Annotated in this window: 59 protein-coding genes and 1 tRNA gene (1 of these 60 cut by a window edge); 37 read left to right on the forward strand and 23 right to left on the reverse strand. The window is 68.6% G+C overall.

What is annotated here, in order from left to right; all coding sequences use genetic code 11:
- Positions 1–1653 carry the 5' portion of a Xaa-Pro dipeptidyl-peptidase gene (locus OG876_RS13670; protein ID WP_328525212.1) on the reverse strand. It extends 285 nt beyond the left edge of the window, so the window shows 1653 of its 1938 coding nt (coding positions 1–1653); the start codon lies at positions 1651–1653; its stop codon lies beyond the left edge, outside the window.
- A gap of 147 nt (positions 1654–1800) precedes the next feature.
- Here OG876_RS13670 and OG876_RS13675 point away from each other — a divergent pair, with 147 nt between their 5' ends.
- From OG876_RS13675 to OG876_RS13685, 3 genes are all read left to right on the forward strand, one after another.
- Positions 1801–2814 carry a LacI family DNA-binding transcriptional regulator gene (locus tag OG876_RS13675; protein WP_328525213.1) on the forward strand — a complete coding sequence of 338 codons (1014 nt, stop codon included), beginning with the start codon at positions 1801–1803 and terminating at the stop codon, positions 2812–2814.
- Between the two features lie 14 nt (positions 2815–2828).
- Positions 2829–3743 carry a 1,4-dihydroxy-2-naphthoyl-CoA synthase gene (locus OG876_RS13680; protein WP_328525214.1) on the forward strand — a complete coding sequence of 305 codons (915 nt, stop codon included), beginning with the start codon at positions 2829–2831 and terminating at the stop codon, positions 3741–3743.
- A 192-nt stretch (positions 3744–3935) separates the two neighbouring features.
- Entirely contained in the window at positions 3936–4325 is a 390-nt protein-coding gene (locus OG876_RS13685) for a hypothetical protein (RefSeq protein WP_328525215.1), read from the forward strand.
- Between the two features lie 3 nt (positions 4326–4328).
- On the opposite strand, the gene upp is transcribed toward OG876_RS13685, so the two are convergent.
- Positions 4329–4970, reverse strand: coding sequence for a uracil phosphoribosyltransferase (upp, locus tag OG876_RS13690; protein ID WP_328525216.1), 642 nt, complete (start codon positions 4968–4970; stop codon positions 4329–4331).
- 210 nt (positions 4971–5180) lie between these two features.
- Between upp and OG876_RS13695 the strand changes: the two genes are divergently transcribed.
- The 5 genes from OG876_RS13695 (at position 5181) to OG876_RS13715 (ending at position 8381) form a co-directional block, all read left to right on the forward strand.
- Positions 5181–5678, forward strand: coding sequence for a tRNA adenosine deaminase-associated protein (locus OG876_RS13695; RefSeq protein WP_328525217.1), 498 nt, complete (start codon positions 5181–5183; stop codon positions 5676–5678).
- 31 nt (positions 5679–5709) lie between these two features.
- Complete coding sequence (locus OG876_RS13700; protein WP_328525218.1) at positions 5710–6138, forward strand: nucleoside deaminase; 429 nt, start codon at positions 5710–5712, stop codon at positions 6136–6138.
- A gap of 13 nt (positions 6139–6151) precedes the next feature.
- Positions 6152–6242, forward strand: a tRNA-Ser gene (locus OG876_RS13705).
- Positions 6243–6340: 98 nt separating this feature from the next.
- Positions 6341–7852: a potassium/proton antiporter gene (locus OG876_RS13710; RefSeq protein ID WP_328525219.1), complete on the forward strand. Its 1512-nt coding sequence runs from the start codon at positions 6341–6343 to the stop codon at positions 7850–7852.
- Between the two features lie 46 nt (positions 7853–7898).
- Positions 7899–8381, forward strand: coding sequence for a hypothetical protein (locus OG876_RS13715; RefSeq protein ID WP_328525220.1), 483 nt, complete (start codon positions 7899–7901; stop codon positions 8379–8381).
- 341 nt (positions 8382–8722) lie between these two features.
- Here OG876_RS13715 and OG876_RS13720 read toward each other — a convergent pair whose 3' ends face one another.
- The gene (locus OG876_RS13720; protein ID WP_328525221.1) at positions 8723–9286 is read right to left on the reverse strand and encodes a LytR C-terminal domain-containing protein; all 564 of its coding nucleotides are present in this window, start codon (positions 9284–9286) and stop codon (positions 8723–8725) included.
- Positions 9287–9314: 28 nt separating this feature from the next.
- The gene (locus tag OG876_RS13725; RefSeq protein WP_328525222.1) at positions 9315–9608 is read right to left on the reverse strand and encodes a type II toxin-antitoxin system VapB family antitoxin; all 294 of its coding nucleotides are present in this window, start codon (positions 9606–9608) and stop codon (positions 9315–9317) included.
- Between the two features lie 158 nt (positions 9609–9766).
- On the opposite strand from OG876_RS13725, the gene OG876_RS13730 reads away from it, so the two are divergent.
- From OG876_RS13730 to OG876_RS13755, 6 genes are all read left to right on the forward strand, one after another.
- Positions 9767–10471 carry a L,D-transpeptidase family protein gene (locus OG876_RS13730; protein WP_328525223.1) on the forward strand — a complete coding sequence of 235 codons (705 nt, stop codon included), beginning with the start codon at positions 9767–9769 and terminating at the stop codon, positions 10469–10471.
- Positions 10472–10574: 103 nt separating this feature from the next.
- A complete protein-coding gene (locus tag OG876_RS13735; RefSeq protein WP_328525224.1) occupies positions 10575–12110 on the forward strand; it encodes a helicase HerA-like domain-containing protein in 1536 nt (511 codons plus the stop codon).
- A gap of 144 nt (positions 12111–12254) precedes the next feature.
- Positions 12255–13601: a GGDEF domain-containing protein gene (locus OG876_RS13740; RefSeq protein WP_328525225.1), complete on the forward strand. Its 1347-nt coding sequence runs from the start codon at positions 12255–12257 to the stop codon at positions 13599–13601.
- Between the two features lie 93 nt (positions 13602–13694).
- The gene (locus tag OG876_RS13745) at positions 13695–14246 is read left to right on the forward strand and encodes a SigE family RNA polymerase sigma factor (RefSeq protein ID WP_328525226.1); all 552 of its coding nucleotides are present in this window, start codon (positions 13695–13697) and stop codon (positions 14244–14246) included.
- A complete protein-coding gene (locus tag OG876_RS13750) occupies positions 14243–15139 on the forward strand; it encodes a hypothetical protein (RefSeq protein WP_328525227.1) in 897 nt (298 codons plus the stop codon). Before OG876_RS13745 ends, OG876_RS13750 begins: the two co-directional genes overlap by 4 nt.
- 72 nt (positions 15140–15211) lie before the next feature.
- Positions 15212–16069, forward strand: a complete 858-nt coding sequence (locus OG876_RS13755) for a hypothetical protein (protein ID WP_328525228.1) — start codon at positions 15212–15214, stop codon at positions 16067–16069.
- Between the two features lie 68 nt (positions 16070–16137).
- Here OG876_RS13755 and OG876_RS13760 read toward each other — a convergent pair whose 3' ends face one another.
- The gene (locus OG876_RS13760; protein WP_328525229.1) at positions 16138–17358 is read right to left on the reverse strand and encodes a hypothetical protein; all 1221 of its coding nucleotides are present in this window, start codon (positions 17356–17358) and stop codon (positions 16138–16140) included.
- A gap of 166 nt (positions 17359–17524) precedes the next feature.
- Between OG876_RS13760 and OG876_RS13765 the strand changes: the two genes are divergently transcribed.
- Positions 17525–18040: a SigE family RNA polymerase sigma factor gene (locus tag OG876_RS13765; protein ID WP_328525230.1), complete on the forward strand. Its 516-nt coding sequence runs from the start codon at positions 17525–17527 to the stop codon at positions 18038–18040.
- Positions 18040–19014: a hypothetical protein gene (locus OG876_RS13770; RefSeq protein ID WP_328525231.1), complete on the forward strand. Its 975-nt coding sequence runs from the start codon at positions 18040–18042 to the stop codon at positions 19012–19014. Before OG876_RS13765 ends, OG876_RS13770 begins: the two co-directional genes overlap by 1 nt.
- A 37-nt stretch (positions 19015–19051) precedes the next feature.
- On the opposite strand, the gene OG876_RS13775 is transcribed toward OG876_RS13770, so the two are convergent.
- Positions 19052–19558, reverse strand: coding sequence for a DinB family protein (locus OG876_RS13775; protein ID WP_328525232.1), 507 nt, complete (start codon positions 19556–19558; stop codon positions 19052–19054).
- Positions 19558–20349, reverse strand: a complete 792-nt coding sequence (locus tag OG876_RS13780) for a helix-turn-helix domain-containing protein (protein WP_328525233.1) — start codon at positions 20347–20349, stop codon at positions 19558–19560. Before OG876_RS13780 ends, OG876_RS13775 begins: the two co-directional genes overlap by 1 nt.
- Before the next feature lie 112 nt (positions 20350–20461).
- On the opposite strand from OG876_RS13780, the gene OG876_RS13785 reads away from it, so the two are divergent.
- Together OG876_RS13785 and OG876_RS13790 are read left to right on the forward strand one after the other, a co-directional pair.
- The gene (locus OG876_RS13785; protein WP_328525234.1) at positions 20462–20824 is read left to right on the forward strand and encodes a nuclear transport factor 2 family protein; all 363 of its coding nucleotides are present in this window, start codon (positions 20462–20464) and stop codon (positions 20822–20824) included.
- Between the two features lie 87 nt (positions 20825–20911).
- Complete coding sequence (locus OG876_RS13790; protein ID WP_328525235.1) at positions 20912–21661, forward strand: phytanoyl-CoA dioxygenase family protein; 750 nt, start codon at positions 20912–20914, stop codon at positions 21659–21661.
- A gap of 4 nt (positions 21662–21665) precedes the next feature.
- Here the strand turns inward: OG876_RS13790 and OG876_RS13795 are convergent, their stop codons facing one another.
- Positions 21666–22523: an aminoglycoside phosphotransferase family protein gene (locus OG876_RS13795; protein ID WP_328525236.1), complete on the reverse strand. Its 858-nt coding sequence runs from the start codon at positions 22521–22523 to the stop codon at positions 21666–21668.
- 87 nt (positions 22524–22610) lie between these two features.
- Here OG876_RS13795 and OG876_RS13800 point away from each other — a divergent pair, with 87 nt between their 5' ends.
- The gene (locus OG876_RS13800) at positions 22611–23405 is read left to right on the forward strand and encodes a methyltransferase domain-containing protein (RefSeq protein ID WP_328525237.1); all 795 of its coding nucleotides are present in this window, start codon (positions 22611–22613) and stop codon (positions 23403–23405) included.
- A 430-nt stretch (positions 23406–23835) separates the two neighbouring features.
- Complete coding sequence (locus OG876_RS13805; RefSeq protein WP_328525238.1) at positions 23836–24588, forward strand: hypothetical protein; 753 nt, start codon at positions 23836–23838, stop codon at positions 24586–24588.
- A 155-nt stretch (positions 24589–24743) separates the two neighbouring features.
- Here OG876_RS13805 and OG876_RS13810 read toward each other — a convergent pair whose 3' ends face one another.
- From OG876_RS13810 to OG876_RS13820, 3 genes are all read right to left on the reverse strand, one after another.
- Positions 24744–25058: a hypothetical protein gene (locus OG876_RS13810; RefSeq protein ID WP_328525239.1), complete on the reverse strand. Its 315-nt coding sequence runs from the start codon at positions 25056–25058 to the stop codon at positions 24744–24746.
- Positions 25055–25249 carry a hypothetical protein gene (locus OG876_RS13815; protein WP_328525240.1) on the reverse strand — a complete coding sequence of 65 codons (195 nt, stop codon included), beginning with the start codon at positions 25247–25249 and terminating at the stop codon, positions 25055–25057. Before OG876_RS13815 ends, OG876_RS13810 begins: the two co-directional genes overlap by 4 nt.
- A gap of 298 nt (positions 25250–25547) precedes the next feature.
- Positions 25548–26747, reverse strand: a complete 1200-nt coding sequence (locus tag OG876_RS13820) for an MFS transporter (RefSeq protein ID WP_328525241.1) — start codon at positions 26745–26747, stop codon at positions 25548–25550.
- Between the two features lie 67 nt (positions 26748–26814).
- Here OG876_RS13820 and OG876_RS13825 point away from each other — a divergent pair, with 67 nt between their 5' ends.
- From OG876_RS13825 to OG876_RS13835, 3 genes are read left to right on the forward strand one after another with little or no spacing between them, the layout of a single operon-like run.
- The gene (locus OG876_RS13825) at positions 26815–27231 is read left to right on the forward strand and encodes a helix-turn-helix domain-containing protein (RefSeq protein WP_328525242.1); all 417 of its coding nucleotides are present in this window, start codon (positions 26815–26817) and stop codon (positions 27229–27231) included.
- 56 nt (positions 27232–27287) lie between these two features.
- The gene (locus OG876_RS13830) at positions 27288–27800 is read left to right on the forward strand and encodes a SigE family RNA polymerase sigma factor (protein WP_328525243.1); all 513 of its coding nucleotides are present in this window, start codon (positions 27288–27290) and stop codon (positions 27798–27800) included.
- Between the two features lie 11 nt (positions 27801–27811).
- Positions 27812–28822 carry a hypothetical protein gene (locus tag OG876_RS13835; protein ID WP_328525244.1) on the forward strand — a complete coding sequence of 337 codons (1011 nt, stop codon included), beginning with the start codon at positions 27812–27814 and terminating at the stop codon, positions 28820–28822.
- 41 nt (positions 28823–28863) lie between these two features.
- Here the strand turns inward: OG876_RS13835 and OG876_RS13840 are convergent, their stop codons facing one another.
- The 4 genes from OG876_RS13840 to OG876_RS13855 form a co-directional block, all read right to left on the reverse strand.
- Positions 28864–29394 (reverse strand): dihydrofolate reductase family protein, encoded by a 531-nt coding sequence (locus OG876_RS13840; protein WP_328525245.1) that lies wholly within the window; start codon positions 29392–29394, stop codon positions 28864–28866.
- Between the two features lie 119 nt (positions 29395–29513).
- Positions 29514–32006: a Tex family protein gene (locus OG876_RS13845; protein ID WP_328525246.1), complete on the reverse strand. Its 2493-nt coding sequence runs from the start codon at positions 32004–32006 to the stop codon at positions 29514–29516.
- Positions 32007–32181: 175 nt separating this feature from the next.
- Complete coding sequence (locus tag OG876_RS13850; protein WP_328525247.1) at positions 32182–33663, reverse strand: DHA2 family efflux MFS transporter permease subunit; 1482 nt, start codon at positions 33661–33663, stop codon at positions 32182–32184.
- 61 nt (positions 33664–33724) lie between these two features.
- Positions 33725–34360, reverse strand: coding sequence for a DUF624 domain-containing protein (locus OG876_RS13855; protein ID WP_328525248.1), 636 nt, complete (start codon positions 34358–34360; stop codon positions 33725–33727).
- Between the two features lie 77 nt (positions 34361–34437).
- On the opposite strand from OG876_RS13855, the gene OG876_RS13860 reads away from it, so the two are divergent.
- The 9 genes from OG876_RS13860 to OG876_RS13900 all read left to right on the forward strand — a co-directional run bounded on the left by OG876_RS13860 (position 34438) and on the right by OG876_RS13900 (position 44361).
- On the forward strand, positions 34438–35517 hold the full coding sequence (locus OG876_RS13860; protein WP_328525249.1) for a substrate-binding domain-containing protein: 1080 nt from the start codon (positions 34438–34440) through the stop codon (positions 35515–35517).
- Positions 35518–35551: 34 nt separating this feature from the next.
- Positions 35552–35968 (forward strand): hypothetical protein, encoded by a 417-nt coding sequence (locus OG876_RS13865; protein WP_328525250.1) that lies wholly within the window; start codon positions 35552–35554, stop codon positions 35966–35968.
- Positions 35965–37119, forward strand: coding sequence for a hypothetical protein (locus OG876_RS13870; protein WP_328525251.1), 1155 nt, complete (start codon positions 35965–35967; stop codon positions 37117–37119). Before OG876_RS13865 ends, OG876_RS13870 begins: the two co-directional genes overlap by 4 nt.
- A 214-nt stretch (positions 37120–37333) precedes the next feature.
- Complete coding sequence (locus tag OG876_RS13875; protein WP_328525252.1) at positions 37334–38608, forward strand: extracellular solute-binding protein; 1275 nt, start codon at positions 37334–37336, stop codon at positions 38606–38608.
- Positions 38605–39543 carry a carbohydrate ABC transporter permease gene (locus OG876_RS13880; protein WP_328525253.1) on the forward strand — a complete coding sequence of 313 codons (939 nt, stop codon included), beginning with the start codon at positions 38605–38607 and terminating at the stop codon, positions 39541–39543. The genes OG876_RS13875 and OG876_RS13880 overlap by 4 nt, the downstream gene beginning before the upstream one ends.
- A gap of 16 nt (positions 39544–39559) precedes the next feature.
- On the forward strand, positions 39560–40438 hold the full coding sequence (locus OG876_RS13885; protein ID WP_328525254.1) for a carbohydrate ABC transporter permease: 879 nt from the start codon (positions 39560–39562) through the stop codon (positions 40436–40438).
- Between the two features lie 618 nt (positions 40439–41056).
- A complete protein-coding gene (locus OG876_RS13890; RefSeq protein WP_328526902.1) occupies positions 41057–41845 on the forward strand; it encodes a nitroreductase/quinone reductase family protein in 789 nt (262 codons plus the stop codon).
- A 40-nt stretch (positions 41846–41885) separates the two neighbouring features.
- Positions 41886–43496 carry a LuxR C-terminal-related transcriptional regulator gene (locus tag OG876_RS13895; RefSeq protein ID WP_328525255.1) on the forward strand — a complete coding sequence of 537 codons (1611 nt, stop codon included), beginning with the start codon at positions 41886–41888 and terminating at the stop codon, positions 43494–43496.
- A 55-nt stretch (positions 43497–43551) separates the two neighbouring features.
- Positions 43552–44361, forward strand: coding sequence for a class I SAM-dependent methyltransferase (locus OG876_RS13900; RefSeq protein ID WP_328525256.1), 810 nt, complete (start codon positions 43552–43554; stop codon positions 44359–44361).
- Here the strand turns inward: OG876_RS13900 and OG876_RS13905 are convergent.
- Genes OG876_RS13905 through OG876_RS13920 form a run of 4 tightly spaced genes read right to left on the reverse strand, consistent with a single transcriptional unit; the run spans position 44329 to position 48286 of the window.
- Entirely contained in the window at positions 44329–44469 is a 141-nt protein-coding gene (locus OG876_RS13905) for a nucleotidyltransferase domain-containing protein (protein ID WP_328525257.1), read from the reverse strand. The two genes, OG876_RS13900 and OG876_RS13905, sit on opposite strands and share 33 nt — an antisense overlap.
- Positions 44469–45218, reverse strand: coding sequence for a RibD family protein (locus OG876_RS13910; protein WP_328525258.1), 750 nt, complete (start codon positions 45216–45218; stop codon positions 44469–44471). Before OG876_RS13910 ends, OG876_RS13905 begins: the two co-directional genes overlap by 1 nt.
- 30 nt (positions 45219–45248) lie before the next feature.
- The gene (locus tag OG876_RS13915) at positions 45249–47582 is read right to left on the reverse strand and encodes an ABC transporter permease (protein WP_328525259.1); all 2334 of its coding nucleotides are present in this window, start codon (positions 47580–47582) and stop codon (positions 45249–45251) included.
- Complete coding sequence (locus OG876_RS13920; protein ID WP_328525260.1) at positions 47579–48286, reverse strand: ABC transporter ATP-binding protein; 708 nt, start codon at positions 48284–48286, stop codon at positions 47579–47581. Before OG876_RS13920 ends, OG876_RS13915 begins: the two co-directional genes overlap by 4 nt.
- A gap of 138 nt (positions 48287–48424) precedes the next feature.
- On the opposite strand from OG876_RS13920, the gene OG876_RS13925 reads away from it, so the two are divergent.
- From OG876_RS13925 to OG876_RS13940, 4 genes are all read left to right on the forward strand, one after another.
- Positions 48425–49222: a sensor histidine kinase gene (locus OG876_RS13925; protein ID WP_328525261.1), complete on the forward strand. Its 798-nt coding sequence runs from the start codon at positions 48425–48427 to the stop codon at positions 49220–49222.
- Entirely contained in the window at positions 49219–49893 is a 675-nt protein-coding gene (locus tag OG876_RS13930; protein ID WP_442914126.1) for a response regulator, read from the forward strand. Before OG876_RS13925 ends, OG876_RS13930 begins: the two co-directional genes overlap by 4 nt.
- Before the next feature lie 79 nt (positions 49894–49972).
- On the forward strand, positions 49973–50842 hold the full coding sequence (locus OG876_RS13935) for a class I SAM-dependent methyltransferase (protein WP_328525262.1): 870 nt from the start codon (positions 49973–49975) through the stop codon (positions 50840–50842).
- Between the two features lie 30 nt (positions 50843–50872).
- On the forward strand, positions 50873–52219 hold the full coding sequence (locus OG876_RS13940) for a hypothetical protein (RefSeq protein ID WP_328525263.1): 1347 nt from the start codon (positions 50873–50875) through the stop codon (positions 52217–52219).
- Positions 52220–52234: 15 nt separating this feature from the next.
- On the opposite strand, the gene OG876_RS13945 is transcribed toward OG876_RS13940, so the two are convergent.
- The gene (locus OG876_RS13945; RefSeq protein ID WP_328525264.1) at positions 52235–52531 is read right to left on the reverse strand and encodes a helix-turn-helix transcriptional regulator; all 297 of its coding nucleotides are present in this window, start codon (positions 52529–52531) and stop codon (positions 52235–52237) included.
- Between the two features lie 125 nt (positions 52532–52656).
- On the opposite strand from OG876_RS13945, the gene OG876_RS13950 reads away from it, so the two are divergent.
- A complete protein-coding gene (locus OG876_RS13950; protein ID WP_328525265.1) occupies positions 52657–52974 on the forward strand; it encodes an antibiotic biosynthesis monooxygenase in 318 nt (105 codons plus the stop codon).
- A gap of 72 nt (positions 52975–53046) precedes the next feature.
- Here the strand turns inward: OG876_RS13950 and OG876_RS13955 are convergent, their stop codons facing one another.
- The 3 genes from OG876_RS13955 to OG876_RS13965 form a co-directional block, all read right to left on the reverse strand.
- Positions 53047–53943 (reverse strand): RNA polymerase sigma-70 factor, encoded by an 897-nt coding sequence (locus OG876_RS13955; RefSeq protein ID WP_328525266.1) that lies wholly within the window; start codon positions 53941–53943, stop codon positions 53047–53049.
- On the reverse strand, positions 53940–55115 hold the full coding sequence (locus OG876_RS13960; RefSeq protein WP_328525267.1) for an NAD(P)/FAD-dependent oxidoreductase: 1176 nt from the start codon (positions 55113–55115) through the stop codon (positions 53940–53942). Before OG876_RS13960 ends, OG876_RS13955 begins: the two co-directional genes overlap by 4 nt.
- A gap of 61 nt (positions 55116–55176) precedes the next feature.
- Positions 55177–55350: a hypothetical protein gene (locus OG876_RS13965; protein WP_328525268.1), complete on the reverse strand. Its 174-nt coding sequence runs from the start codon at positions 55348–55350 to the stop codon at positions 55177–55179.
- Positions 55351–55364 lie beyond the last annotated feature (14 nt).

Below are 55364 nucleotides of genomic sequence, written 5' to 3' on the forward strand. Positions count from 1 at the left end.
CGGCTTGCTCAGGGACTTGCTGTGGGCGGCGTCGATCCAGCCGCGGCTGACGATGCCGTGGTCGCTCTGTGCGGTCAGCTTCTCGACCGTGTAGTAGCAGCTGTCGTCATAGTCCGTACTCGAGCCTTCACAGGAGCTCACGTCGGTACGCCGGACCCCGGTGTACCGCTGCGCGTCGCCGTACTCGATCAGGCGGGCGGTGACCGGCGTGGTGGTCGAGTCGGACTTGAGCTTCAGTGTGACCGACGACGTACCGCTGATGCGGATCGGCACCGGCAGTGGCGCGGACAGGAACATCTGCCGGCCGGCGATCACCGTGGTCGGGTCGGCGACGATGTCGTCCTCGGTCAGGTCCGGGTCGTCCGTGATCGTCACCGATCCCTTGCCTTGGGCGCCTAGTTTGCCAGCGGACAGTGGCACGGAGATGGGACGGTTCACGGCCGGCCAGGTCTTGTAGTTGCGCCACACGTCGGGCGCGGTCTCGATCGTTGCCATCGGCTCCTTCATGACGCCGTTCTGCAAGCCCTGCAGCCAGTAGTCGAACCACTTGTGCAGCTCGTCCACCCAGGCGTCACGACGGAACTCGAAAGGATCGACGTGGTCTTCGAGACCCAGCCACAGCTTCCGGGGCACGTTGTTCTTCGACAATGCCGTCCACCACTGCGAGAAGTGGTTCGTCTGGACGTTGTAGTCACTGAGTCCGTGCGTCATGAAGACGGACGCCGTCACCTTGCCGGCGTCCTTCAGGTAGTCACGCTCGGACCAGAAGGCGGTGTAGTCGCCGGTCTCGTCGTCGTCGTTGTCACCGAGCTCGCCCCGAACCGCTTCGCACGCAGGGCTGTCGTGACCGACGTAGCCGCCGAGCCAGGGCATGTAGTCGTCGGAGTATGGCACGCCGCCTGAGCGGGTGTAGTCGTACCACGAGGAGATCGCCGAGATCGGCACGATCGTCTTCAGGCCTTTGACGCCGGTCGCCGCGACCCCGTTCGCCAGGGTGCCGTCGTACGACTTGCCGATCATCCCGACGGAGCCGGTCGTCCAGGTCGCCTTGACCTGGCGGCCGTCCGCGGTGTGCGCAGTGTTGCGGCCGTTCAGCCAGTCGATCACGTCGACCACGGAGTCGATCTCGTCCTTGCCGCCGACGTCGCCGCAGCCGGTCGAGCGGCCGGTGCCGACGATGTCGACGCCGATCACCGCGTAGCCCCGCGGGACGAAGTAGTTGTCGTAGTACAGCGGCATCTTCTGGATCACGCCGTTCTCGTCGTACGTCTTCTTCTCGCTCTCGTTGCCGCGACCACAGCACGAGTAATACGGCGAAGCGTCCATGATCACCGGGATCTTCACCCCGGCCAGCGCGGTCTCGACCGGGCGGACGATGTCGACGGCGATCACGTCGTCCTTGCCGTCGGAGTCGGTGTCCATCGTGGTGTCGACGTACACGGACTCGCGGATCGCGGCGTCGTAGTCGTAGACCGGCTGGGTGCTCTTCGTGGCCGTGTCGATGTACGCCGGCGCGCTCGGAGTGACGGCCGGTCCGGCGCCGGCACCGGGGTCGTCCGGGATCGGGGCAGCCACAGCCGGACCGGTCACGGTCGCGAGGCTGAGCACGGTGGACGAGACCAGGATCGTCACCCTGGCGCGGACGGTCGTCATGGCTGGGAAGGCTAGTCACTCCCGCGCCGCAAAGCCAGGTTCTGCCGCGAATGGCAACCACTTACCGGCGACACAGCGTAACGGGCCGCCGATTCCGATAAGGTGACCGCCACCAACCCCTGGGGGGAGAGCAGGAAGGGTAGGCCAGTGAATCTGCGAGCACCGGTGACATTGCTGGACGTGGCACAGCGCGCGGGCGTGTCGGTCGCGACTGCCTCCCGCGTGCTCAACGGCGGGGATCGAGTGCCCCGCCCCGAGTTGCAGGAACGGGTCAAGGCGGCCGCCGACGAGCTCGGCTACACGCCGAACGCGCAGGCGCAGGCGCTGGCGAAGTCGTCGACGAACCTGGTCGGCATCCTGGTCCACGACATCGAGGACCCGTACTTCGCCGCGATCGCGAACGGCGTGATGCGCGCCGCGGACGAGCGTCATCTGCTGGTGATGATGGCCAGCACGTTCCGGGACTCGGAGCGCGAGATCGCTTATCTGTCGTCGTTGCGGGCGCAGCGGGCGCGGGCCGCGGTGATGATCGGCAGCCGGCGGACCGACGCCGAGAGCCTGGCCCGGACCGCGACCGAGGTCGAGACGTTCCTCAGCTCCGGCGCCGGTCTGGCGCTGGTCAGCCAGTCCGGCATGCCGGCCCACACGATCGAGCCGGACAACCGTTCCGGCGCGGCGGCGTTGGCGCGCGAGCTGATCGGGCTCGGCTGGCGGAAGTTCGCCGTACTGGGTGGGCCGGACACTCTCGCCACTGCGCGGGACCGGCGGGACGGATTCGTTGCGGGACTGGCCGAGGCCGGATTGCAGCCGGTGGCGGTGGAGTCCGGCGAGTTCACCCGCGACGGCGGGTACGCCGCTGCCGGGGTGCTGCTGGATCGGGAGGCCGACGTTGACTGTCTGTTCGCGGTGAACGACGTGATGGCGGTCGGTGCGATGTCCGCTTTGCGTGCGCGCGGGGTCGACGTACCCGGCCGGCTGGGAGTGGCCGGATTCGACGACATCGCCACGCTGCGGGACGTGTGGCCGGGACTCACGACCGTCCGGCTGCCGCTGGAGCAGATGGGCCGGCGGGCGCTGGAGCTGGCGATCGAGGGCGGCGACGCGACCACCGAGACGTTCAAGGCCGAGGTCGTCCTGCGGGAAAGCACCGCACGCGGCTGAAATATGCTCGCGGCGTGACCGATGCCGCGCATGTCTCCGAGATCTTCGACCCGTCGGCCTGGAAGCAGGTGGACGGTTTCGACCTGACCGACATCACCTATCACCGGGCGGTCGACGCGGGGGTGGTGCGGATCGCTTTCAACCGGCCCGAGGTACGCAACGCGTTCCGGCCGCACACCGTCGACGAGTTGTACCGGGTGATGGACCACGCGCGGATGTCGACCGACGTCGGTTGCGTGCTGCTCACCGGCAACGGCCCGTCGCCGAAGGACGGTGGGTGGGCGTTCTGTTCGGGTGGCGACCAGCGGATCCGCGGCAAGGACGGTTACAAGTACGCCGAGGGCACGACGGCCGAGAGCATCGACCCGGCGAAGGCCGGGCGGCTGCACATCCTCGAGGTGCAGCGGCTGATCCGCTTCATGTCGAAGGTCGTCATCTGCGTCGTACCGGGCTGGGCCGCGGGTGGCGGGCACAGCCTGCACGTGGTCGCGGACCTGACGCTGGCGTCCGCGGAGCACGCGCGATTCAAGCAGACGGACGCGGATGTCGCGTCCTTCGACGGTGGCTTCGGGTCGGCGTACCTGGCCCGGCAGGTCGGGCAGAAGTTCGCGCGGGAGATCTTCTTCCTCGGTGACGAGTACTCCGCCGAGGACGCGTACCGGATGGGCATGGTGAACAAGGTCGTGCCGCACGCCGAGCTCGAGACGGTCGCGCTCGAGTGGGGCAAGAAGATCTGCGCGAAGTCGCCGACCGCGCAACGGATGCTGAAGTACGCGTTCAACCTGATCGACGACGGACTGGTCGGTCAGCAACTGTTCGCCGGCGAGGCGACACGCCTCGCCTACGGCACCGACGAGGCCGCCGAGGGCCGCGACTCGTTCCTGGAGAAACGCCCGGCCGACTGGTCGCCGTACCCCTACGCCTTCTAACACTGATCTCTGAGTAGTTCTCAGAAAAGTTTGTGCAAACTACTGACAGTTCGCGGGAAAACGCTTACGGTCGGGCGGTATGGACAACCTCTCCCGCCGTGGATTGCTCGCCGGTGCCGGTGCGATGCTCGTCGCAGGTGCGGTCGGCATACCGGCCGCCTGCGGAAGTGGAAGCCGGTCGCGGACGGCTCCGTGTTCACACCCGCTGTGGACCAGCGGCACGGCCGGATCGGCATCCGCCACACGCTGGCGGACGGCTTTCACATCAACGTGTACTCGCTCGCGGCTGCGCGGGCGGGCAACTTCGCGAATCCTGTTGCCTCGTTCAAGCAACCGCCGATGACCGCCGACATCGACTTCCAGGGCTGGGCACTGTACGGCTCGTACGTCTACCTCTGGGAAGGCGAGGCATACGCCGGCGGACCCGATCCGGAGAACGCGACGTCGAAGCTCTGGTGCTACGACATCAACTCCGGCGAGGTCGTCGACCACCTCGGAGCCCCGCGGCTCTGCTTCGGGTTCGCCTCCGGCGTCACTGGTGACCGCCGGGCCAACCTCTTCTACCGGACCAAGCTCGTCTGAGTCCTACTGGGCGACGCCGTACAAGCGGTCGCCGGCGTCGCCCAGGCCCGGCACGATGTAGCCCTTCTCGTTCAGGTGCGAGTCCATCCCCGCGATAACGAGGTTGCACGGTACGTCGAGATCGGCCAGTTCCTGCTCGATCCGCTGCACGCCCTCGGGTGCCGCGAGCAGGCAGATCGCGGTGATGTGGTCGGCGCCCCGGTCGACCAGGAACTGGATCGCCGCGGCCAGTGTGCCGCCGGTGGCCAGCATCGGGTCGAGCACGTAGCACTGGCGACCGGACAGATCCTCCGGCAGCCGTTCGGCGTACGTCGAGGCCGTCAGGGTCTCCTCGTTCCGGATCATGCCGAGGAAGCCGACCTCCGCGGTCGGGAGCAGCCGGGACATGCCCTCGAGCATGCCGAGGCCGGCCCGCAGGATCGGCACCACCAGCGGCTTCGGCGCGGTCAGCTTGACACCCTGGGCCTCCGCGACCGGCGTCTGGACGGTGACCGGACCGGTGCGGACGTCCCGGGTCGCCTCGTAGGCGAGCAGCGTGACGAGCTCCTCGGTCAGCCGCCGGAACGTGGGTGAGTCCGTGTGCTCGTCCCGCAGCGCGGTGAGCTTGTGGGCGACGAGCGGGTGGTCCACGACGAGGATCTGCATAAGCCGGAACGGTACCGTCGGCGATTCGCGGCGGGAAAGCGCGCTCGCTGTCAGACTCGACTGTGCCCTGTTTCGGGCACCGGCGGCTCCGCGTGGCCCTGCGGAGAGCGACGTACGGTCACTGACCGTTGACCGGTGTTCGTGGATCTGATACCGCGTCGAGATCGCGAATGCCTCCCGTGCGGAGCGCTTGTCTGCGACGATGATCCGGTGTCTGATGCCACGGCTGGGCCGATGACCACCGATCTCGATTTCGCGGTCGCCGCTTACACCGAGGACGGGGTCTGGACCGTCACACCGCTGGTGCTGCGCGGTGAGCCGGACCTGTCCACGGTGGTGTCCGCGCTCCGGCGCTACCCGGGCGAGGCCGGTGTCCTGGGCATGCTCTCGGTCGACGAGGACTTCTTCATCCTGTTGCGGGTGATCGGCGGCCGGGCCCGGTTGCTGATCTCCGATGTCACCGCCGCGACCGAGTGGCCGCTGGCCCGGCAGGTGGTGGACGAGCTCGACATCCCGCTCGCCGATGACGACGACGAACAGGTGCCTGCCGGCGACCTGGCGATCATCGCCGACCTCGGCATGAGCGCGATGGATCTGGGCGCGCTGTGCGACGACGTCGACCTCTACCCGGAGGAGATGCTGGAGGAGATCGCCGAGGCACTCGGGTTCGGCAACCAGTTCCACGAGGCGATCGAAGCCGTTGGCTAGTCCGGCGCTGCGGCGCGAGTGGGGGCGGTTGATGACACTCGCGCTGGAGGAGGGGGAGAAGGCGCGGCCCGACGTACCGATCGGGGCGATCGTCGTGGACGCCGACGGTGCGGTGATCGGCCGTGGCCACAACGAGCGGGAGGCCACGGGCGATCCGACCGCGCACGCCGAGGTCCTCGCGATCCGCGCCGCCGCCCGGCACCTCGGCGAGTGGCGGCTGACCGGGTGCACGCTGGTCGTCACGCTGGAGCCGTGCACGATGTGCGCCGGCGCGATCGTGCTGTCCCGGCTGGACCGGCTGATCTTCGCGGCGTACGACGAGAAGGCCGGGGCCGTGGGATCACTCTGGGACGTCGTCCGGGACCGGCGGCTCAACCATCGGCCCGAGGTCGTGGGCGGCGTGATGGCCGACGAGGCGGGTGCCCGGCTCCGCGATTTCTTTATCGGGCACAGACCTTGATAGCCTCTCCGGCGGTGGCGTGTCCGAGCGGCCGAAGGAGCGCGCCTCGAAAGCGCGTGACGGGCAACCCCCGTCCGAGGGTTCAAATCCCTCCGCCACCGCCAACCACCCTTCGCGGGTGGAAGTTAGGCCGGAGACCCTGATGCTGTGTGATGCGTCAGGGTTTTCGTCTCTCGGGACCTGACTCGACGAGGGGCCCCACATGGACGTTGAGGAGCTCGATCGGATCCTGCTGGCCGGGGCCGCGGTGCTGCTGGTCGCGGTGGTGGCCGTCCGGCTGTCGGGGCGGCTCGGGCTCCCGTCGCTGCTGATCTACCTCGGGATGGGGCTCGTCCTCGGCGAGTCGGGGCCGGGGCACATTCACTTCGAGAACGCCCAGCTCGCGCATGCGCTCGGGTTCGCCGCGCTGGTGGTGATCCTGACCGAGGGCGGTCTGACCACCCGGTGGAACGAAGTGCGCCCCGTGATGCCGCTGGGCGTCGTACTGGCGACTGTCGGCGTCGCGATCAGCGTGGGCGTGGTCGCCTGCGTGGCGCACTTCGTGCTCGGGCTGGACTGGCAGATCTCCGTACTGCTCGGGGCCGTCACGTCACCGACGGACGCGGCCGCGGTGTTCTCGGTACTGCGGCGGGTCCCGGTCAGACCGCGGTTGCGGGGTGCGCTGGAGGCCGAATCCGGTCTGAACGACGCGCCAACCGTCTTGCTCGTCACTCTGGTCAGCACGGGCGAGGTTGGTGACAAGGGGCTGCTGTACTTCAGCGGCCTGGTGCTCTACGAGTTGGTGATCGGTGCGCTGTTCGGGTTCGTGATCGGGTGGTTGAGTGTCGGCCTGATCCGCCGGATGGCGCTGGGCTCGGCCGGTCTGTATCCGCTGGCAGTCCTGTCGCTGGCGATCATCTCGTACGCCGGTGGTGCGGTGCTGCTGCACGTTTCGGGGTTCGCGGCCGTCTACGTGACCTCGCTGGTGCTCGGACGGGCCGAGTTGCCGCACCGGATGGCCACTCGGTCGTTCGTCGACGGGATCGCGTGGCTGGCCCAGATCGGGCTGTTCGTGATGCTCGGGCTGCTCGCGTCGCCGGGTCGCTTCCGGCTGAACGACGTACTCCTCGCGTTGGTGATCGGCATCGCGGTGACGGTGGTCGGGCGGTTCGCGTCGGTGGCGGTGTCGGCGGCGCCGTTCCGGTTGCCGTGGGCTGAGCAGACGTTCATCGCGTGGGCGGGGTTGCGCGGTGCGGTCCCGATCGTGCTCGCGACGATCCCGCTGGCTGAGGGCGTACCGCAGGCGGACCGGATCTTCGACGTGGTGTTCGTGCTGGTGCTGCTGTTCACGCTGCTCCAGGGGCCCTCACTGCCCTGGCTGGCGCGCCGGCTCGGGGTGCTCGACGAGAACGCGGCGTACGAGGTGGACATCGATGTGGCGCCGCTGGAGTCGCTCGGCGCCGACATGATCCAGGTGCACGTACCGAGCGAGTCCCGCCTGGCCGGCGTCGAGATCGGCGAACTCCGCCTCCCGGCCGGCGTCTCGGTCTCCCTGATCATCCGCGGCGACCGTGCCTTCGTCCCGGACCGCCGCACCGTCCTCCGCGCCGCCGACTCCCTCCTCGTCGTTGCCCCCAGCCCGCTCCGCGACCAGACCGTCCGCAGGCTCCGCGCCGTCTCCCGCGCCGGCCGCCTGGCCGGCTGGTTCGGCGAACGCGGCCGCGAACAACTCTGAGGTCGACTCGGTTGCCCAGGGGTGAGTTCTGAACTACCTTTGAACTATGTCAGACCTGCAGGAAGTGAACTTCTCGGACCTGCTTCAGCGCCCCAACGAAACAGTGGAAAAGCTGAAGTCGAGCCGGCACCGAGCCCTCCGCGTCCACCGCCGCGGATCCGAGGACGACCTGGTCCTGACCACGGTCCAGCAAGCGACGGAAGAGCATGAGGTGGTCGACCTCGCCGTACGCATGCTGCGCGCGGTGATGAGCGATCCGGTGCTGCGCTCACAGACCCTCCTCGACATCCTGCCGCGGATCTTCCCCTGGAGCATGTTCCTGCCTCCGGAGGATCGGATCGGCTTCGCGCAGGAACTCGTCGATGTGATGGACGCGAGCTCGGAGCTCGGTGTTTCGGCGCCGGTGCTCACGCTGATCGCGCAGTGGCGCAACACTGCCGATGTCTGGGCGGATCCCGAGTTGCTCGCCATCCTTCGATCACCGCACGAGGGTGATCTCGGTCCAGTGCCCAGGCCGACTGTCGAGTGAGCCCGGCGAAGCGTGGTGATCGGGTCGCTCCTCCCGCGGGGCCTGATCACTGGGAGATGAAGTTCTTCAACACTCCTGCTGCCAAGGGATGGGAGGAGCTCTGTCGGCAGGCTTCCGGCAACACCGAGAAGGCTTGGGCAGAGATCCGGACAGAGCCTCGACCGTTCCCAGGATCTGCTCGACACCACCGGCTCAAGGGGCGGCTGTCTACTGAGAACGGACTCGAGCAGTGGCAGTACGAGGTGACTGGCGGGGGCCGGATCTGGTACCTCGTCGACTCGGATCAGCAGACGGTTTGGATCACGTACGCCGGGACCGGGCATCCGAAGGTGACCGACTGATCAGTTCGGGTTCTGGCCGGAGGGGACTGGTTGGGGGGTGTGGATGACGGGGAGGCAGACGTTGGCGTTCGGGGGGACGGTGACGGAGGGGAGGCCTTTGAGCTTCACCGAGCCGAAGCCGGCGCCGATGACCAGGTCGACGGTGTGGTCGGTGCGGCCGTCGCCGATGAGGAGGGCCTTCTGGTTCAGCTGGCCGGCGATCAGCAGCATCTCGGGCGCGGTCTCGCTGGCGCCGCGGATCGAGACCACGTCGATCTTGTCGCCCTTGGGCTCGTTCGCGATCTTGCTGATGTTGAAGCCGCGCTTCTTCAACGCATCCGCGACCCGCTGCGCCGAGCCCGCCTTCGCACCGCCGTTGTAGACGTTCAGCACGACCTGCTTGGGCACCAGCCGGTTGTTCGGCAGCTTCTGCTCGACGCAGGTGGGTTCGGCGCTGCTGTTGATCAAGGACTTCCAGCCCCACCAGCCGCCGCCGGCCAGGATGCCGAGCAGGATCACCATCGTGATCGGCGTCCGCCAGTGGATCCGCGAGTGTGGCCTCGGTTGCGGATGGATCGCTGTCATCGGCTCAACCCCCCGTGAGCAGACATGGTCAGTCCACGACCAGGACCCGGGCGTGCAGGACCAGACGCTGCTGCAGCGCGGCACGCAGGGCGCGGTGTAGGCCGTCCTCGAGGTACATGTCGCCCTTCCACTCCACGACGTGCGCGAACAGATCGCCGTAGAACGTCGAATCCTCGTCGAGCAGCGCGTTCAGGTCGAGAGTGCCCTTGGTCGTCACGAGCTCGTCCAGCCGAACCTGCCGTGGCGGCAGCGACGACCAGTCCTTCGGCTTGAGCCCATGGTCCGGGTACGGGCGTTCCTCCCCGACACGCTTGAAGATCACCCCCCGAAGTCTAGCGGGGTAAAAGGTCTTGTGAGAGGTAGTGAATGTCACCGGAACAGCCCGGAGACGGGACTCAACCTTTCGGTGCCGTCAGACGTCCCACAGGGATCGGGAGCAGTGAGCGAGAAACCGTGCTCACGACCAAGGGGGTTAACCGCATGCGAATTCTCACCAAACTCGGTCTCGCGACGGCCACGATCACGGTCGTCGCCCTCGGTATGACGCTGCCGGCGGACGCGATCACGGTGTCCCAGGTGAAGGCGGCCCAGACCCGGCTGAACCGGCTCGGCTGCACGGCGGGACCGGTCGACGGCAAGGCCGGCGCCATGACCCAGGCGGCGACCGTGCGGTTCCAGGCCGCCAACGTCCTGAGTCAGACCGGTTCGCTCAGCAGTACGACGTACTCGCGGTTGATGGCCTCGACCGCGAAGCGATGTGACGTCCGGGCGGTGCCGCGCCGGTCGGGTACGGGCCGCCGGATCGTGATCAGCCAGACGCAGAACTGGGTCTGGCTCATCGATGCCCGCGGCAAGATCGTCCGGCAGGGCGGGATCATCGACAATCCGACGTACCTGAAGGCCGGTAACTACACGAGTGGCGCGAAGTGCGGGCGGGCCGCCCGGATCCGGAAGAACACCGACGGTGCGAGCCTGTACCTGAACAACTTCGTCCGGTTCGCGCCCTGCGGCGTCGGGTTCCACCAGATCCCGACGTACAAGTCGAACGGGAAGCAAATCCACGCCGACTGGCTGCTCGGCACCAACTACAAGGCCTCGCACGGCTGCATCCGGGTCTCGGCGTCGATGTCGGCCGCGATCTGGTCGTTCGCCGCCGGCGCGACCCACGTGGTCGTGATGCGCTGACCTCCCTGCGTGCCCCGGGGTGTGGATAACGGTTCGATCCACGCTCCGGGGCACTAGCATGCGCAGCGGGACGTTCCGTCAAACCGGGGAAAGGCACGCTGACATGGCCGAGACAGCCGACGTCGTGGAGACCGTCAAGCAGGGCTACGCGTTCGAGGGGGCGGCGATCGAGCTGGGCGCGCTGCTGGTCGACGACGAACCGAAACCGGATGCGGCGGTCCGGATCCCGCTCTCGATGGTGAACCGGCACGGCCTGGTCGCGGGCGCCACCGGTACCGGTAAGACGAAGACGCTGCAACTGATGGCCGAGCAGCTGTCCGCGGCCGGTGTCGCGGTGTTCGCGGCCGACATCAAGGGCGACTTGTCCGGCATCTCGCAGCCGGGTGAGGGCAACGACAAGCTGCTGGCCCGGACCAAGTCGATCGGCCAGGACTGGACCGCGTCCGGGTTCCCGACCGAGTTCTACGCGTTGGGCGGGCAGGGCACCGGGATCCCGATCCGGGCCACCATCACGTCGTTCGGGCCGGTGCTGTTGTCCAAGGTGCTGGGGCTGAACGACGTCCAGGAGTCGTCGCTCGGGCTGATCTTCCACTACGCCGACAAGGCCGGACTGACGCTGCTCGACATCAAGGACCTGCGCGCGGTCATCCAGCACCTCACGTCCGACGAGGGCAAGGACGACCTGAAGGAGCTCGGCGGCCTGTCCGCGGCGACCGCCGGCGTGATCCTGCGGTCGCTGATCGGGTTCGCCGACCAGGGCGCCGAGGCGTTCTTCGGCGAGCCAGAGTTCGACACCGCGGACCTGATGCAGCAGCGCGACGGCAAGGGCGTCATCTCGCTGCTCGAGCTGCCGAACCTGCAGGACCGGCCGGCGCTGTTCTCGACGTTCCTGATGTGGCTGCTGGCCGACCTGTTCCACGACCTGCCCGAGGTCGGCGATGCGGACAAGCCGAAGCTGGTGTTCTTCTTCGACGAGGCGCATCTGCTGTTCGCGGACGCGTCGAAGGCGTTCCTGTCGGCGATCGCGCAGACCGTCCGGCTGATCCGGTCGAAGGGTGTCGGCGTCTTCTTCGTCACCCAGACGCCGAAGGACGTGCCAGACGACGTGCTCGCGCAGCTCGGCTCGCGGGTGCAGCACCAGCTGCGGGCGCACACCCCGAACGACGCGAAGGCGCTGAAGGCGACCGTGTCGACATTCCCGACGTCGTCGTACGACCTGGGTGAGGTGCTGACCCAGCTCGGGATCGGGGAGGCGGTCGTGACGGTGATGAACGAGAAGGGCGCGCCGACGCCGGTCGCGTGGACCCGGTTGCGGGCGCCGCAGTCGCTGATGGCGCCGGCCTCCGCGGAGCAGCTGACCGCCTCGGTGCAGGCTTCGCCGAACAACGCGAAGTACTCCGCGGTGATCGACCGGGAGTCGGCGTACGAGCTGCTCGCCGCCAAGGTGCAGGCCGGTGCCGAGCAGGCCAAGACGGAGGAGCAGGCCAAGCAGCCGGAGGCCCCGAGGCCGCGCGCCCAGAAGCAGGAGAAGTCCGTGGTCGAGGCGGTCATCGGCTCGACGGTCTTCAAACAGTTCGCCCGCTCCGCCGGCCGCGAGATCGTCCGCGGGCTCTTCGGGGCGGCCCGCCGCCACAAGTAAACCCTGCCCAGGCAGGGAATTCAGGCGTTTGATCGTTGATCAAACGACTGAATTGTCAACCATTGGCCATCGTTTCCAACTCGTCATCCCCAGCGCGCCGTCGCGGATTGGGACGAGACGCTTACTCGTCGTACGGTGGGGGGGATGGTTGCGCAGAGTAGGCGAGCGATGCGGTCCTGGGCGCTGTGGACCCTGACGGTCCCGGCGTTCGCTGTTGTGGTGCTCGTCGACCTCGCCGCGATCGGGTACGGCGTGCAGGCGTTCACCGACCGGCCGGATTGGCGCGGCCTGGACGTGGTGTTCGCGCTGACCGTGTCCGCCCTGATCTCGGTCGAGGGTGCCCGCCGGGTCGAGAACCGGCGGCGTCGCGGCGGAGCGCTGCACAAGGACCTGGCGCCGGCCTGGATGATCGCGGCCGCCGTCATCCTGCACCCGGCGCTGGCGATCCTGGTCGCGGTCCTGCTCCGGATCTGGTGGCGGATCCGGGCCGGCAAGTGCATCCCGTATCGCTGGGCGTTCTCCACCGCGGTGTACGTGCTCGCGGTCGGCGCGGCCCACGCGGTCTTCGTCTGGGCCCGCGACGTGACCGGCGACAGCGGCCTCGGGCTGGTCGTCTCGATGGTGTCCGCCGCGATGGCGTACGTCGTGACCGACACCGTGCTGTGTGGCCTGGCGATCTCGCTGATCATCCCCGGCAGCAGCTGGCGCGAGGCTGTCGGTGGGCTGGACGATCTCTGCACCGACGTGACGGCCGCGACCCTCGGCTGCCTGCTCGCTGCGGCCTGCCTGATCAGCCCGTGGTTCGCGTTCGTGGCGATCCCGATCACGCTGACCGCGCAACGAGCCCTGCTGCTCGGCCAGTTGGAGTCCGAGGCGCAGACGGATCCGAAGACCAGCCTGACCCGGGTCGACTGGTGGCGGCGCCGTACTGAGGAGATGTTGCGGACTGCGCGGACCCAGCGGGAGCCTATGGCGGTGCTGCTGATCGACATCGACCACTTCAAGCAGGTCAACGACCGGCACGGGCATCTGGTCGGCGACGAGGCGCTCCGCGCGGTCGCGACGATCCTGCGCAGTGCGATCCGGGCGAAGGACGTGATCGGCCGGTTCGGTGGCGAGGAGTTCGTGATCGCGCTGCCGGACACCGGGCTCGACGAAGCGACGGTCACCGCCGACCGGCTCCGCAACGCGGTCGCCGCCAGCCCGCTCGCCGCGATGTGCGCCGGCGTACTGGACGAGCCGGATCTCGACCCCGACACCTTCCGGCTCACCGTCTCGATCGGCGTGGCCGTTCACCCTGCCGACGGCAGCACTGTCGACGACCTGTTGCTCCGCGCCGACCGGGCCATGTACGCCGCGAAGTCCGCCGGCCGCAACCGTGTCCGCCTGGCCGCCGACACCCTGCCTCTTCCGCGGCTGACCCCGATCACTCCGGTCCGGTCCGACCACGCGGTCGCCACGGGCGCGACGGCGCCCAGCGACCGCCGCTGACCGACCTGCGCCCGCCGGCAATCTTCCGCCGGCGCAGAACCATTCACCTCGGTACGGCGTCTGGTGGGGTGAGGGTGGCAGGACGGAGAACACATGGCCGGTTCGGGGAGTCGCGACGACGACTTCACGGCCTTCGTGCTGGCCAGGTCCGCGCGGTTGGTGCACTTCGCGCGGATGCTCTGTGGAGACGCCGGCCTGGCGGAGGACCTCGTGCAGACCGCGCTGGAGAAGGCGTACCTGCGCTGGGACCGGATCGAGCTGGCCGACCCTTTCGGCTACGTCCGGCGGGCCGTGGTCAATCAGCACCTGTCCTGGGTACGACGCCGGCCGTGGCGCGAGCGGCCTAGCGGCGACGCGGCCGAGCTGGAGCTGTACGCGGGCGATGCTGCTGGGTTCGGTGCAACGGTCGCCGACCCGTCGGGTGCGGTCGAGCGCCGGCTCGCGGTCGGCGCCGCGCTGTCGACGCTGACCCGGCGCGAGCGTGCGGTCGTCGTACTGCGGTATGTCGAGGACCTCACCGAGCAGCAGACGGCGGCGCTGCTCGGGGTGGCGGTCGGCACGGTGAAGAGCGCGAACGCGCGGGCGCTGGCGAAGCTGCGGGCCGCTCCCGAGCTGAGCGGTAGTTATGTGGGAGAGCGAGCATGAACGACAAGGGCACTGCCCTGCCCGAGGACGACCTGCGGGCCGCCCTGGCGCCGGACGGCAGCATCGCACCCCTCGATCCTGCTCGCGTGATCGCGGGAGCTCGCCGCCGCCGCAAGGTGCGTGGCCTCGCCACGACCGCGGTCGCCGCCATCGCGGTCGCCGGCGTCGCGACCGGCGGCTTCCTGGCCGGCGGCAGGTTGCTCGGCCAAGCTCCCGAACCGGCGAATCCCGGACCGACAGCACTGGTGTCCCCGAACAGCTCGACGCCACCGGCCACCCCGGGTCCGCCGACCAGCACACCGATCCCATCGGGAACGACGGCGCTCCCTCTCGACACCCCCGCTACGCCAGGCCTCAACGCACCTGGCGCGGTTCCGGTCACAGCGGCCGCCTGTGGCGCGGCCGCGGCGAGTGTGCCGGGTCCGGGCCCCACCGCCACGCAGCGCAGCCTACTGAGCGACGAGACCGGCACCGCGATCGTGATCGCGGACAGCCGCTACTGGACGGCATGCGACAACACCTTCGGGCAGCAGGTGTCGGCGCGCCGTCCCGCTCTGCTGAAGAAGCCGAGTCCGCAGGACACGGACGCCTTCGCGGTCGCCGGCGACCTGATCACCCGACCGGCCGGCGAGCGCGAGTTCTACTGGGCCGGCGGAATGTTACCGGATGGTGTGGTGACGGTCCGGTACATCTTCCCGGACGGCGCGACCGAGGACGCCGTCGTCCACGGCGGCTTCTGGCTGATGCGGCATGTCTCCGATCGGGTGCCGCCGAGCGGTCCGCCGACGACCACGATCCGGGTCCGTCTGCTGTCCGCGTCGGGTGCCGTCGTGAACGACTTCCGGCTGACCTGGGGACTACAGACCTGTGCCCAGATCAGCCACGGCTGCTGAGCACCAGAACCTTCCGGACCCGAGGCGCGTCCTTCAGTCCGACAGAGTCCAAGAAAGTTGTGGAGGGCAACGATGATCGAACCGGGCCGGAAACGGCGGATGACCGGGATCCTGGTGAGCGGACTCGCGGTCGCGGCGGTGGCCGGCGTCGCGATCGCGGGGACTGCGATGGCGCGCAGCGGAAGGCCGGATGTGGCGGCCGCGGGCGGTGGCCCGGCAACGCCGGTCCTGCAAACGCCCGCGACACCGAGCGCCGCGCAGACCCCTGTGCCAGCGACGCCGAAAGTCACGCCCGCTGACACCCCGAGGATTGCGCAGACCCCAGTGCCGAGCAGCAAGGTCGTCGTACCGAAGCCGAAGCCGCAGAAGCCGCAGGAGCAGCAGCCACCGGCGGATCCGGTCGCCGCGTGCAAGCAGTGGTTGAAGGACACCGGAGAGGGCAAGCCCGGCAGCCGGGCGAAGGCCGTTGCCCGCCTGGACGGTACGCCGGGCACCGTGCTGATCCTTGCCGACAGCAACTACTGGGCCGGGTGCGACACCGCCTTCGCCCGGACCGGCGGCGGCCAGGGCTCGATCCGGCAGCCGACCCAGCTCGCCAACCCGGCGCCTGGCGACGCGGAGGCCTTCACCGTCGCGAACAACCTGATCCCGATCAACGGCAAGCAGTACGAGTACTACTGGGCCGCCGGCCAACTGCCGTCCGGTGTCACCAAGATCTCGTACGCCTTCCCCGACGGCCGCACCACGAACGCCGTCATCCAGGGCAAGTACTGGCTGATGCAACACCAGACCGCAACGCCATGGAAGGAAGGCACAGCGCCGACCACGCTGATCAAGGTCACGCTGTACGGCGCCAACGGCCACGCCCTGCGCGACTTCCTCCTGGTCTGGGGCGAGGACACCTGCGCCCAGATCACCCACGGCTGCTGACCCCGGAGCCGAAGCGGCGGCCGCACGCTCACCGAGCGCGCGGCCGCCGCCGTGGGAGGGGTGATGGTTCAGCAGGCGCCGAAGGATCCGGCCGACACCCAGGCCTTCGCGACGTACATGCCGGCGTTGACGCGCAGCCAGATGTTGCTGGTGCCCTGCGAGCCGGTGACGCTCTGCCCGGTGGTCTGGCACTCGACCGTCACCTGCGCCGACTTGCCCGCCATGCCGACGACCGCGCCGGACGAGCTCGCCGAGTTCCGGATGTTCAAGTAGCCGGACGAGATCGAGACCGTGCCACGGCCGCCGTCGCCGGTCCACAGATAGGTCACGTCCACGAACCCGTTGTCCGGCAGCGCCAGCGCGTCCCAGAACACGCCGTCCGCGAGGTCGATCCCGGCCGGGTTCGCGACGGTCCGGCCGAATTGGTCCTTCCCGCCGTTGTAGCCGTTCTGGTACGCCGCCTGTGCTTCAGGCTTGCCCTGCGGCAGGTCCTTCCACATCTCGCGGGTCGCACTCGGGTTCCAGTAGTCGTCCTTGGTGTTCCACGGGCCGACGTCCCACACCGGCTCGAAGGCGCAGCGTGAGGCTGTGCAGACCTTGACGGAGTACGTGCCGGAGCCGTTGCCGGCCAGTCCTCGTCGTGACGGCAGCGCGACGAAGTGGTCGCGACTCACGATCACGTGACCGTTGGCCGTCGTACCGCCGACCAGGCCTTCGCGGGTGGCGAAGACCCGGGACTGCAGCGGCGCGGCCTGGATGGTCATCCCGCTCGAGGCCGCCTTGTCGGTGGGCTGAACGGTCACGTCACCGACCCACGGGCTTGCGCCGGTCGGTGGTGCACTGACGATGATCCGCAGCTGGACCAGATCACTCGCGCCGGGCAGGGCGGTCGGCGTACCGGCCTTGGCGGCCGTCCATTCGGACCACCTGCCGTTGACCCAGGCCCGTACGTCGACCTCCGCCGACGAACCGTCCGGCGTGCCGGTGGTGTAGCCGGCGACGACGGCCGAGGTGGCGGCGCCGAAGCGGACCGGGGTGAGCTCGGCCAGACCGGAGCGCTGCTTGATCTCGGTCGAGCCGACCGCGGCCGGGGCATCGCCGAGGACGATCCGGTTGCCGTCGACCTTGACGTTGCTGGATCCCGGGACAGGTTGTGCGGCGACGACAGCGGGGTCGGTCTCCGCGGCGGAGCTGGGCAGGGCGATGGCGGCGAGCGGCGCGATCGCGAGGGCGGCGGCCAGGCAGGCGATGGCCTGCCGACGGGCTTTGATACTTCGGGTGACACGCATGGGCGGAACCTCCGGGGCGGTGAAGGTGTGTGCACCCAATGTGACAAATAAAGCGTACCCCTGCATAGCCCGTGAATAAATTTCTTCGAAGGAGTTGGTGACCGAACAGAACCCGATCGATCACCCAGTGGGTTTGTACCGGTGTGACAGAGGCAGAGGAGAATCGATGACCCGGACCGCGGACGCCGACTTCGAGCGCTTCGTGTTGGCGCAGTCGACCCCCTTGCTCCGCTTCGCGGAGATGCTGTGCGGCGATCGGCACACCGCCGAGGACCTGGTGCAGCAGGCGTTGATGCGCTCCTATCCGAAATGGCACCGGCTGAGCGGCGACCCGTTGCGGTACGTACGGCGGGTGCTGGTCAACCGATTCCTCACGCAGGCCCGCCGGCGCTGGAACAACGAAGTACCCAGTGACCCGGTGCAGAACGATTGGGACCAGCGAGCGGTAGCGGACTTCGCCCAGGACGTGCAGACCAGGGAGGCCGTGCTCTCGGCTCTCGCCGGCCTGACCGTCCGGGAGAGAGCCGTCGTCGCGCTGCGCTACTCGCAGGATCTCTCCGAGGCCGAGACCGCCGAGCTGCTCGGTATGGCGGCCGGGACCGTGAAGAGCACGGCTTCCCGGGCGCTGGCCAAGCTGCGTCTGGCACCCGACCTGATCGATACCGGAGTTGGAGGAAACTGATGAGTGACGAGCGGATTCGCAACGCTCTCGACTATGACCTGGAGCCGTGGCAGCCCGACCCCGCCGACCTGATGCGGCGCGGCAAGCGGCTGGCCTGGCTCCGCCGTGGACTGGCCGCGGCGGGCGTCACCGCTCTCGCCGGAACCGTTGCGACGGTGTCCGCCGCGGTCGGGGGACCGTCCGACGTGAAGAACCTGCTGGCTGGTGGCGACAAGCCGCCGGTGCCGGTGGTGGTCCCGACGGCGGCTCCGCAGCCGCCGTCGATCGACCCGACTTGCCTGCCGAGCAAGCCGGCGCTGCCGAAGGTGAAGGTCTCGATCGACAAGACCATCGACCCGAACAGCGTGCCGACGACCAAACCGAGCCTGCCCGGCAAGCCGGCCCTGCCGTCCGTGCCGACCACCCTGCCGTCGCTGCCGGGTAAGCCGTCCCTCCCGACGACGAAGCCGTCGCTGCCGTCGCTCCCCCAGGGCAAGCCGACGCTCCCGACTGTCAAGCCGAGTCTGCCGGGGAAGCCGACGCTGCCGACCACGAAGCCGACGCTTCCGGCGAAGCCCACGCTGCCGATCGCCAAGCCGACGCTGCCGGGCAAGCCCACGCTTCCGTCGGTGCCGACCGGCAAGCCGACCCTTCCGAGCAAGCTGCCGGTTCCGACAGCCGCGCCGTCGCTGCCCGGCAAGCCGGTCCCGACTCCGTCGGTGGCTGACTGCGTGCACGGCGTGCCGACCGACAAGCCGTCCCTGCCGCAGGCGAAGCCGAACCTGCCGGGCAAGCCGTCGCTGCCGACCACCAAGCCGTCCGTGCCGAAGCCCGCCGTTCCGACGGTGAAGGTCACGGTCACGGTCGACCCGGGCAAGGTGTCGCACCCCGGCACGAAGCCGTCGCTGCCGACGCTCCCGACCACGAAGCCGAGCCTCCCGACCCCCAGCCTCCCGACCACACTCCCCACCGGCCACCCCTCCTCAAGCCGGTAGGGAACCTCGGTCGCCGGCGAGTAGGCACCCCGCAGTCCTACTCGCCGGTGACCCCATCTATCAGTTCCCGCGCGACGTCCAGTTGGCCGGTGTGCCGCGCGTACTCCTGCAGGACGTGGAACAGGATCCAGTTCAGCGTCGGGCGGTCGTCGGCGTCGAACCGTCCACCGGCGGCGCCGAGGGTCGCCGGATCCACCCCGGCGACCAGCCGCCGGGTGAGCTCGCCGCCCTCGTACAGCGCGGCCAAGAGACCCTCGAGAGTGTCGTCCGGACCGATCTCCCACCGGCCGTCCGGATCGTCGCCCGAGTCGCCCCAGGGGTGATCGACCGGCTCACCCGCGAATCCCCAGCGCAGCCAGCGTCGCTCCACGAATGCCAGATGCCTGAGCAGCTCCAGGGGCGACCAGCCCGACGGCAGACGACTGCCGCGCAGATCCTCCTCGCGCAGGCCCGTCAGCTTCGTCTCGATGACGCCGCGGTAGTGGTCGAGGTACCACAGGTGGAGCTCGACCGTGTCGGCCAGATCGCGCGGCGGAGTAGTCATCAAAGCGCCCTGAGGTACTCGGCCGTCTCCGCGTCGGCCGGGTAGAAGGACTCGATCATCAGCTCCGACACCGTGACGTCGAGCGGCGTGCCGAAGGTGGCGATCATGGTCAGCAGCGACAGCTCGTGGCCGTTGTGCCTGAGTTTGAACGGTACGACGACCTCGGCCGGCCCCGGATGCGCCGGCCGGTCGTCCACGGCGTACTGGCGGAGTTCGTCGTACAGATCCTGGAGCTCGGGGTCGGCGGTGCTCGCGGCCTGGCGTTGCAGGCTGGCGAGGGCGGCGGCGCGGACGTCGGCGATGTTGCCGATCCGGCGGGCCAGGCCGTCCGGGTGCAAGGTCAGCCGGAGCGCGTTGATCGGTGCCTGGAGCAACTTTTCGTCGACGCCGGCGGTGAACAGCTGGATGCCGGCGTTCGTCTCGACGATGTTCCACCAGCGGTCGACGACGAGGGCCGGGTACGGCTCGTGGGCCTTCAGCAACCGGCGCAGCGTCGTGCGGATCGCGAGCATCGCCGGTGAGTGCAGCGACGCCTCGCTGTAGATCGGCGCGAATCCGCCGGCCAGCAGGAGCTGGTTGCGATCCCGCAGCGGTACGTCGAGATGCTCGGCCAGCCGCAGCACCATCTCGCGACTCGGCCTGGACCGGCCGGTCTCCACGAAACTCACGTGCCGGGTGGACACCTCGACCCGGTTCGCCAGCTCCAGCTGACTGAGCCGGCGGCGCTCCCGCCAGCCACGCAGAAGCTCACCCACCGGGCGCTGGAACGTCTCCTCGATCGTCGCTGCCATGGTCCGACCGTAACCGCTCGCATAGACAACGCCATTACCTCTGACGTCATCGACCGGAGGAGCGGACCGGCGGCAGGGTTCTGGTCATCCGAACTTACCGAGGAGGAAAACCATGAACGCCAACGCTCTCGCCGACCAGTACTTCGCGATGTGGAACGCCGCCGACGCCGACCGCCGGGCCGAGCTGATCGCGGGGACCTGGACCGAGGACGCGATCTTCGTCGACCCGAGCTTCGAGACGAACGGCCACGACGAGCTGAACAAGCTGGTCGGCGCCGCGCAGCAGATGTTCCCGGGGCTGTCCTTCGTCCGCATCGGCGACATCGACGAGCACCACACCTACCTGCGCTGGACCTGGCACCTGCAGGCCGATGGCCAGGAGCCGGTGGCAGGCGGCACGGACATCGTCGTGCTCGCCGAGGACGGCAAGATCAGGAAGCTGATCGGCTTCCACGACTTCGCCCCCGCGCACTAGGGCGTCCCACCTCGTTGACCGGGGCATCGATCGCCAGGGCCTGTTAATTGGGTGGCAGGTCCTGGCGGCCCGGCGCAGCATGGGTGGATGCTCAGCGCCCAGGATCTGGAAACCTTCGAGCGCGACGGGATCGTCAAGGTTCCGGCGGCGTTCTCGGCCGACGACGCCGCGCGGATGCGGGACGTGCTGTGGTCCGAACTGAAGAACCGGCACGGGATGGATCGGGACGACCGCTCGACCTGGACGACGCTGCGGCCGACCGGACTGAAGACCACCAAGCGGCACCCGGTCGCGAACGCGATCCTGGGCCCTCGGCTGCGGTCGGTGCTCGACGACCTCCTTGGCCAGTGGAAGCAGCCGCCGCATCAAGGTCAGGTGCTGGTCACCATGCCGACGGGCGAAGGCTGGGTGGTGCCGCATCGCCAGTGGCACACCGATGTCGGCTTCGACCAGCCCGCGGACGAGTTGGCGGCGGTGAAGATCTGGGCCCTGCTGGATGACCTCGAGCCTGGCGGCGGCGGGACTCCGCAGGTGGCCGGTTCGCCCCGGGTGATCGCTCGCTACCTGAGTACGACGGACGAGCGCGAGTTCACCGCGATCCGCGACCAGGTGCTGCGGTCCGATCCGTGGTTCCGCAGCCTGACCTCGGCCGGCGAGCGGCCGGTCGATCCGATGGTCGAGGCCGATCTCGACGGACTGCCGGTCCGCGTGGTCGAGCTCACCGGTCGCGCCGGTGACGTCTACGTGACCCATCCGTGGATCCTGCATTCCATCGCGCCCAACGCGAGCGAGACTCCACGGATGATGCGCAGCCGCTTCATCTGGAAGTCCGCCTGAGCGGTCAGAAGGCAGCGACCAGCCGGGCGCACCGCACCGGGTCCTCGGTGAGGCCGGCCGACAATCCCCAGAGCCAGTAGTCGACCGTCCGCCAGACGACCCAGTCCCGCGCGCGATCCCGATCCAGACCGGCGGCGTCCACGGCGGTGTCGAAGTGCGGCACGATATCGGCCATCTCGTCCAGGCGCGTCCACAGCACGCGGCCGAGGTCGTACGCGATGTCGCCGCGGAACAGCACCGGATCGACTGTCAACCACGGCTCCCGGGAGCCCGCGAGTACCTGGTCGGAGTGGAAGTCGCCGTTCACCGCGAGATCTGACGTGGTCTCCGCCAGGCCCGGGGCGACGCGCATCGCCTCCCGCAGCACACTGACGTCGAACGGCTTGCCCAACTGCTCCCACTGCCGCTCCAACTCGGCCGAGCGCCGGGCCACGATCGCAGTCGTCGACGGCACATGATCCGGAGCCGGTACGGCGAACCGCCGCATCAGGTGCCCCAGTACGGCGACCGCCTCGTCGACCGGCCGACTCGTCAGCGGCGTCGTCAACCGCTCCAGCAACATCGCACCGGCTTCGACGTCAGCGTCGTACAGCAAGACCATGCCGCGCCCGTCCCACCACCGCAGCGCTCGGGCATGCTCCTCGACCTCGCGGCCGGGCGGCGACATGCGTAGTACCAGGTCGTCCCCACCCCGCGTGACCGGCACCACGATCGCGTTCGATCCGTGCGCGATCGGCCCCGCGATCTCCAACCCCCACCGCGCACACTGCTCATCGACAGCCCGGGTCAGCCCACCCAGCCAGTCCGCGCCCTCCGTCCACCAGCGCGGCATCCCCAGGAACTCCTCAGGCAGTTCGATCACCCGGACAAGTTAGCCGCGACAGTACTGGCGACGCGCCCGAATTACCGAGGCCTCCCAGACGGCGGGATGGCGGACCATGATGTGGGCATGGGCGGAGAGGCTGGGATGGGCGGGTTGCAGTTCGATCCGGAAGTGTCTCGGAAGACCGAGGCGATGTACACGACGTCAGACATGGTCGAGCAGCGGCGGATCGTGCGGGTGGCGCTGGCGTTGCGACCGGGGGATCGGGTGCTGGATGTCGGCGTCGGGCCGGGGTTGCTCGCGGCCGAGATGGCTGAAGAGGTGGGGCCGGCCGGGCGGATCTGCGGGATCGACATCAGCGACAGCATGCTGGCGATCGCGAGGACCCGCGCCGGCGCGGGACCCGGGGTCGAGTTGGAGGCGGCGTCGGTGATGCGCATCCCGCATCCGGCCGAGAGCTTCGACGTGGTCGTGTCCACCCAGGTCTTCGAGTACGTCGACGACGTGGCCGGCGCCTTGGACGAGGTCCGCCGGGTGCTGCGGCCGGCGGGTCGCGTCGTACTGCTCGACACCGACTGGGCCTCGATGGTGTGGCGGTCGAGTGACGACGCGCGGATGGCGCGGGTGCTGACCGCGTTCGAGGACCATCTCGTCGATCCGCATCTGCCCCGGACGCTGGCCGACGGACTGGCCAAGTCCGGTTTCATGCTCACCCACCAGCAGGTGGTGCCGATCCTCAACACCGGGTACGACAATCGGACGTACAGCGCCGGCCTGATCGACATCGTCTCCGGGTTCGTGCCCGGCCATGGCGGCGTCACCGCGGACGAGGCGCGCGCCTGGGCCGACGACCTGCGCCGACTCGGGGCCGGCTACTTCTTCAGCCTCAACCGGTATCTGTTCGTCGCGTCGGCGTTGTGAGTGCCGAGCTCGGCGAGCGCATCCTGGGATAGATGCGCCCGCCGGGCGCCGGTCGTTCTCCCGCCCCTCAGTGGGAGAACTCGCGGCTCGGTGAACACCACCCATGCCCGAATGGCACTGACCGAACCGCGGGACCACATAGAGGTACCCCAATCGCGCGCGGCTCACACACCCCGGCACGCGGACCGGACGGAAATCTTCACGTTTCTCAAACCTTCGGCCCGGATGTGTCTCGACCTGTGACCTGGGTCCCGCCTACGCTGGACGGCGATTTCGCGTGCCGGGGGAGGTACGCGGACGTCAGGGGGAGGAAACACGATGCCGGATGTGTTCGACGACGAGCTGTCCGAGGCCGACCTGGACGAACTGGAGGCGCTCGGGGCCGCGGAGGACGCGGACCTGATCCTCGGCCCGGTCAGCGGTGAAGCAGATGCCTGAGGCAAGGATCGTCTGGCGGGGCTGGGCGCTGAACAAGCGGACCGCGGCGATGGTCGAGGCCGCGGAGAAGCTGTACAAGTCGAAGTTCGCGATCCTGCAGGGGTCGTACAACAAGGGTGGTGTGGAGGCGTCGGCCGGCACCCACGACGGCGGCGGAGCGATCGACATCGACGTACACACCAAGAGTGTCGCGCAGCGGGTCGCCGTCGTGAAGGCGATGCGCGCGGTCGGGTTCGCGGCCTGGTTGCGTACGCCGGCGCAGGGCAACTGGCCGTATCACGTGCACGCGATCGCGGTCGGGGACAAGGATCTGTCCCGCGGCGCGGCGACCCAGGTCGCGGAGTACCACCGCAAACGCAACGGACTGGCCAACCGGGGCAGGGACGACGGGCCGCCCGGGTTCTACGGGATGACCTGGGAGCTGTACCTCAAGGCGCACGCGCCCAAGCAGCCGGTGCCGGACTCGACCATCTCGCTGGCCGCGATGGCGTACGCGCGGACGCACGACGCGATGACCGGGGTGTGGGGCGCGGACCGGGCCCGGGTGATCGCCTGGGCGGCGCATCCGAGGGTCGGCGCGATCACCAAGGCCGAGACCGTCCCGCCGGCCGGTGTGCCGTGGCACCTGCACTTCCAGCGGGTGATCCGCAAGGTGCAGGTGCACTTCAAGCTCGAGGACACCGGCAGCTTCAACGCCGCGGTCGCCACGGTGATGAAGCGCTACGGCTACACGATCGTCGCCTGAGCCGCCGTACCGACGACAAGGCCCCACCGGTAGCAGCCGGTGGGGCCTTGATAGTCCACTACCGCCCGGGCATCCCCGGTGCAGCTGTGGAGGTGGAGAGCGGAACCGACGCCGATGCAGGGGTCAAGACGTCAGCTCCGCTTGCCTGTGTGGAGTTATCTCGAGTCGACCGCCCAGACCTGCGCCTGGTGGAACTCGAGGTGTTGCTGCATCGCTGCCGGGGTCGCGACCGTGCCGAGGTGGTTCATCGTCGGTACGACGACCGCACGGACGTCGGACCGCTTCACTTCCTCGAGCAGTGCGTTGAAGGCGGCGGACTCGGCCGCGTCGCGCTCGGTGTACACGGTGCCGAGGGTGAAACCCTCCGCGCTGGCGAACGCGGCGAGCGAATCCGTCGCCGCGGCCAGCTCCTCCGCGCAGCTCAGCGCGTCGGCCCGTACATACCCGAGCAGCGTCGGCCGGGTGGTCATCGTCCCGGCTCCGCGGTGCTCTCCGCCAGCACCGGCTCGCTCGTCACCCGGAGGGAGGCGAACCGCCGCCGCATGGCCTCTTCGTACTGCGCTGCCTGGTCCGCCGTGGCAGTGTGGTCCGCGATCGGGTGAGCGCCGAACCAGACCCGCACCCGACGGTGCGCGGCAGGGATTTCGAGCGTCTCGGTCATCAGCGGTCCTTCTGCGTGTCGGTCGGCGCCCCGGACGGCTTTGTCCGGTGCTGAGATAAAGAACACCTCACCGGCAGGTCCCTCCGGAATACTTCCGAAGGGACCTTTACAGAGCCCTAACGCAGAGTAGGGAAACCTTCGAATCCGCTGGTCAGGGCCCTCTCAGACGGGCCCGAACGGGGCCGCAAAACCCCTGTCAAGAAGGTTTGCAGTAATTTACCAATAACGATTCGGCGACCGTGCCTTTTCGACCGACGCAGAATATATGACGTCCTGCTAACCGTTCGCACCCGGTTGCTCACGCACCGGTAGAAATTCTGGTGAAAGCCGCCGGATGACCCGGTACGACGGTCAGCGTCAAGGGTGCCGCGAGGACGGCGAAGGCCGCCATCAGGTTGAGGGTCAAGGGCAGGCCCAGGACGAGCGTCACGGCCGGGGCGGCGAGGGCGCCGATCAGGAGGGCGAGGGAGTCGGCGGCGAAGAAGAGCGCGCCGACGCGACCGAGCATGGCCGCCGGTGCGGTCCGCTGGATCGTGGTCCCTGCGGTGATCAGAAGGATGCTGCCAGGGAGGCCGATCAGGCCGGCGGCGACGACTGCCCACGGGATGCTCGGGGCGTTGAAGAGGGCGAAGAAGGCCGCGGCGGTCGCGAACTGGGTGACGGCGAGCAGGTCGCGAGTCCCCAGCCAGGTGGCGGCCCTCGTGCTCAGGGCGGCGCCGATCAGGTAGCCGGCGCCGAGGCCGGAGATCAGGTAGCCGACGACGTAGCCGGGTGCGTGCAGCCGGCCGACGGCGAAGGGGACCAGGAGTGCGGTGAGGCCGGCGTTGGCGGTGAGGAAGATCGTCTGGCCGATGAGGACTCCGCGGAGTGCTCGGTGCCGGACGACGTACCGGAATCCTTCGAGGGGTCGTGAGGCCTCTCGGCTGGACGGGTGTCTGCGGGTCCGGACGGTCGAGATGATTGCCGCCGACAACAAATAGCTGGCGATGTCGACGGCCAGGACGAACTCGATGCCCGGACCGGCCAGCAGCAGTGCGCCGAGCGGTGGTGCGGCGAGCCGGATCGTGCTGCTGGTAAAGGCGTTCAGGGCGTTCGCGGCGGTGAGTTCGTCGCCGGTGCCGACGACTGCGGGGAGTAGGGCGCGGGACGCCGGCCGGAACACCATCGTGGCGATGTTCTCGGTGAGGATCGCCAGGTAGATCAACCAGATCCGGTCCGCGTCGGCGAACAGGATCAGTGCCACCGCGGCGGCGCTGACCAGATCAGCGATCCACATCGCCCGGCTCAGGTCCCAGCGATCCAGCAGTACGCCGGCCCACGGTCCGAGCAGCAGGGCCGGCAGCGCCTCCAGGGCGAGCGTGAGGCCGGTGGCGACCGTGGATCCGGTCAGCGCGAATACGTAGAACGGGATCGCGACCACCAGCAGCCACGAGCCGATGCCGGAGATTCCGCCGCTGATCCACAGGCGGCGGAAGTCGCGGTTCCGTAGTGTCCTCACGGCCTGGGAAACTATCTTGACGAGATAGATCTTGGCAAGAGTGTTCTGTGAGAATAGGCTGACGGTCGTGGAACTGGGTGAGCTCCTCCGTGAGCGGCGCAAGGCGGCCGGGCGGACCATCGCGTCGGTCGCCGTCGACGCTGGACTGTCCGTGCCCTACATCGCGAACCTGGAGAACGGGCGCGGCAATCCGACCGTGGCCGCGCTCGACCGGCTCGCCACCGCCCTGGGGACCCGGCTCGAGGTCGGCATCGCCGACGAGCCACCTCATGCGTCCCAGGCGTCACAGGCCTCGGCTGACTTGTTGAGCGGCTCAGATCGATCCGGCCAGGTCATCAGGGTCTTGGCGGTGGCGCAGTCGCGGTCCCGATCCGCGGTCCGGGCCGACGTGATCCGGGCCGTCGACGGGCTCACCGCCGTACTCGGTCGTCCGTTGTCGGATGCGGACCTGAACCGGCTCCTCGACCTCCTGCTGCTGGCCTGATGCAACCCCGGACGACCCGCTGCCCGTACTGAGGGGACAAGGGAGAGTGAGGCGCGATGGTGGATCGGGATCGGGAGTACGTCGAGTTCGTCGCGGCGGCCAGTGGGGCGTTGCGGCGGACCGCGTTCCTGGTCTGCGGGGACTGGCATCGCGCCGACGACGTCGTCCAGGACGCGCTGTACAAGTTGTACCGCTCCTGGTCGAAGGTGGATCGCGGCGGGAACCCGCTCGCGTACGCCCGTCGCGTCGTCGTCAACGCGGCCCTGGACAGCGGTCGGCGCCCCTGGCGCCGGGAAGTGCCGATCGCTGACCTGCCCGCCGACCGGGTGCTGCCGGGCGATCACGCCGATGAGCACGCCAAGCGCGACGAGGTCCTGACCGCGCTCGGCGCGCTCGCGCCGCGGCAGCGCGCCTGTGTGGTCCTGCGGTACTACGAGGACCTGTCCGTCGAGCAGACCGCCCAGATTCTGGGCTGCTCGGAGGGCACGGTGAAGAGCCAGGTGGCGCGTGGACTCGAAACTCTCCGGATCGCCATCGACCGGGCCCGGCAGACGGACCGGGCCCTGTGAAGGAGAACGAGATGGATGACATCGGCGCCGAACTCCGCCGCCTCGCAGGCGCGGATCCGCTGGACCCGATCGACGCACCCGCCCTCCTCGCCCGCGCTCACCGCGGCCGCCGCCGGCGCCGGCTGCTGTCGGCCGGCGGAGGTGTCGCCGGCGTCGCCGTGGTCGCGATCGCCGCGAGCCTGCTCCCGAACCTGAACACAGCCGACAAGCAACCTGCTGTGACCGGTACGAATGCACCCGCGACCCAGTCGGTGCAGCCCGACTTCACCCCAGTGCAGGGCGTTCCGCGCGGCGAGGCGGGTGCCGGGATGAAGCTCACACTCGCCGAGGCGACACGGCTGTGCACGCTGCGGTACCCACAGAACAAGCGTCCGCTCAGACCGAACTTCTTCTGGTCGACGACCCATACAGTGCCGTACGCGCAGCAGCAGGGCGACCGGTTCGCGGTGTGCACGATCCCCGGCGGGGATCAGCCGTCAAGCGCGCTCGCCGCAGCGGCCCGGCGCGACCCGATGCCGGCCGAGGCGTCAGCCCAGCTGAGGAACTGCTCGGTGCTGTTCTGGACCGACCTGAGGAACTGGCGCGTGATGGCGTCGGACATGGCGCCCGGGCGAGTGACCAACCTGATCGCGGTGTCTCCATCGGGCCGCAAGTACGTCAACTGCGCGCTGGTCCCGAAGCCGGACGGCACCGCGACTCCGGCCGGATCCGGGCCAGGCATCTACGCCGTTGACGCCGGTGGTCGGCTGAAGTTCGACGACCACTTCGCGCAGTGGTACGTCGGCTACAGCCAGGGCTGCACCGGGTGCGAGACGAAGTACTACAACGGGACCGGGCGGACCGACTCGAACATCGCGCGGATCCGGATCGCGCCGGTCGGCAGCCGCAACGTCCACGACATCACGCTCCACGACGGCTGGTTCGCGTTGTCCTGGTTCGACCCCGACCCGCACGGCACCGGCAAGGTCACACTCACCGCCTACGACAAGAACGGCAACGTCCTGAAGGTCGTCCACAGCTGAGGGTGCGCACGCCGGCTACGAGGTCACCGACTGATCTGCTGTCATCGGTAGGTCAGCAAGACGACGCCGCCGGCGAACGCGCGGCTCCCCGTCAACCGGAGGCTGCGCCCCGCGCCCTCCGTGAACAACCGCCGTCCGCTGCCGACCACCGTCGGATAGACGAACAGCCGGTACTCATCCACCAGGTCGGCCGCGATCAGTTGGTGGGTCAGCTGGATGCTCCCGGTGCACACGATGTCGCGGCCGTCCGACTTCTTCAGCTGTCGTACGTCGTCCAGTCCGCGGAGGATCGTGGTCGGCTCCCATCCGGGGACCTGCAGCGTCGTGCTCACGACGTACTTGTGGACCTGGTCGAGGTACGCCGCGACGCCGGTGGTGTCGTCCGTCTGCTTCGGCCAGAACTCACGCATATCCTCGAACGTCTGGCGTCCGGTCAGGAACGCGTTCGCCCGGGCCGACTGCTCCCGCACCGCCTCGAGCACATCCGGCCCGCCGTCGGCCGGGCCGAACCAGTCGCCCGCCTCGATCACGCCGTCGACAGTGATGTTCTGGGTGACGATCAGATCGCGCATCAGGTTGTCCTCCTCGGTGGCTTCACGGCGGTACGTCGGAGTCGTCCGCGTCGTCTCGACATCGGAACGCGCACACGCCCGCCCCCAGGTGCTTGGGGCGGGCGTGTGGCGTAGCTGGATCAGCGGACGGTGAAGCCGGCCTTTCGGAAGGCGTCGGCGAGGGACGTTTCGTCCATCGGGGTTTCGGTCTGGGAGCCACCACGACCCTGGCCGCCGCCAGGTCCACGGTTCCCACCGCGACCGCCCTGGCCACCTTGGCCACGTTGGCCACCCTGACCACCTTGGCCGCCGCCACGGCCTTGACCGCCCGGCTCACGACCCTGACCGCCGGGACCACGGCCTTGGCCACCTGCCCCGCGACCTTGGCCACCCGCCCCGCGACCGCCCTGGTTGCCGGCACCACGGTTGCCCTGGCCGCCCGGCGTACGGGCGCCGCCGCCGACCTCGTCGTCGAGGCGCAGGGTGAGCGAGATGCGCTTGCGCGGGATGTCGACCTCGAGCACCTTCACGGTGACGATGTCGCCGGGCTTGACCACCTCGCGCGGGTCCTTGACGAAGTTCTTCGACAGCGCGGACACGTGCGCGAGCCCGTCCTGGTGGACGCCGATGTCGATGAACGCGCCGAACGCGGCCACATTGGTGACCTGACCCTCCAGCCGCATCCCCGGCTTCAGGTCGGCGAGCTTGTCGACGCCCTCGGCGAACACCGCCGTCTTGAACGCCGGCCGCGGGTCCCGCCCGGGCTTCTCCAGCTCGGCCAGGATGTCCGTCACCGTCGGCAGGCCGAACATGTCGTCGACGAAGTCCGCCGCCTTCAGCCGCTTCAGCTCGGCCGACCCGATCAGCGCCTTCACGTCCTGGCCGGTCGCGTCGAGGATCCGCCGTACGACGGGGTAGGCCTCGGGGTGCACGCTGGACGCGTCGAGCGGGTCGTCGCCCTCGGGGATCCGGAGGAAGCCGGCCGCCTGCTCGAACGCCTTCGGGCCGAGCCGCGCGACGTCCTTCAACGCGGTGCGGGAGGTGAACGGACCGTTCTGATCGCGGTGCAGGACGATGTTGTCGGCCAGGCCCGGCGTGATCCCGGAGACCCGGGTGAGCAGCGGCGCGGACGCGGTGTTGAGGTCGACGCCGACCGCGTTCACACAGTCCTCGACCACCGCGTCGAGCGAGCGGGACAGTGAGTTCTCCGGGAGGTCGTGCTGGTACTGCCCGACGCCGATCGACTTCGGGTCGATCTTCACCAGCTCGGCCAGCGGGTCCTGCAGCCGGCGCGCGATCGAGACCGCGCCGCGCAGCGACACGTCCATCCCGGGCAGCTCCTGGGACGCGAACGCGGACGCCGAGTACACCGACGCGCCGGCCTCCGACACGACCGCCTTGGTGAGCTTCAGTTCCGGGTGCTTGGCGATCAGCTCCGCGGCCAGCTTGTCGGTCTCGCGCGACGCCGTACCGTTGCCGATGGCAATCAGCTCGACGTTGTGCGCGGCGGCCAGCGCAGCCAGGGTGGCGATCGACTTGTCCCACTGGTTCTGCGGGACGTGTGGGTAGATGACGCCGGTGCTGACCACCTTGCCGGTCGCGTCCACCACGGCCACCTTCACGCCGGTCCGGAAGCCCGGGTCGAGGCCCATGGTCGCGCGGGTGCCGGCCGGGGCGGCCAGCAGCAGGTCGCGCAGGTTGGCCGCGAACACCCGGATCGCCTCGTCCTCGGCGACCTGCCGCAGCCGCATCCGCAGGTCGATGCCGAGGTGCACCAGGATCTTCGTCCGCCAGGCCCAGCGGACCGTCTCGACCAGCCACTTGTCGGCGGGACGGCCCTGGCTCTCCACGCCGACCTTGCGGGCGATGGTCGACTCGTACTCCGTCGGTCCGTCGACCTCGACGCCGGCCGGGAGCGGCTCGACGGTCAGCGTCAGTACGTCCTCCTTCTCGCCGCGGAACATGGCGAGAATCCGGTGCGACGGCATCTTGGTGAACGGCTCGTCGAAGTCGAAGTAGTCCGAGAACTTCGCGCCGTCGGTCTCCTTCCCCTCACGCACCGCCGACGCCAGCCGGCCCTGCGTCCACAGCCGCTCGCGCAACTCACCGATCAGGTCGGCGTCCTCGGCGAACCGCTCGACCAGGATCGCCCGCGCGCCGTCCAGCGCGGCCTGTGGGTCCGGGACCTCCGCGTTGACGAACACCGCGGCGGCCGCGATCGGCTCCACGTCCGGGTCGGCCATCAGCCCGTCGGCGAGTGGCTCCAGGCCGTTCTCCCGGGCGATCATCGCCTTGGTCCGGCGTTTGGGCTTGAACGGAAGGTAGATGTCCTCGAGCCGCGACTTGGTGTCCGCGGCGAGGATCGAGGCCTTCAGCGCGTCGTCGAGCTTGCCCTGACTCTCGATCGACTCGAGCACCGTCTGGCGGCGCTCCTCCAACTCGCGCAGGTAGCGCAGGCGTTCCTCGAGCGTGCGCAGTTGCGCGTCGTCGAGCATCCCGGTGACCTCTTTGCGGTACCGCGCGATGAACGGGACCGTCGATCCCTCGTCCAGCAGCGCGACCGCTGCCCGCACCTGATTCTCACCGACCTCCAGCTCTTCGGCGATCCGCTGCTCGACCGACTGCACCACCACTGTCCGATTCCCCTCTACCGACAACAAACCCACGGCACCCACACCCGCGTGAGCCATATCCTTCCCCATCCCACCCCCCACCCCGAAACCCCCATCCCAACTCTGTGGACAACTCCCTCCGTACGGCGAACTCCCCGAGACCAGCGTGGTCTCGGGGAGTTCGTCGTGAGGTGGGTCAGGCGGCTTCGAGGATGGGGTCCTCGTTGGTGGAGTCGGCCGGCTGCTTGGCTGGGCGCATGACCGTCACGGCGATGGCTACCGCGGCGGCGACGATGAGGGCGGCAACGGCGAAGGAGAGGTGGTAGCCGTCGGTCAGGGCCTCCAGGGTGGGCTTGGTGTCGGCGACCGCGGCGGTGCGAGTGGCGGACAGCGTCGCCAGGATGGCCAGGCCGAGGGCGGCGCCGACCTCGCCCATGGTGCCGATCAGACCGGAGGCCAGGCCCGCGTCCTCGGGCTTGACGTCGGCCATCGACAGGCCCATCAGCGCCGGGAAGCAGATGCCGCCGCCGAGACCCAGCAGGACCAGCACCGGGAGCACGTGGACGAAGTAGTTGCCACCGACCGGAGCCTGCGTGAACAGGGCCAAGCCGACCACGATCAGCGAGAGTCCGGCGATCAGCGGGCGGCGCGGGCCGAACCGCATCACCAGCTTCTCGGAGTACCTCACCGACAGCAGTCCCATCACCACAGTGGTCGGCAGGAACGCCAGTCCGATCTCGAGAGCGTCGTACCCGAGCACTCGCTGCAGGTACAGCGAACCGAGGAAGAAGATGCCGAACATGCCGGACGCGGACAGCGCCTGGATCAGGTTCGCACCGGTCAGCGTCCGGGAGCGGAAGATCCGCAGCGGGACCAGCGGGTTGGCGGCGGTCGCCTCGCGGACGATGAAGCCCGCCAGGAGAACCAGCGTCACGACACCGAACACCACAGTCCGCGGGGCGGTCCAGCCCAGCTCGGCGGCCGGCTTGACGATGGTGAACACACCGACCATCAGCGCCGCGGTGATCAGCACCGCACCCGGTACGTCGGTGCCGCGGCCCAGTCCGAGGCCCTTGTCCTTCTCGATCAGCTTGACGGCCAGTGCGGTCGTCAGCACGCCGATCGGCAGGTTCACGAAGAAGATCCAGTGCCAGCTGATCGCCTGAGTCAGAACACCACCGGCGAGCAGACCGATCGAGCCGCCGGCCGACGCCACGAAGGCGTACATGCCGATCGCCTTGGCCTGCTCCCGCGGTTCCGGGAACAGTGTCACGATCATGCCGAGGATCACCGCGGACGTCAGCGCACCGCCTACGCCCTGGATGAACCGGGCGATCACGAGCACCTCCTGGGACCCGGCCAGCCCGCACAGCACCGAGGCGGCGGTGAAGACGATCAGTCCGGCCACGAAGATGTTCCGACGGCCGAGCAGGTCACCGAGGCGACCGGCCAGTAGGAGCAAACCGCCGAACGCGATCAGGTAGGCGTTCACCACCCAGGCCAGCGAGGAGCTGGTGAAGCCGAGGTCGTCCTGGATGGCCGGCAGGGCCACGTTCACCACGGTGACGTCGAGCACGATCATCAACATGCCCGCGCACAGTGTGTAAAGGGCCAGCCAGCGCGAGCGGCCGCCCTGCGCGGCCGGCGAAGTCGCCAGGGAGTCGGTCGTCGCGTACATGTCTATGTCTCCTTGAAGTTCGTCGTTTGGGCCTTACACCCTTACGTCGAACCAGGAGCCCTCAGATTGACACGTCCTCAGAACTTTTTTCCCGGCGCACCCGCGACAGCCAGTACGCCGTCAGTCCCGGCACCAGCCCGGATCCGACCACCAGCAGCGTCGGGACCTGGGACGCGAGCGCGAACCAGGTGAGCAGTACGACGACCCCGCCGGCGACCGGGATCGGGCGGCGGAGCAGGAACAGGTTCGCGGACCGGAAGACGGTCTTCATGGTCGCGGTCTCGGGCGCGTCCGGGAGGACGGCCAGGCCGCTCAGGTAGAGGCCGAGGATCATCCCGGTCAGCGGGATCAGGACCGCGAGCGCGAAGACCCGCGCCGCGCCGCCGGAGTACGCCCAGAACGAGAGTCCGAACGCGAGCAGTACGCCGCCGGCGTACAGCCCGAAACCGGTCAGCCAGAAGCGGCGCATCGCCCAGCCGAACTCCTTGAAGTACCGCCGCAGCAACCGCGGCCGGTCCTGGCTGATCGCGTCCGGCAGCACCCGCTGCAGCGCGAACGCCGCCGGGAACAGCGTGATGATCCCGAAGCCGAGCACCAGGAAGACGAGCTGCAGCATCAGCAGGTCGCCGATCGTCGACAGCTTCGCCATCACGGTGTTCGTTCGGCCGACGCTGCCGTCACGTGGGGGAACAGCCACCGATTGCCTCCTCGTTCCGCGTGGGCGCTGGTTGATCGTATGATCACAAACAATCACCCGAGATCACAGGGGACCGCATGCTTGCACCGGAGCGCCACGAGCTGATCCTGCGGAGCCTGCGCCGGCACGGCCGGCTCCGGGTGGCCGAACTGGTCGCCGAGCTCGGCGTCTCCGCGATCACAGTACGCCGGGACCTGGCCGAACTGGACGCGAGCGGCCTGCTCCGCCGGGTGCACGGCGGCGCGATCGGGGCCGGCCCGGCCGACCAGCAGGCGCAGGGCAGCCGGCTCACGATCGGGATCGTCGTACCGAGTGCGGCGACGTACTACTCCGACGTGATCCGCGGCGCCGAGGCCACGGCCGGCCGGTACGGCGCCCGCCTGGTGCTCGGGGTGTCCGGGTACGACGTGGTGATGGAGCGGGAGCGGATCGACAAGGTGCTCGGGATCGGCGTGGCCGGGCTGCTGATCAGCACCGCGCTCGGCGACGGGGACGCGGACAGGCTCGACGCCTGGCTGGACGAGATCGACGTACCGGTGGTGCTGATGGAGCGGGCGTTCGGGTTCCCGCAGGTGGCGCGCGAGTACGACCATGTCCGCACCGATCACGCGTACGGCGCGATGCTGGCGCTGCGGCACTTCGCGGCGCTCGGGCACCGCCGGATCGCGATCAACCTGCAGGCGACGGTGACGGCGTACTGGCTGCGGCGCGGGATCGAGACGGCCGCGGCGGCGCTCGGGGTCGAGGTGTTCCTGTCGCCGGTGGATCTGCCGGCTGCCGGTGACGATCCGGCGGCGCTCGCGCAGCTGGACGCGTTCCTGGCCGAGTGTGAGGCGTTCGGGAGCCGCGCGGTGCTCGTGCATTCCGACGAGCACGGCGCCCGCCTGGTCGAGCGCGCGATGGAGCGCGGTCTGCGCGTTCCGGACGACCTCGCCGTGATCGCCTACAACGACGTGACCGCCGCCCTGGCCGTCGTACCGCTGACGGCGGTCTGCCCGCCGAAGTACGCGCTCGGCGAGACGGCCTGCGAGCTCCTGCTGCGCAAACTCCAGTCCAAACCCGGACCCGTCCAGCACCTCAGCCTCCTGCCGCACCTCAACATCCGAACCTCCTGCGGCGCGCTCGAACCGGCCGCCGTTGGCCGCTCGGCCAGGTAAATTCGAAGGTCGCTACCAGGACGAAGGGCAGGACATGGACTACGACCAGTTCCGGACCGAGTACGACCCGGTCTTCGACGTCCTCGACGCCGAAACACTCCCGGACTGGCTACCGGCCGCGGTCACCCGCCTGAAAGACCTCGCCGCCACCATCGAAGACCCCGCCGACCGCCGCTCCGCGGAGAACGACATCGCCGACATCGAGGGCATCCTGTCCGAAGCCTCCGACGGCCCCCCGATCTCCCCGGCCATGATGGAAGCCATCCGCGTCCACTCCGCTGCCGGCGTCGGCGACGGCACTCCAGCCGAACGCATCGCCCGCGCGGAGGCCGGCATGGCCGAGATCAACCGCATCGCCGAGAGCGTCCCGCGCACCGAGCAGGCGCCGATCCTCGAGCTGAACGAATCCCTGTACATGCTGATCCTGGCCCTGGAACCCGACAGCAGGTGAAGGTCACCAGCTACCAGGAGCTGATGGCGGAGCAGGCCAGGTCCGCCGTCCGGGTTTCTGGTGCGCACCACTCGTCCTGGAACGGTCGGCACGTCGCCGCCGCACCCGAACGCAAGGTTCGCGGAGCGGTGACGTGGGACAACACGATCGAGTACAACGACGAGAAGGTGAACGCTCCGATCAAGGAGATGTTCGCCAACGCTCGCGTGTACAACCAGGACGCCGAGACGCTGCAGTGGTACCGCGAGGCGGTCAAGACGGTGTTCCACGAGAACACCCACCTCCTCGCGGCCGAGGGGAGCGACCACCCGGACGCCATGCAGGCGTTCAAGGACCCCAGCGTGCGTGCGCTGGAGGAGGGCGTCACCGAGGTCCACAGCTACGACAACCTGAACCGCTACATCGACGACCTCGGGCTGGAGGAGGTCGCGCCCGGAATCAGCTCGGCGGACGCGGACCCGTCGTACCGGCAGTTCACCCCGGCCGCGCGGAGATTCACCGAGGCGATCGGACGCGACACCGGTCTGGGCTCCGTGGAGGTGGTCCGCAGGCTTGCCGTTGTCAACGCAGAGCAGAAGTTCCGGGTTGCGGCCGAACTTCTGTACGACAACAGCGAGCTCCCGGGAATGGTGCCGGACCAGGAGAGGGACGCGGCCGTTCGGCGGATCGAGGCGGCGATGAAGCCGGCCTTCGCCGGGGTCGACGATCTCAGCAAGCTGGACGGCGATCAGCTTCGCCGGAAGTCCGCGAAGGCGGGCGCGGCCGCCGCCCGGGCAGGCCAGGACGAGATCCGGACCCTGAAGCAGCAGTGGAACATGCCGGCGCCCGAGCAGCAGGTGCAGCGGGCGGTCGGGCCTGAGCAGAATCGCGCGAGTCAGCAGGGGCCTGCTCAAGGAGAGGCTCAGGGCCGAGGTGCTCGGGGTCCAGGTGCTCAGGGTCCAGGGCCGGTGAGTGGGCCTCAGGAGCCGATGCGAACCAGCGGGCCTCAGCGCCCGGCGTTGCCGCCTGATCTGGCGGCTGCGGCTCGGGCTGGGTTGGGCGGGTCGCAGCCGTTGCGCTCGGCGACTCGGTTGGCCGCGGACCAACAGGGCTCGCGGCGGACGACCACGACCCCGGGGCACGAGCGTCAGGATCCGGGCCGCCAGGTCTGATCTGTTCCGGCTGGTGAGCGCACTCCCAGCAGACCACTGACCGGCCCTCTGGACGGAACTTTGATCGATTTAGTTCCGCGAGTGATCGGATTTGATCATTCGAGCTCTGAGGCCTTGACGAGGAAAGCCCTTTCCCATACTTTCGCTGCACTTGGGTGGTGGTCCGGTCCGCCGGACCCGGCCGAAACAGGTTCGGCAGCGAAGGAGTTCCCCTGTGAGACGTGGTGTGGGACTGACCTTGCTGGCCGCAGCGCTCAGCGTTGTGGTCAGCAGTTGTGGCAACGGGGTGATCGACAAGAGTACGGACGGGGTTCCGCCGGCCGAGGCCACCGGGACGCTGCGCGTGCTGCTCCCGTCCTTCCCGCCCAGTACCAAGGGCCGGGAGGAGTTCCAGAAGGTCGTCGACGATTTCCACCGGACCTATCCGAAGATGAAGGTCGAGCCGGACTTCGCGACGTACAAGAATCTGAACGAGAAGCTGTCCACCTCGATCGCGGCCGGCATCCCGTACGACGTGATGGTCACCGGCGTCGGCTGGGTCCAGCCGTTCGCGTCGAAGCGGATCTTCGAGGATCTCGGCAAGTACGGCGTGACCCCGGACGTGATCAAGCAGAAGAGCCTCGGGGCGCTGATCCCGGCGGCGACGTACGACAACAAGCTGTACGCCTTTCCGTTGATCGCCGACACCCGCGCGGTCGCGTTGCGCAAGAGTGCGTTCCGTGAAGCCGGCCTGGACCCGGACAAGCCGCCGACCTCGCTGGCCGACATCAAGACCGCGGCCGAGAAGCTGACCAAGCGGGACAAGAACGGGAACATCACCCGCAGCGGCTTCGACCTCGCGTCGGCCACCGGCTTCCGGCAGTCGTTCACCACCTTCCTCGCCTCCACCGGTACGCCGCTCTACGTGGGCGGCGAACCGAACTTCAACAACAAGGCGGGCTTGGACACCTTGTTGTGGATCAAGTCGATGATCAACAACGTCCAGCCGTACGGCCAGGCGAACGCCGCCCAGCAACCCCTCGTGCTCACTGGTGAGGCCGCGATGGGGATCGTCAACGGCGGCGTCGACTGCTCGGACAAGGGCATCGGCCAGAAGAACTGCGACGACCTGAAGTTCTTCCGCTTCAACAGCGGCAAGGAGATCGAGTACGTCGGTGGCGACCTGGCGTCGATCGGGTCACGCGCGCGGCACAAGGACGCGGCCTGGACCTTCATCCAGACCCTGACCAAGAAGGACACGCTGGACGCGATCGCCAAGCTGAACAAGAAGATCCCGGCCTACCCGGACGCGAGCAACTCGCCGCAGGCGAAATCGAACCCGTTGAGCCAGTTCGTCGCCGACGGCCTGCAGTACGCCGTCAACGAGAACGAGGTGCCGTCCAACTGGCTCGAGATGCGCGGCAACTTCGACATCCAGCTCACCCAGGCGGTCCTCGGACAGAAGGATCCCGCCAAGGCGCTGGCCGACCTGGCAGGACAGTCCCGATGAGCACAACACTTGAACGTCCAGCACTGGACACCCCGCGCAAGGTAGCTCCGGCCAAGGACAGCGGCACGCTGCTCCGCAGTCAGGTCCGGACCGGCTGGGCCCTGCTGACCCCGGCCCTGCTCCACTCCGGCATCTTCATCGTCATCCCGGTCGTCGCCGTACTGGTGCTGAGTCTGACCGACTACAGCTTCGGTGACACCTGGTCCTGGGTCGGTTTCGGCAACTACTCCGAGCTGTTCCGCGACGTCGACTTCCAGGCGTCGCTGTGGCACACGGTCCTGTACGCCATCGTGGTGATCCCGATCTCGATGGCGATCTCGCTCGCGGTGGCGATCGGGCTGAACCAGAAGATCAGGGGACTCGGGTTCTTCCGGACCGCGTTCTACATCCCGACCGTGACCGCGACGGTCGCGGTGGCCACGATCTGGCTGTGGATCTACAACCCCGGCTCCGGGCTGGCGAACGGGTTCCTCAGTTTGTTCGGTTTCGCTCCGAACCGCTGGCTGGCCGACCCGGCGACCGCGCTGCCGTCACTGATGGTGGTCGGCATCTGGCAGGGCCTCGGGACCAAGGTGATCATCTACCTGGCCGCGCTGCAGGGCGTCTCCCGCGACCTGCTCGAGTCGGCCGAGCTGGACGGCGCCAACCGCTGGCAGAAGTTCGCCAACGTGACCTGGCCGGCGATCGGTCCGGTGCAGTTCTTCGTGCTGATCACCTCGATCGTCGGCACGTTCCAGGTGTTCGACCTGGTCTACGTGATGACGCAGGGCGGTCCGGGTTCGGAGACCCGGGTGTTGGTGATGGACATCTATCAGAACGCGTTCCAGGACCTGAAACTCGGCTACGCGTCCGCCGAGACCGTGATCATGATGCTCGTGATCGCGGCCTTCATCAGCGTCGGGCGCCTGATCCAGAGGGCGGATGCCAATGACTAGCATTACGTTGCCGGCAGTGGATTCCCGCAAGCCGTCGGCGTTCCGGCCGGGCCGGATCCTGCTGTACGTCGTGCTGCTGGTCGGCGCGATCCTGATGATCACGCCGTTCGTCTGGATGCTGCTGACCGCGTTCAAGAACAATCTGGAGATCGCCACGTTCAGCTGGCTGCCCAAAGAGCTGCGCTGGCGCAACTTCACCGAGGCCATGCAGACCGCGCCGTTCCTGCGGTACTTCCGCAACAGCCTGTTCATCGCGGTCGGCGAGACCGCGTTCACCCTCGCGGTCTGTACGACGGCCGGCTACGCGCTGGCGAAGCTGCCGTTGCGCGGGGGCAAGATGTTGCTGAACTACTTCATCCTGCTGTTGCTGGTGCCGTTCCAGATCATCCTGGTGCCGCTGTTCATGATCGTGAAGTCGATCCCGCTGTTCGGCGGCAACAACATCCTCGGCCAGGGCGGTATCGGCTGGCTGAACTCGTGGTGGGGTCTGATCATCCCGCTCGGCGCGGCGCCGCTGTTCACCTTCCTGGCCCGGCAGTTCTACGTCTCCCTGCCGGACGAGCTGGCCCAGGCGGCCCGGGTCGACGGTCTCAGCGAGTTCGGCATCTTCTGGCGGATCATGACCCCGCTGATCAAGCCGGCGCTGATCACGATCTGCGTGTTCCAGATCGAGGCGGCCTGGAACGGCTTCCTCTGGCCGCTGATGATCACCACGTCGGACACGATGCGCCCGCTGCAACTGGGGCTGGCGATCTTCTCGCAGAACCCGGCCGAGATCCAGTGGCCGTATCTGATGGCGGGTACGGCGCTCGCGACGCTGCCGATGATCGTGTTGTTCGTGTTCGCCCAGAAGCGGTTCGTCGAAGGAATGGCGAACGTGGGCATCAAGGGCTGAAACCTCTAACAGGTGCTCACCCCGCCCCGGGTGAGCACCTGCGAGGCCCCCCTCCACATGCGGTGGTCCCGAAGAAACACCGGAGCGTCCCGCTAGGCCCCCCTGCCGGGTCGCTCACCCGTTTATCGTCCCAGTGTGGCCGCCGTTACAGCATTCCTGAGGTTTTTTCGCGCCTTCCCGAAATGATTTCTCCAACTCCTTGCCAAATTCCCCCACCCCAGCTACATCAAGCACCTGCCAAGCAACCCTCGGTAGGCATCTCACCCAGCTGGATGTGTACGACGTGGTTCACCCGAGGGGTGAGGTCTGTGGTGTCAGGGAGGGCGAGGGCGTTGGTGGCGCGGAGGGTGGCCACGCCGTGGGAGACACCGGCCTGGCGGAGGGCTGGTCATCCGGACATTGTCTGCCTTTTCAGGCAGGGGGTTTGGCCTGGTGAGTCGCTAAGCTGGCTCCCGTGACTGCCGGGTCGGCCATTGGCCATGCACGAGTTGGGTGCCCGGGCGCGTTCTGAGCGCCGGGAGGGCCGTTCGGGGCCCGCCTTCGTTTCTCTCTGTCGGCAAGCTTTCCACCCCCAGCTCACGAGAGAAGCGACCACTGAACGATTTCACCGAACAGATCATCAAGGAATTCCGGGCGAACGACGGCCAGGTCGGCGGACCGTTCGCCGACGCCAGATTGTTGCTGTTGACAACCACCGGCGCCCGCTCCAGCGGGCCGCACACCACGGTCCTCGGGTACTACCCGGACGGTGAGCGTGTCCTCGTCGTCGGCTCGGCCGGCCGCGGCCCCAAACACCCCGACTGGTACCACAACCTGGTCGCCGATCCGGCGGTCACCGTGGAGACCGGCCTCTTCACCTACCCGGCCACAGCGGTCGTACTGCGGGATGCCGAGCGCGACGAGGTCTTCGCGCGACTCGTCGAGGCGGACTCGGGCTGGGGTGACTACCAGACCCGCACCACCCGGACCATCCCGGTCGTCGCCCTCGTCCCACAGCCAGGGCCGCCCACCGGCGGTCGTGGCTCGTTCGCCGACGCCCTCAAGCTCATCCACACCGCGTTCCGCCGGGAACTCGCCTTGATCCGCAAGGAGGTTGCGACATCCGGCACCGCCGGACTGGGCGCGCAGCTCCGCGTCAGCTGCCTCACGGTGTGCCAAGGTCTGCACTATCACCACACCGGCGAATCCGGCGGCCTCTTCCCGGCTGTTCTCGAACAACATCCCGAGCTATCGGACGAGATCGCCGTACTGCAGTCCGAACACGACCAACTCGCCGTACACCTGGCCGAACTGGAGAAGCTGGTCGCCGGCACTGAGCCGGATCTCCTGCCCGAGGTCGACCGCATCGTCACGCTCCTCAACGCGCACCTGGATCGCGAGGAGGCCGCGCTGCTGCCCTTCCTCTGAGCCCTTGTGCCGGCGCCGGCCGGCGGGGTACGAGGTCCTCATGTACGACGAGGCCGTCGCGGCGGGCCGGGTTGCGCTTTCGCAGGGCGCCTGGTCGGTCGCACGCGCTCGGTTCGAGGCTGCTCTGGAACTGGTGGAGACGCCCGAAGCGTTCGAGGGTCTGAGCTGGGCCGCCTGGTGGCTCGAGGAGGTCGCGGCGTGCCTGAACGCGCGTGAACAGGCCTATCTGCTGTACCGGCGAGCCGGTGATGCAAGGAGCGCCGCTCGGATGGCGCTGTGGCTCGGCGACGACCATAACGAGTTCCATGGTGGCGCGGCCGTCGCGGAGGGGTGGTTCAACCGGGCCGCTCGGCTGCTCGACGAGCTGGAGTCCTGTCCGGAACGCGGCTGGCTCACGGTGTTCGACGCGCACGCAGCACTCGGTGGCCACGACACCAGTCGCGCGCGGGAGCTCGCCGTACAGGCTCGGGAGGTCGGCCGACGGCATGGCGCGGTGGATCTGGAGATGTTCAGTCTGGCCACCGAGGGGCTTGCTCTCGTGGAGGAGGGGGCCGTCGCGGAGGGGATGCGGTGCCTCGACGAGGCGACGGCCGCGGCGCTCGGCGGGGAGTACGAGAACCTGGCGCCGGCGGCGTGGACGTGCTGCCGGTTGATCTCGGCGTGCGAGGAGGTGCGTGACTATGAGCGCGCCGCGCAGTGGTGCCGGCAGATCGAGGAGTTCAGCCGGCGGATGGAGGCCCGGTTCGTCACCGGGGTCTGCCGGGCGCACTATGCGGCGATCCTCGGCTGGCAGGGGAATCTGACCGAGGCCGAGCGCGAACTGACCGCGGCGCGGGAGGATCTGACCGCCAACCGACCACACTGGCGGGTCGAGGCCGTCGTACGGCTTGGTGAGCTGCGTCGGCGGCAGGGCCGGTCGGCCGAGGCGGAGGCGCTCTTCGACGAGGCGCCGTGGCATTCGGTCGCGCAGCGCGGTCTGGCTGAGCTGTGTCTGGATCGAGAGGATCCGGCCGCGGCTCGGGAGTTGCTGGAACGGATGCTGCGGCGGACTCCCTCGCCGGGCTCAGTCAGTCGTGCCTGGCCGCTCGAGCTTCTGGTGCGGGCGGAGTCGGCTCTGGGCGACCATGCTTCGGCTGCAGCCCATCTGGCCGAGTTCTGCTCGATCGCTTCGGTGGTGGGGACGCGGCCGCTGCGGGCGGCGGCGCGGTTCGCGGAAGGCGTTCACGCCGCTGCCCAGGACGACCACGAGGGGGCTTGCGACTGTTTCGAGGACGCCGTCGACCTGCTCGAGCCGCTGGCGCCGATCGAAGCCGGGCGGGCTCGGCTGGAGCTCGCCCGGAGTCTCCTGGCCCTCGGTCGCCCGGACGCCGCCGGTCGAGAAGCCCGCATTGCGCTCCCGGCGGTTGCCGTGCCGAACCGGAGCGAGGCGGCGTTGCTGACCGTGCTCGGTCTGCAGAGCACGGTGCTGAGTGAACGGCAGGTCGAGGTACTGCGGTTGATCGCGTCCGGGCACGGCGATCGGGAGATTGCCGGCCGGCTGGTGATCAGCGAGCACACCGTGCATCGGCATGTCGCCAACATCTACACCCGGCTGGGCTGTTCGACGCGCGCGGCGGCGGTGTCCCAAGCCACGCAGCTGGGTCTGCTGTAGGGATGGCCTGTTCAGGCGATGCGGCTGAGGTCCGGTCCGGTTGATGCTGGCGGCCATGGAGCAGTTGGAGCAGTACAAGGAGACAGTGCGGACAACCTGGGCCACCGGGGACTATGACGCGATGATGCGCCAGGAAGGACTGTATGAGGTGGGCCGGCGGTTGGTGCAGGCCATGGCGCTTCAGCCGGGTGAGGAAGTTCTGGATGTGGCCTGCGGAACGGGAAATGCCACGATCCCGGCGGCGACCGCCGGAGCTCGCGTGACCGGCCTCGACCTCACCCCCGCGATGCTGGTGAAAGCCCGCGAACGGGCGCCGGGCCTCCCGATCGAGTGGGTCGAGGGAGACGCCGAGGACCTCCCCTTCCCCGACTCACACTTCGACGTAGTGCTGTCCACCTTTGGCTGCATGTTCGCCCCTCGCCACGAGCTGGTCGCCGACGAGATCGTCCGCGTCCTCCGCCCCGGCGGCCGCCTCGGCCTGTGCACCTGGACGCCCGAAGGCGTGATCGGTGAGTTCTTCCGCGTCGTCGGCGCCTACTTCCCGCCGGACCCGGAGTACGTCGATCCGCCGTTGGCCTGGGGCGACGAGGACCACGTGCGAGAGCTGTTCGAGGGCACCGGCATCGAACTGTCCTTCACCCGCGAGATCGCCGAGATCCACCACAACTCCCCAACGGACGCCGCCGACTGCTACGCCACCAGATTCGGCCCAGTCGTCCTGGCCCGCCAGGCCCTGGCCGACCGCTGGCCCGCCCTCCGCGCCGACCTGATCAACCTCTTCACCCGCACCAACGCCTCAACCTCCAGCCAGGTCGTCGTACCCGCCGAATATTTACTGATCCGCGGCCGGGCGACGGGCCAGTAGGGTCTGCCGGCCGGCCAGGGCGTCGACGCCCCAGCCGCCGTCGACCCAGACGTCAATGCCCCGATCGATCAGCAGGTCCAGGAAGTCGAGTACACGCTCCGCGGGCATCACCGGATGACCTCGTAGCGGAGGGACAGGACGCCGTCGGGGGTGGTGTTGGTGGAGAGGAGGTGAAGGGCAGTGGGAAGTGTGTCGGGAAGGAGTTCGGGACCGTCGAAGATTGATGGGACCGACGCGCCGCCGATGGCGGTGGGGAGGAGGATGAGGTGGAGTTCGTCGATCAGGCCGGCTCGGAGGAGGGCGCCGTTGAGGCCGCCGCCGGCTTCGGAGATGACATAGGTGACGTCCAGGACGTCCCGCATCCGCTGGAGTGCAAGGGAAAGGTCGACTCGGTCTTCGCCCGCGACCAGGTAAGGAATGGTCTCCCGGCGTAGGAAGGACAGGTACGACGCGGGTGTCGCGCGGGCGACGAGAAGCAGGAGATCGGTCCCGTCGCCGCCCTTCCTGTCCCAGTGCACACGGCCTCGGCTGTCGACGATCGTGAACCACTTCCTGTGGTTCGGCGGCACCGCGGGCAGGTAGTCCTCGTACAACCCGTCGGCATCCGTCGGCGGAAGGTCGAGCGGACCGGCGTCCGGGGTGACGAAGGTGCCGCTGCCCTCGAGGATCGCCGTCGGCGCGTACAGTTCCTCCAAGAGCGCCGTACGCGCGGCCGAGGCGGCATCCGCGCCCGTGGGCCAGATCGATCGCCAGATCGACCCGGCCTCCTCGGACAGCAGCAGCCGATCCCGCCCGAGCGTGACCCGGCCGTCCACCGACGCCGTCACCGACACCACCACTCGCGCCCGATCAGTCATGCCGGTCTTCCTATCAGCGGGAACCGACAGTCACTCGTTGTGGAGAACCTCGGCGATGGTGGTGTGAGCCGCGGAGCGGGCCGGGATGTAGGCGCCGGCGGCGGAGATGAGGATGCCGGCGAGGACCAGCAGGGCCAGGAGCGACAGTGGGTAGACGTCGAGCATGAAGGCGGGCATTGCCACCTGGGCGCCGTTCGCCATGGCGGGGACGACCAGGCGGTGGGCGAGGATCCCCAAGGGGATGCCCAGCAGGCCGCCGATCGCGCCCAGAGCAGTCATCGACGTGACGACCATCAGCGTGACCTGGCTGGGCGTCATGCCGATCGACTTGAGCATCCCGAGATCCCGGCGGCGTTCTCGGGTGTTGAGGACGACGGTGTTGAAGACGCCGAGCGCAGCCACGGTCCCCAGCATCAGAGTCAGCAGTACGACGGTTGCCAGCACGATCGCGACGAAGCTGCCCGCGTCCTGCCCGGAGGTCTCCTGCAGTCCCGAGTCCCCCGCCTGCACGGCCTTGACGTAGGCGTCCAGATCCGTGCCCGGCTTGAGGTTGATCTCGTAGAGCGAGGCCCGCATGGTCGGCGCCACCAGCGCCAAGGTCTGCCAGTTCGACAACACCTCGTCACCGGAGTTGTAGAGCGCCTTACCGACGATCCGCACCTGGACGCTCTTCCCCTGCGCCTGCAACGTGACCGTGTCGCCGACCGCCAACCCACGCTGGCGAAGGAACCGCTCCGACACCACCACCTGCCCCGGACCGTCGAACCACCGCCCGTCGAGGATCCGAAAGCCGAGCGTCTCGAAGTCCCCCCGGTAGAACGACACCCGCAGATCCGTGTTCGTCCCGGCCAGCCGCATGTCCAGCTCCTGGCTCGCCGTCACCGACGACGTACCCGGGGTGGACCGCAGCAACGCCTCATCAGCCGCGTCACTCAGCTTGGCGCCCGGTGGCGCCTCCTCACCCGGAGGCGGTGCCCCGCCGTCCGGGACACCTCCGAACATCGCCAGGTCAACCGCACCGACCCGACTCGCGGCGGTCTGGTACGTCGTCAAGGACTTCCCGAGCCCGACCGCCAGCGTCACGCTCGTGACACCGAGTACGACGGCCGCGAGCGTCAGCGCCGTACGCGCCGGCCTTGCGAACGGAAGCCCGAGACCCAGGCTCACCGCCCGCGGCAACCGAGTACCACTCAGCCACCGCTGCGCCCGCAACCCACGCCCGGCCCGGGGTGCACTGCCCGCACTGATCGCCTCAGCCGCCGACAGACTCCGCGCTCGCAACGCGGGCACCAGAGCGGACAGCGCGACCAGCGCAGGTACGCCGAGCATCGCAGCCACGTCCACCCAGACCGGTACGCCGATGCCGCCCGCGCCATAGTTCTCGAAAGCCCTTGTCAGCAAGGACTCCGCGAGCACATTGCCCAGCACGGTGCCGATAGCGCAGCCGACGATCGCCGGAATGGACACCATCGCCAGATAGACCGTCATCACCTGCGTAGGTGTGAACCCCAGCGCCTTGAGTACGCCGATGTGCTTGAAGCCGGCGACCACCGCACCACTGACCACGTTGGCCACGATCAGTACGGCGACCGCCAGCCCCAGCCAGCCGAACACCATCAAGAAAGGCACAAACGTGTTCGGTTCGCCCGTGGCGATTGCACGCAGCGCAAGGTACGACTGAGTGCCCACCAGCGCACCGGATGGCAGACCAGCGGTCACCGCGGACTGACCGGCGGACACCTGTGCGTTGGTCGCGGCCTGGGCGAAGCGGTAGAGCATCTGAATGGACGTCGGCTTCAACGAAGTCATCTGCGCCGGCGTGACCCACGCATCGGCCGATCCGCTCACGCTGTAGGCGAATCCGACGATAGTCAGCCGCTGACCGCCGGCCACGGTCACTGTAGAACCCACCGTCGGCGCACCGCGCCCAGTGGAATCGGTCGGGTTCCGGTTCAGCACGATCTCGCCCGGCTTGTCCGCCCAGCGCCCCTTCCACACGTTCAGCCGGTCGACCGGCCCGCCGGGATCCGCCCGTCCCACCGCCACCAGGGAGAGCGGGATCCCCATGATCCGCGTCGAACTCAGGTCGAGCGTGGTCTGCCCGAACGGTCCGGCCACAGCCGCGGCACTCTGCCCCGCGTTGGTGAGCTGGGCGTCGCTGACCTTGCTCCGGTCGTACGACGCCACCAGGTGTGCACCACTTTGTTTTGCGTACGCCTGGTCGAAGGGCCCGCTGGACGCGGCCAGCAATCCCAGCGCCACCACGATCATCGTGGTCGACAGCAGAACGACCACACCGATCACCATGGTCTGCATCCGCCGTCGCCGTACCGCTGCTCGCGACACCGGCCAGACGGCGCTCACGACGTACGCTCCAGGCTGCGCTCGCCCGCGATCTGCCCGTCGACGAACTCGATCACCCGGCTGGCGCACCGTGTCGCGAGCTGCTGGTCGTGTGTCACCAGGAGCAGCGTCTGGCCGATCTGGTTGAGGTCCAGCAGCAGGTCCATGACCTGTTCGCCGGCGCGGGTGTCCAGGGCACCGGTCGGCTCGTCGGCCAGCAGTACCGCGGGACGGTTCATCAGCGCCCGGGCGACGGCGACGCGTTGCCGTTCACCGCCGCTCAGCTGGGCGGGGTAGATGTTCCGGCGGTCCGCGATGCCGAGTTCGTCGAAGAGTTCGAGGGCGCGCTTCCGGGCGGCCGAGGCCGGCGTACCGGTCAGCTGCGCGGCCAGTGCGACGTTGTCGAGGGCGGACAGGTCGTCGAGCAGGTTGAAGAACTGGAAGATCATGCCGATCCGCCGGCGCCGGTACAGCGCCAGGCCCTTCTCGTCCAGCGTGCCGAGTTCGTCGCCGTGCACCACGACGGAGCCCGAGGTCGGCCGGTCCAGCCCGGCCACCATGCTGAGCAGTGTGGACTTGCCGCTGCCGGACGGTCCCATCACGGCGACCGCCTCGCCGGCGCGGATCTCCAGCGATACCCCGTCCAGTGCGACGGAGTCGCCGTACTCCTTGCGTACGGCGGTCAGCCGCACGACCACCTGTCCGTTGCCTTCGTCATCCGTCATGCGTTCACGCTAGGACCGCCCGCACCCGTCTGACGTCAGCCTGCCGGCGTACTGTCCGCGCCTGCTCATCCTGGAGATGTACGGCGTGCCACTACCGGATGATGCGGAATCCGGAACGCCCCTGGGACAGTGGTTCTCGTGACCACGATCTGGCTGATCGTCGCTGTGGTGGCCTGCCTGGCCGCTGCGGCGCTCGCGGTGGCCCTTCTCCGGGCGCGGCGGGCGCACACCCGCGCCTTGGAGGAACGCGGGTGGTTGCTCGAGCGCGAACGGGAGAGTGCCGCGCAAACCGCGGTCGACGCGGAGCGGGCCCGGATCGCTCACGACCTGCACGACATCGTCAGCCACAACGTGAGCGTGATGGTGATCCAGGCCGGCGCCGCGCGGCATGTGCTGGAGACGGAGCCCGATCAGGCCGAGGCGGCATTGCTCGCGGTCGAGGCAGCCGGCCGCGACACCATGGCCGAGCTGCGGCATCTGCTCGGCCTGCTCGCACCGTCGGCGAGTGGGGAAGAGGACGAGCGACTGGCCCCACAGCCGAGTTTGAGCCGGCTCAGTCCGTTGATCGACCGGATCGCGTTCGCCGGGTTGCCGGTGGAGGTGCGTATCTCGGGGGACCCTCGACCACTCCCGGCCGGGGTAGACGTCACGGCGTACCGGATCATCCAGGAGGCGCTGACCAATGCGCTCAAGCATGGCGACGGCGTGAAGGCTGAGGTGACGGTGCGGTACGCCGACCACGCGTTGCGGGTGGAGATCCTCAACACCGGGCCGAGCGTGCTGACCGGGGGACGCGCACCGGTCGGTGGTGGCGAGGGGCACGGACTGCTGGGGTTACGGCAGCGGGTGGCCGTGTACGGCGGCGATCTCGATGCGCGACGTCGATTGGGTGGCGGCTTCCGGGTTCGCGCGAAGATCCCGCTGGAGCGCCTGTGACGAGTGCCCTTCGAGTGGTGATCGCCGATGACCAGGCCCTGGTGCGGACCGGGTTCCGGATGATCCTGAACGCGCGTGGCATCGAGGTCGTCGGTGAGGCCGGCGACGGCGTCGAGGCCGTCGATGCGGTCCACCGGCTGCGGCCGGACGTCGTACTGATGGACATCCGGATGCCGACGATGGACGGTCTCGAGGCGACCCGCCGCATCCTGGCCGAGCCCACGAACTGCCGGGTCCTGATCCTCACCACGTTCGACCTGGATCGCTACGTGTACGCCGCTTTGGCCGCCGGAGCCAGCGGGTTCCTGCTGAAGGACGTCACCCCTGAGCACCTCGCCGCAGCGGTCCGGCTAGTCACCACCGGCGACGCGCTGCTGGCTCCGTCGATCACGCGGCGGCTGGTGGAGCGGTTCGCGATCCCGGCCCCGACCCAGCCCGCGATCCACCGCGACCTCGCCGCGCTGACGCCGCGGGAGGTCGAGGTCCTCACCTTGATGGGCCACGGACTGTCCAACGCCGAGCTCGCCACCGAACTGACGTTGAGCGAGGCAACCGTGAAGACCCACGTCGCCCGGATCTTCGCGAAGCTCGGCCTCCGCGACCGCGCCCAGGCCGTCGTCCTCGCCTACGAAACCGGCCTCGTCCGCCCCGGCGACCGCACTCAGCCGTAATCCGTTGCTGATTTACAGTCGTATCAACTAGATTCGGCAAACCTCGCCCGCCCGGGGCGGACCTAAGGGGAGCCTGTTCATGGCGACTTGCCTTTTGTGTGCCTCGACCGGCGCTTTCCGCCCGCGCGGCGAGAAGGACGGCTACGGCATCGAAGAGTGCCCGTCGTGTGGCCTCGTGCAGCTCGTGCCGACGCCGACCGCGGACGTGCTGCGCGCCCTGTACGAGGGGGACTCGTACTTCGAGGGCGGCGCCGCGACCGGGTACTCGGAGTACGAGGACCAGGAGCAGGAGTACCTGGCGACGTTCCGCGAGGACGTGCGCCGGATCCGTGAGTTCGTCCCCAGCGGCCGGATCCTCGAGGTCGGCTGCGGGTACGGCTACTTCCTGCAGTGTGCGCTCGATGCCGGTTTCGACGCCTACGGCATCGATCTCTCCCCGGCGGCCGTCAAGTGGGCCGCGACGCGCCACCCCGGCCGCGTGTTCTGCGGTCTGCTCGAGGAGGTGCCCGAGATCCAGGACCAGAAGTACGACGTCATCTTCGGGTCGCACCTCATCGAGCACCTGACCGAGCCCTCCGAGTTCCTCCGCGTGGCCGGCCGCCTGCTCCGGCCAGGTGGTCTGGTGGTCATGGTCACCCCGAACATCAAGAGCCTGCTGGCCCGCGCCTCCGGATCGCGCTGGGTGTCGTTCAAGATCCCCGAGCACGTCAGCTACTACGACCCGGCAACTATCACCACACTGCTGAACCGCGGCGGCTACACGGTCCGCGCCGTCGACAGTGCCTATCAGTACTACGCCCTGCCGTTCGTCAGCCGCCGCGTCCGGGAGTTGCTCCACCCGGTCTCGCGAATCGTCCCGCCGGTGGAACGCCTCCGTTTCCTTCGCAACCGCAAGATCCGCGTCACCAGTGGCTCCATGCGTGTCCTGGCCGCCTACAACGGCGAGTGAGGTGACCCGGGCCGTCGGCAGAATCGCGGCATGCGTATCAGCCGTCGTGCCTTCGGGACGCTGGTCGGCGGCGCCGTACTCCTGGCCGGCTGCGGCAAGACCCCGGAAGAGGCGGCAGCCGACCGGCTGAACTGGCTGCGCGGACTCGCCGGTGTGGAGAAGGTCGAGCTGGTCGGTTCGGCCGACGACCAGTACATCCTGATGACCCTGGTCAAGCGTCGTTCGGACCAGGACATCACCGCGTTGATCGGCAAGATCAGGCGCGAGTTCGGACGACGCGAGGACGACTACGACAGCAGGATCGAACTCGATGTCGACAACTACCGCGCTCGGTTCTATCTGACGCTTCCAGCTAGCGATCTCGACGTGGACCGGGTTCTCTGGCTCCGTCGCGACGGGCGGGCGACGGGGTCGACGTACGGATCGTCGGGACTGCTCGTGACCGCTCCGCCGGCCGCGGTGGCTGCGGTTGCCGTAGGGCTGGACCAGGTCGTGCCGAGCGAGGACGCGCGGCGTACGCATCGCGTCGAGACCGCCGATCGGCAGGTCGTCGTCCAGTGGACCGACTGCCCCAGCCTCGACTTCCGCCTTGACCGCGCCGCGACCCAGCACTTCGCCGACCTGCAGCAGCGATACCCGGGCCTGACCGGGTGGATCGAGGCACCGGACCGCCGGGCCGGCGTCTACTTCGCGGCGAAGGACATCGAGCTGGACGCCCTGCTCGCGGCGCTGCCGAAGCTGGCGCCCGCTCGGCTGTACGGGAAGCTCGAGCTTGGCTGGGGACCCGTCCGGGCACCCGAGACAGTCTTCGCCAAGGCGTTCACTCCACAGGTCCGCAGGCTGACCGCTGAGCTGATGAAGATCCCAGGCGTCACCCGGATCGACATGCGCGACGACGGCGGACCGGCATCGGTCACCGTGCGGGATCGCGCCGGGTACGTCGCCGCGTGTGCGAGTCTGCGCAGGATCTGGGATTCCTATCTGTCGATCCAGCTGGTCAGGAGGCCGTCGCCGTACGTCGGGCAACAGGGCGACCCGGTCTTCAGTGGTTCGTCCTTCGACACGGGAGCGGCGTACCAGATCTACACGGCCGTCGCCGACCTCCAAGGCGTGACCACGGTGCAGGTCGGCCAGGCCTCCGCCAACCTGACCATCGCACCCGACATCACCGACGGCGACCTCGTGACCGCCTTCAAGGCGATGGCCGAGCTACCGATCGACCTGTACGTGAGCCATGACCCGGACCACAGCCTCGACGTCGCCGCCATCGGCCGCGTGGCAGAACGCAAGTACACCGCCCCGAGCCCGACGCCGGCCGAGGTCGACCCCGCCCTGATCTCCCGAGTCGCCACCGCCTGGACCCGCGCCACCCGTTGAAGCGCCGGGCCGTGCTCAGGTGTGGTCGCGAGTCTCCAGGTCCGTGCGGGCGAGGAGGGCCACCAGTTGGCCGACCGTTCGCTGTCGCAGCAGAGCCCCCGGCAGGGGTTTGTCGACCTGGACTGCGTAGCGATTGCGGCGGCCGTTCTTGTCCTTGACCACGTAACCGGCCTCCACCAGATCGGTGACGATACCGAAGGCCGCGCGCTCCGTGATGCCGACCGTGGTGGCGATCTCCCGCAGCCGGACGCCCGGGTCGTCGGCAATGCACAGCAGCGCCTGCGCGTGGTTCGTCAGGAAGCCCCAAGCCATGACGCAGAGTATACCGGAATCTTGATCCAGGAATTCTATTGCTAGTATTGAAGTACCAGCGTAGGTTCGGTGGTGGAACTGGTTTGTGGGTCTACGCAAGCCGCTCCACGATAGGAAGGCACACCATGCGCTGTACGCGCGTAGCTCTCTACGACATCAAGTCCGGCACGTTCGACGAGGTAGTCACCCAGGCGAAGGCCGAGATGGTTCCCTTGTTCAAGGGCAGCGACGGCTTCGTGTCCTACGGAGTGGCTCAGGTCGACAAGAACGCCTTCGTCTCGATCAGCACCTGGGAGACCCGGGCGCAGGCCGACACCGCCGCAACCAAGGCCGCGGACTGGGTCAAGGCCAACAGCGAGGACCGCTTCACGCTGCGCATCAACTACGTCGGCGATCTGGCCATCGACACCGGCCACCGCGAGCCGGCGCCGGTCGCGCACTAGTTCCACCGTTCCACGACTCACGAAACGGTTCGGCCGCTGGTGCGGTCGGACCGTTTCACTTTGGGTTCCTTCTCAGCGGCTGATCTCGCGCGGGACTGTCATCGCGACGAGCTTTTCTGGGTTGCGGATGATGTACAGGTTGGTGATCTTCTCGCCGGTGATCTCGATCAGCAGGACGCCTTCGGGATGGTCGCCGATGGTGGCGACCATCGCGGGTGCGTTGTTGTACTTGGCTATCTGGAACCGCAGACCGGGCCTCTCCCGGCCGGTGCGGAAGAGATCCAGGAGAACGGTCGCCACCTTCCGAGCGCCCACCACCGGCCGGCGCGACGCGGTGACCTTGCCGCCGCTGTCGGCGGTCCAGACGACGTCCGGCGCGAGCAGCTCGAGTAGCCCCGCCAGATCACCGGTCGCCGTCGCGGCCATGAACTGCTCGGTGATCAGTGCGGTCTTCGCGGTGTCGACGGGCTGGAATCGCCTGCATCGCGCCTGCACGTGCTCGCGGGCGCGGTGCGCGACCTGGTGGACCGCCGCGACGGATTTGCCCACCGCGGCAGCGACTTCGTCGTACCCGAAGCCGAATACCTCGCGCAGCACGAACACCGCACGCTCGTCGGGGGTGAGTGTTTCGAGCAGTACAAGCATCGCCATCGACACCGACTCGGCGAGCACCACGTCGGCCGACGGGTCGTTCTCGTCGAGCAGCAGCGGTTCGGGCAGCCACGGGCCGACGTAGTCCTCGCGCCGGCGTGTGCTCGCCCGCAACGTGTTGAGCGTCTGACGGGTGACCAGCCGCGCGAGGTACGACCTGGTGTCCCGCACCGTCGCGAGGTCCACCTCGGCCCAGCGCAGGTAGCTGTCCTGCAGTACGTCGTCGGATTCGGTAGCGGAGCCGAGGATCTCGTAGACGATCGTGAACAGCAGCGGCCGCAACAGAGTGAACCGCTCGGCATGCTCGTCGGTGGTCATGGGGACGTGACCACCCGCGGCTGCTCCAGCTGCCGGCCGCCCTTGATCCACGCCCAGGAACCCGGCTCGCGAGCCTCGCGACGGATCCTCGACACCGCGAGCTTGCAGGTCTTCTCCTTGATCGCGGCGCCCACGCGGCCGCCGATGTACACGTTCACCACGGTGTCGTCCTTGCGGGCGAGCTGCCGCATGGCGGCGTGCCGGCCGAGGCTGACGCACGACCCGGTCAGGGCCTGGTTGATCACCGCCGGTTCGGTCCCCGCGATGTGGCTCAGCACGGTGTTGGCGGCCTGCGCCCCCAGCGGTCCGGCGGCCTGACAGCTCATTCGCAGCGGTTGACCCGACGGGGCCGCGGCGTCGCCGGCGGCAACCACCCGGTCGTCGTCGACACTGGTCAACGTCTCGTCGGTGAGCAGCCTGCCGAGCGAGTCGGTCCGCAGCCCGCTCGCGGCGGCCAACTCCGGTACGCCGAAACCCGTCGACCAGATGGTCAGTGCGCTCGAACGCGTCGTACCGTCGGAAAGGACGATCGCATCCGGCCGGACCTCGGTCACCACCTCAGTTTCGCGCACGGTGACACCGTGCCGGGACAGCCACTTGGCGGCGTACCGGCGACCCGGAGAACTCCAGGCCGGCACCAGGGTTCCGCCACACACCAGGGTGACCTTGCGTCGTTGTTCGGCGAGCTCGGCGGCCGTCTCGACGCCGGTCAGTCCTCCGCCGACCACGGTGACCGGAGCGTCGACGGGCAACTCCTCCAGCCTGGCGCGCAGCCGCCGCGCAACCTCGAACTCGGCGATCGGGTAAGCGAATTCGGCCGCGCCAGGCACGGATGACGGTATCGCCGCGGTGCTGCCGACCGCATAGATGACGTAGTCGTAGTGCAGCGTGCGGCCCGACGCCAGTTGCACTGCGCGGGCGGCGGTGTCGATCCGCAGAGCGCTGTCGACGACCAGCTGGATGCCCTCGCCGAGCAATGTCCCGTAGTCGATCGTCGCGTCGTCGGTGCCGGCCACGAACTGGTGCAGCCGCACCCGTTCGACGAAGTCCGGCCGGGGATTGACCAGGGTGATGTCGACGCCGTCGCGCATCCGCAGATGGTTGGCCGCGAGCGTCCCGGCATACCCACCACCGATGACGACGACCTTGTGCTGTGTGTTGTGTCCAGTCATGCCCCCAAGACACCGCCGACGCCCAACCCCTGACACGACGTGACGCACGTCACCCCGGGCGCTACTGGTTCACGATGCGGGATCTCAGTGCGAGGTCGTCCATCGTCTCCAGCACTTGGAGGTGGTGGACTCGCACCGGCATCTGTAGCGGCTGGAAGGTCGTCACCAGGTCCCGAAGCTCCGCATAGTCGGCGCCGGTCACGTCCGCGGTCAGTTGGAGATATCCCGCGAGCAATGGCTGCTCCGCCG

It is taken from the genome of Kribbella sp. NBC_00359 (assembly GCF_036097425.1).
Lineage (GTDB): Bacteria > Actinomycetota > Actinomycetes > Propionibacteriales > Kribbellaceae > Kribbella.

Bases quoted from the DNA above. Each gene is read 5' to 3' on its own strand.
- OG876_RS13800 (WP_328525237.1), top strand. From the start codon at position 22,611: ATGGGCGGAGAGGCTGGGATGGGCGGGTTGCAGTTCGATCCGGAAGTG.
- OG876_RS13950 (WP_328525265.1), top strand. From the start codon at position 52,657: ATGCGCTGTACGCGCGTAGCTCTCTACGACATCAAGTCCGGCACGTTC.
- OG876_RS13785 (WP_328525234.1), top strand. From the start codon at position 20,462: ATGAACGCCAACGCTCTCGCCGACCAGTACTTCGCGATGTGGAACGCC.
- OG876_RS13790 (WP_328525235.1), top strand. From the start codon at position 20,912: ATGCTCAGCGCCCAGGATCTGGAAACCTTCGAGCGCGACGGGATCGTC.
- OG876_RS13815 (WP_328525240.1), bottom strand. From the start codon at position 25,249: ATGACCGAGACGCTCGAAATCCCTGCCGCGCACCGTCGGGTGCGGGTC.
- OG876_RS13840 (WP_328525245.1), bottom strand. From the start codon at position 29,394: ATGCGCGATCTGATCGTCACCCAGAACATCACTGTCGACGGCGTGATC.
- OG876_RS13765 (WP_328525230.1), top strand. From the start codon at position 17,525: ATGACCCGGACCGCGGACGCCGACTTCGAGCGCTTCGTGTTGGCGCAG.
- OG876_RS13700 (WP_328525218.1), top strand. From the start codon at position 5,710: ATGACACTCGCGCTGGAGGAGGGGGAGAAGGCGCGGCCCGACGTACCG.
- OG876_RS13895 (WP_328525255.1), top strand. From the start codon at position 41,886: ATGTACGACGAGGCCGTCGCGGCGGGCCGGGTTGCGCTTTCGCAGGGC.
- OG876_RS13955 (WP_328525266.1), bottom strand. From the start codon at position 53,943: ATGACCACCGACGAGCATGCCGAGCGGTTCACTCTGTTGCGGCCGCTG.
- OG876_RS13830 (WP_328525243.1), top strand. From the start codon at position 27,288: ATGGTGGATCGGGATCGGGAGTACGTCGAGTTCGTCGCGGCGGCCAGT.
- OG876_RS13835 (WP_328525244.1), top strand. From the start codon at position 27,812: ATGGATGACATCGGCGCCGAACTCCGCCGCCTCGCAGGCGCGGATCCG.
- OG876_RS13775 (WP_328525232.1), bottom strand. From the start codon at position 19,558: ATGACTACTCCGCCGCGCGATCTGGCCGACACGGTCGAGCTCCACCTG.
- OG876_RS13945 (WP_328525264.1), bottom strand. From the start codon at position 52,531: ATGGCTTGGGGCTTCCTGACGAACCACGCGCAGGCGCTGCTGTGCATT.
- OG876_RS13850 (WP_328525247.1), bottom strand. From the start codon at position 33,663: ATGTACGCGACGACCGACTCCCTGGCGACTTCGCCGGCCGCGCAGGGC.
- OG876_RS13770 (WP_328525231.1), top strand. From the start codon at position 18,040: ATGAGTGACGAGCGGATTCGCAACGCTCTCGACTATGACCTGGAGCCG.
- OG876_RS13780 (WP_328525233.1), bottom strand. From the start codon at position 20,349: ATGGCAGCGACGATCGAGGAGACGTTCCAGCGCCCGGTGGGTGAGCTT.
- OG876_RS13880 (WP_328525253.1), top strand. From the start codon at position 38,605: ATGAGCACAACACTTGAACGTCCAGCACTGGACACCCCGCGCAAGGTA.
- OG876_RS13745 (WP_328525226.1), top strand. From the start codon at position 13,695: ATGGCCGGTTCGGGGAGTCGCGACGACGACTTCACGGCCTTCGTGCTG.
- OG876_RS13960 (WP_328525267.1), bottom strand. From the start codon at position 55,115: ATGACTGGACACAACACACAGCACAAGGTCGTCGTCATCGGTGGTGGG.
- OG876_RS13935 (WP_328525262.1), top strand. From the start codon at position 49,973: ATGGCGACTTGCCTTTTGTGTGCCTCGACCGGCGCTTTCCGCCCGCGC.
- OG876_RS13865 (WP_328525250.1), top strand. From the start codon at position 35,552: ATGGACTACGACCAGTTCCGGACCGAGTACGACCCGGTCTTCGACGTC.
- OG876_RS13805 (WP_328525238.1), top strand. From the start codon at position 23,836: ATGCCTGAGGCAAGGATCGTCTGGCGGGGCTGGGCGCTGAACAAGCGG.
- OG876_RS13750 (WP_328525227.1), top strand. From the start codon at position 14,243: ATGAACGACAAGGGCACTGCCCTGCCCGAGGACGACCTGCGGGCCGCC.
- OG876_RS13740 (WP_328525225.1), top strand. From the start codon at position 12,255: ATGGTTGCGCAGAGTAGGCGAGCGATGCGGTCCTGGGCGCTGTGGACC.
- OG876_RS13940 (WP_328525263.1), top strand. From the start codon at position 50,873: ATGCGTATCAGCCGTCGTGCCTTCGGGACGCTGGTCGGCGGCGCCGTA.
- OG876_RS13730 (WP_328525223.1), top strand. From the start codon at position 9,767: ATGCGAATTCTCACCAAACTCGGTCTCGCGACGGCCACGATCACGGTC.
- OG876_RS13710 (WP_328525219.1), top strand. From the start codon at position 6,341: ATGGACGTTGAGGAGCTCGATCGGATCCTGCTGGCCGGGGCCGCGGTG.
- OG876_RS13905 (WP_328525257.1), bottom strand. From the start codon at position 44,469: ATGCCCGCGGAGCGTGTACTCGACTTCCTGGACCTGCTGATCGATCGG.
- OG876_RS13715 (WP_328525220.1), top strand. From the start codon at position 7,899: ATGTCAGACCTGCAGGAAGTGAACTTCTCGGACCTGCTTCAGCGCCCC.
- OG876_RS13755 (WP_328525228.1), top strand. From the start codon at position 15,212: ATGATCGAACCGGGCCGGAAACGGCGGATGACCGGGATCCTGGTGAGC.
- OG876_RS13810 (WP_328525239.1), bottom strand. From the start codon at position 25,058: ATGACCACCCGGCCGACGCTGCTCGGGTATGTACGGGCCGACGCGCTG.
- OG876_RS13920 (WP_328525260.1), bottom strand. From the start codon at position 48,286: ATGACGGATGACGAAGGCAACGGACAGGTGGTCGTGCGGCTGACCGCC.
- OG876_RS13735 (WP_328525224.1), top strand. From the start codon at position 10,575: ATGGCCGAGACAGCCGACGTCGTGGAGACCGTCAAGCAGGGCTACGCG.
- OG876_RS13910 (WP_328525258.1), bottom strand. From the start codon at position 45,218: ATGACTGATCGGGCGCGAGTGGTGGTGTCGGTGACGGCGTCGGTGGAC.
- OG876_RS13900 (WP_328525256.1), top strand. From the start codon at position 43,552: ATGGAGCAGTTGGAGCAGTACAAGGAGACAGTGCGGACAACCTGGGCC.
- OG876_RS13720 (WP_328525221.1), bottom strand. From the start codon at position 9,286: ATGACAGCGATCCATCCGCAACCGAGGCCACACTCGCGGATCCACTGG.
- OG876_RS13760 (WP_328525229.1), bottom strand. From the start codon at position 17,358: ATGCGTGTCACCCGAAGTATCAAAGCCCGTCGGCAGGCCATCGCCTGC.
- upp (WP_328525216.1), bottom strand. From the start codon at position 4,970: ATGCAGATCCTCGTCGTGGACCACCCGCTCGTCGCCCACAAGCTCACC.
- OG876_RS13860 (WP_328525249.1), top strand. From the start codon at position 34,438: ATGCTTGCACCGGAGCGCCACGAGCTGATCCTGCGGAGCCTGCGCCGG.